This is a genomic window from Amycolatopsis mongoliensis (assembly GCF_030285665.1).
Taxonomy (GTDB): domain Bacteria; phylum Actinomycetota; class Actinomycetes; order Mycobacteriales; family Pseudonocardiaceae; genus Amycolatopsis; species Amycolatopsis mongoliensis.
On sequence record NZ_CP127295.1, the window covers coordinates 10,026,609 to 10,083,627 of the forward strand.

General features: G+C 72.4%; 52 protein-coding genes and 1 riboswitch (2 of these 53 only partly in view). Of the genes, 9 read left to right on the top strand and 43 right to left on the bottom strand.

The genetic code is table 11. The annotated features are described in order from the left end of the window. Positions 1-908: the 5' portion of a fumarylacetoacetase gene (gene fahA, locus QRX60_RS48045; protein ID WP_285998135.1), read on the bottom strand. Its footprint begins 298 nt before the window's first position; 908 of the gene's 1,206 nt are visible here — the first part of the coding sequence; it begins with the start codon at positions 906-908; its stop codon lies beyond the left edge, outside the window. Positions 909-1,026: 118 nt separating this feature from the next. Next, positions 1,027-6,000, bottom strand: a complete 4,974-nt coding sequence (locus QRX60_RS48050; RefSeq protein WP_285998136.1) for a DUF885 domain-containing protein — start codon at positions 5,998-6,000, stop codon at positions 1,027-1,029. A 132-nt stretch (positions 6,001-6,132) separates the two neighbouring features. Between QRX60_RS48050 and QRX60_RS48055 the strand changes: the two genes are divergently transcribed. Next, positions 6,133-7,125, top strand: coding sequence for an AsnC family protein (locus QRX60_RS48055; protein ID WP_285998137.1), 993 nt, complete (start codon positions 6,133-6,135; stop codon positions 7,123-7,125). Between the two features lie 325 nt (positions 7,126-7,450). On the opposite strand, the gene QRX60_RS48060 is transcribed toward QRX60_RS48055, so the two are convergent. The 11 genes from QRX60_RS48060 to QRX60_RS48110 form a co-directional block, all read right to left on the bottom strand. Continuing rightward, on the bottom strand, positions 7,451-8,380 hold the full coding sequence (locus QRX60_RS48060; RefSeq protein WP_285998138.1) for an RluA family pseudouridine synthase: 930 nt from the start codon (positions 8,378-8,380) through the stop codon (positions 7,451-7,453). Further along, the gene (gene lspA, locus QRX60_RS48065; RefSeq protein WP_286003848.1) at positions 8,377-8,964 is read right to left on the bottom strand and encodes a signal peptidase II; all 588 of its coding nucleotides are present in this window, start codon (positions 8,962-8,964) and stop codon (positions 8,377-8,379) included. The genes QRX60_RS48060 and lspA overlap by 4 nt, the downstream gene beginning before the upstream one ends. Before the next feature lie 87 nt (positions 8,965-9,051). Next, positions 9,052-9,693 (bottom strand): hypothetical protein, encoded by a 642-nt coding sequence (locus QRX60_RS48070; RefSeq protein WP_285998139.1) that lies wholly within the window; start codon positions 9,691-9,693, stop codon positions 9,052-9,054. Next, on the bottom strand, positions 9,633-10,262 hold the full coding sequence (locus QRX60_RS48075) for a hypothetical protein (RefSeq protein WP_285998140.1): 630 nt from the start codon (positions 10,260-10,262) through the stop codon (positions 9,633-9,635). Before QRX60_RS48075 ends, QRX60_RS48070 begins: the two co-directional genes overlap by 61 nt. A gap of 16 nt (positions 10,263-10,278) precedes the next feature. Continuing rightward, entirely contained in the window at positions 10,279-11,634 is a 1,356-nt protein-coding gene (locus QRX60_RS48080) for an aminotransferase class V-fold PLP-dependent enzyme (protein WP_285998141.1), read from the bottom strand. A gap of 38 nt (positions 11,635-11,672) precedes the next feature. Continuing rightward, positions 11,673-11,787, bottom strand: a riboswitch (SAM riboswitch). An 80-nt stretch (positions 11,788-11,867) separates the two neighbouring features. After that, complete coding sequence (locus QRX60_RS48085; RefSeq protein ID WP_285998142.1) at positions 11,868-12,527, bottom strand: M23 family metallopeptidase; 660 nt, start codon at positions 12,525-12,527, stop codon at positions 11,868-11,870. 318 nt (positions 12,528-12,845) lie between these two features. Further along, positions 12,846-14,324 carry a potassium/proton antiporter gene (locus QRX60_RS48090; protein WP_285998143.1) on the bottom strand — a complete coding sequence of 493 codons (1,479 nt, stop codon included), beginning with the start codon at positions 14,322-14,324 and terminating at the stop codon, positions 12,846-12,848. A 95-nt stretch (positions 14,325-14,419) separates the two neighbouring features. Next, positions 14,420-15,112, bottom strand: a complete 693-nt coding sequence (locus QRX60_RS48095; RefSeq protein WP_285998144.1) for an ArsR/SmtB family transcription factor — start codon at positions 15,110-15,112, stop codon at positions 14,420-14,422. Positions 15,113-15,239: 127 nt separating this feature from the next. Next, entirely contained in the window at positions 15,240-16,862 is a 1,623-nt protein-coding gene (locus tag QRX60_RS48100) for a penicillin-binding transpeptidase domain-containing protein (protein ID WP_285998145.1), read from the bottom strand. An 85-nt stretch (positions 16,863-16,947) separates the two neighbouring features. After that, on the bottom strand, positions 16,948-20,115 hold the full coding sequence (gene ileS, locus QRX60_RS48105) for an isoleucine--tRNA ligase (RefSeq protein WP_285998146.1): 3,168 nt from the start codon (positions 20,113-20,115) through the stop codon (positions 16,948-16,950). A 241-nt stretch (positions 20,116-20,356) separates the two neighbouring features. Then, a complete protein-coding gene (locus QRX60_RS48110) occupies positions 20,357-21,688 on the bottom strand; it encodes an MFS transporter (RefSeq protein ID WP_285998147.1) in 1,332 nt (443 codons plus the stop codon). 65 nt (positions 21,689-21,753) lie between these two features. Here QRX60_RS48110 and QRX60_RS48115 point away from each other — a divergent pair, with 65 nt between their 5' ends. Further along, on the top strand, positions 21,754-22,509 hold the full coding sequence (locus QRX60_RS48115) for an ArsR/SmtB family transcription factor (RefSeq protein WP_285998148.1): 756 nt from the start codon (positions 21,754-21,756) through the stop codon (positions 22,507-22,509). 7 nt (positions 22,510-22,516) lie between these two features. On the opposite strand, the gene QRX60_RS48120 is transcribed toward QRX60_RS48115, so the two are convergent. The 11 genes from QRX60_RS48120 to QRX60_RS48170 all read right to left on the bottom strand — a co-directional run bounded on the left by QRX60_RS48120 (position 22,517) and on the right by QRX60_RS48170 (position 31,754). Further along, the gene (locus tag QRX60_RS48120) at positions 22,517-23,131 is read right to left on the bottom strand and encodes a hypothetical protein (RefSeq protein WP_285998149.1); all 615 of its coding nucleotides are present in this window, start codon (positions 23,129-23,131) and stop codon (positions 22,517-22,519) included. A gap of 123 nt (positions 23,132-23,254) precedes the next feature. After that, the gene (gene wag31 / locus QRX60_RS48125; RefSeq protein WP_285998150.1) at positions 23,255-24,100 is read right to left on the bottom strand and encodes a DivIVA-like cell division protein Wag31; all 846 of its coding nucleotides are present in this window, start codon (positions 24,098-24,100) and stop codon (positions 23,255-23,257) included. 52 nt (positions 24,101-24,152) lie between these two features. After that, the gene (locus QRX60_RS48130; RefSeq protein WP_072477845.1) at positions 24,153-24,428 is read right to left on the bottom strand and encodes a YggT family protein; all 276 of its coding nucleotides are present in this window, start codon (positions 24,426-24,428) and stop codon (positions 24,153-24,155) included. 115 nt (positions 24,429-24,543) lie between these two features. Then, on the bottom strand, positions 24,544-25,140 hold the full coding sequence (locus tag QRX60_RS48135) for a cell division protein SepF (RefSeq protein ID WP_285998151.1): 597 nt from the start codon (positions 25,138-25,140) through the stop codon (positions 24,544-24,546). A 97-nt stretch (positions 25,141-25,237) separates the two neighbouring features. Beyond that, positions 25,238-25,972, bottom strand: coding sequence for a YggS family pyridoxal phosphate-dependent enzyme (locus tag QRX60_RS48140; RefSeq protein ID WP_285998152.1), 735 nt, complete (start codon positions 25,970-25,972; stop codon positions 25,238-25,240). 72 nt (positions 25,973-26,044) lie between these two features. After that, positions 26,045-26,749: a peptidoglycan editing factor PgeF gene (gene pgeF / locus QRX60_RS48145; RefSeq protein ID WP_285998153.1), complete on the bottom strand. Its 705-nt coding sequence runs from the start codon at positions 26,747-26,749 to the stop codon at positions 26,045-26,047. A 96-nt stretch (positions 26,750-26,845) separates the two neighbouring features. Further along, entirely contained in the window at positions 26,846-28,153 is a 1,308-nt protein-coding gene (gene ftsZ / locus QRX60_RS48150; RefSeq protein ID WP_285998154.1) for a cell division protein FtsZ, read from the bottom strand. A 242-nt stretch (positions 28,154-28,395) separates the two neighbouring features. Beyond that, complete coding sequence (locus QRX60_RS48155) at positions 28,396-29,163, bottom strand: anti-sigma factor (RefSeq protein ID WP_456298878.1); 768 nt, start codon at positions 29,161-29,163, stop codon at positions 28,396-28,398. After that, on the bottom strand, positions 29,160-29,765 hold the full coding sequence (gene sigK, locus QRX60_RS48160; RefSeq protein ID WP_285998155.1) for an ECF RNA polymerase sigma factor SigK: 606 nt from the start codon (positions 29,763-29,765) through the stop codon (positions 29,160-29,162). Before sigK ends, QRX60_RS48155 begins: the two co-directional genes overlap by 4 nt. Next, a complete protein-coding gene (locus QRX60_RS48165; protein ID WP_286003850.1) occupies positions 29,758-30,492 on the bottom strand; it encodes a DUF1365 domain-containing protein in 735 nt (244 codons plus the stop codon). Before QRX60_RS48165 ends, sigK begins: the two co-directional genes overlap by 8 nt. Next, the gene (locus QRX60_RS48170; RefSeq protein WP_285998156.1) at positions 30,486-31,754 is read right to left on the bottom strand and encodes an NAD(P)/FAD-dependent oxidoreductase; all 1,269 of its coding nucleotides are present in this window, start codon (positions 31,752-31,754) and stop codon (positions 30,486-30,488) included. Before QRX60_RS48170 ends, QRX60_RS48165 begins: the two co-directional genes overlap by 7 nt. A gap of 82 nt (positions 31,755-31,836) precedes the next feature. On the opposite strand from QRX60_RS48170, the gene QRX60_RS48175 reads away from it, so the two are divergent. Both QRX60_RS48175 and QRX60_RS48180 read left to right on the top strand, forming a co-directional pair. Beyond that, the gene (locus QRX60_RS48175) at positions 31,837-33,108 is read left to right on the top strand and encodes an SAM-dependent methyltransferase (RefSeq protein WP_285998157.1); all 1,272 of its coding nucleotides are present in this window, start codon (positions 31,837-31,839) and stop codon (positions 33,106-33,108) included. Further along, a complete protein-coding gene (locus QRX60_RS48180) occupies positions 33,108-33,878 on the top strand; it encodes a DUF1295 domain-containing protein (protein WP_285998158.1) in 771 nt (256 codons plus the stop codon). Before QRX60_RS48175 ends, QRX60_RS48180 begins: the two co-directional genes overlap by 1 nt. Here QRX60_RS48180 and QRX60_RS48185 read toward each other — a convergent pair. Next, on the bottom strand, positions 33,865-34,371 hold the full coding sequence (locus QRX60_RS48185; protein ID WP_285998159.1) for a DinB family protein: 507 nt from the start codon (positions 34,369-34,371) through the stop codon (positions 33,865-33,867). The genes QRX60_RS48180 and QRX60_RS48185 overlap by 14 nt on opposite strands. Positions 34,372-34,444: 73 nt before the next feature. On the opposite strand from QRX60_RS48185, the gene QRX60_RS48190 reads away from it, so the two are divergent. Further along, positions 34,445-34,903 (top strand): MarR family winged helix-turn-helix transcriptional regulator, encoded by a 459-nt coding sequence (locus QRX60_RS48190; protein ID WP_285998160.1) that lies wholly within the window; start codon positions 34,445-34,447, stop codon positions 34,901-34,903. Beyond that, entirely contained in the window at positions 34,890-35,324 is a 435-nt protein-coding gene (locus QRX60_RS48195; protein ID WP_285998161.1) for an OsmC family peroxiredoxin, read from the top strand. The genes QRX60_RS48190 and QRX60_RS48195 overlap by 14 nt, the downstream gene beginning before the upstream one ends. A gap of 97 nt (positions 35,325-35,421) precedes the next feature. Here the strand turns inward: QRX60_RS48195 and QRX60_RS48200 are convergent, their stop codons facing one another. After that, positions 35,422-35,961: a CGNR zinc finger domain-containing protein gene (locus tag QRX60_RS48200; protein WP_285998162.1), complete on the bottom strand. Its 540-nt coding sequence runs from the start codon at positions 35,959-35,961 to the stop codon at positions 35,422-35,424. A 77-nt stretch (positions 35,962-36,038) separates the two neighbouring features. Between QRX60_RS48200 and QRX60_RS48205 the strand changes: the two genes are divergently transcribed. Next, on the top strand, positions 36,039-37,208 hold the full coding sequence (locus QRX60_RS48205) for an MFS transporter (RefSeq protein WP_285998163.1): 1,170 nt from the start codon (positions 36,039-36,041) through the stop codon (positions 37,206-37,208). Here QRX60_RS48205 and QRX60_RS48210 read toward each other — a convergent pair. Next, positions 37,205-38,035 (bottom strand): NAD(P)H-binding protein, encoded by an 831-nt coding sequence (locus tag QRX60_RS48210; protein WP_285998164.1) that lies wholly within the window; start codon positions 38,033-38,035, stop codon positions 37,205-37,207. The two genes, QRX60_RS48205 and QRX60_RS48210, sit on opposite strands and share 4 nt — an antisense overlap. Positions 38,036-38,056: 21 nt before the next feature. Here QRX60_RS48210 and QRX60_RS48215 point away from each other — a divergent pair, with 21 nt between their 5' ends. Then, positions 38,057-38,650, top strand: a complete 594-nt coding sequence (locus QRX60_RS48215; RefSeq protein ID WP_285998165.1) for a hypothetical protein — start codon at positions 38,057-38,059, stop codon at positions 38,648-38,650. On the opposite strand, the gene QRX60_RS48220 is transcribed toward QRX60_RS48215, so the two are convergent. From QRX60_RS48220 to mraZ, 12 genes are all read right to left on the bottom strand, one after another. Then, positions 38,640-39,470, bottom strand: coding sequence for a cell division protein FtsQ/DivIB (locus tag QRX60_RS48220; protein ID WP_285998166.1), 831 nt, complete (start codon positions 39,468-39,470; stop codon positions 38,640-38,642). The genes QRX60_RS48215 and QRX60_RS48220 overlap by 11 nt on opposite strands. Before the next feature lie 4 nt (positions 39,471-39,474). Beyond that, a complete protein-coding gene (murC, locus tag QRX60_RS48225) occupies positions 39,475-40,887 on the bottom strand; it encodes a UDP-N-acetylmuramate--L-alanine ligase (RefSeq protein ID WP_285998167.1) in 1,413 nt (470 codons plus the stop codon). After that, positions 40,880-42,004: an undecaprenyldiphospho-muramoylpentapeptide beta-N-acetylglucosaminyltransferase gene (gene murG, locus QRX60_RS48230; RefSeq protein ID WP_285998168.1), complete on the bottom strand. Its 1,125-nt coding sequence runs from the start codon at positions 42,002-42,004 to the stop codon at positions 40,880-40,882. Before murG ends, murC begins: the two co-directional genes overlap by 8 nt. Then, on the bottom strand, positions 42,001-43,521 hold the full coding sequence (ftsW, locus tag QRX60_RS48235; RefSeq protein ID WP_285998169.1) for a putative lipid II flippase FtsW: 1,521 nt from the start codon (positions 43,519-43,521) through the stop codon (positions 42,001-42,003). The genes murG and ftsW overlap by 4 nt, the downstream gene beginning before the upstream one ends. Next, on the bottom strand, positions 43,508-44,914 hold the full coding sequence (gene murD / locus QRX60_RS48240) for a UDP-N-acetylmuramoyl-L-alanine--D-glutamate ligase (RefSeq protein ID WP_285998170.1): 1,407 nt from the start codon (positions 44,912-44,914) through the stop codon (positions 43,508-43,510). The genes ftsW and murD overlap by 14 nt, the downstream gene beginning before the upstream one ends. Before the next feature lies 1 nt (position 44,915). Beyond that, positions 44,916-45,998, bottom strand: a complete 1,083-nt coding sequence (gene mraY, locus QRX60_RS48245; protein WP_285998171.1) for a phospho-N-acetylmuramoyl-pentapeptide-transferase — start codon at positions 45,996-45,998, stop codon at positions 44,916-44,918. Further along, positions 45,995-47,503 carry a UDP-N-acetylmuramoyl-tripeptide--D-alanyl-D-alanine ligase gene (locus tag QRX60_RS48250; RefSeq protein WP_285998172.1) on the bottom strand — a complete coding sequence of 503 codons (1,509 nt, stop codon included), beginning with the start codon at positions 47,501-47,503 and terminating at the stop codon, positions 45,995-45,997. The genes mraY and QRX60_RS48250 overlap by 4 nt, the downstream gene beginning before the upstream one ends. Beyond that, a complete protein-coding gene (locus tag QRX60_RS48255) occupies positions 47,500-49,044 on the bottom strand; it encodes a UDP-N-acetylmuramoyl-L-alanyl-D-glutamate--2,6-diaminopimelate ligase (RefSeq protein WP_286003851.1) in 1,545 nt (514 codons plus the stop codon). Before QRX60_RS48255 ends, QRX60_RS48250 begins: the two co-directional genes overlap by 4 nt. 257 nt (positions 49,045-49,301) lie before the next feature. Beyond that, complete coding sequence (locus QRX60_RS48260; RefSeq protein ID WP_285998173.1) at positions 49,302-51,227, bottom strand: peptidoglycan D,D-transpeptidase FtsI family protein; 1,926 nt, start codon at positions 51,225-51,227, stop codon at positions 49,302-49,304. After that, positions 51,227-51,955: a hypothetical protein gene (locus QRX60_RS48265; protein WP_285998174.1), complete on the bottom strand. Its 729-nt coding sequence runs from the start codon at positions 51,953-51,955 to the stop codon at positions 51,227-51,229. Before QRX60_RS48265 ends, QRX60_RS48260 begins: the two co-directional genes overlap by 1 nt. Further along, positions 51,952-52,905, bottom strand: a complete 954-nt coding sequence (gene rsmH / locus QRX60_RS48270; protein ID WP_285998175.1) for a 16S rRNA (cytosine(1402)-N(4))-methyltransferase RsmH — start codon at positions 52,903-52,905, stop codon at positions 51,952-51,954. The genes QRX60_RS48265 and rsmH overlap by 4 nt, the downstream gene beginning before the upstream one ends. Positions 52,906-53,118: 213 nt before the next feature. Next, the gene (gene mraZ, locus QRX60_RS48275; RefSeq protein ID WP_285998176.1) at positions 53,119-53,550 is read right to left on the bottom strand and encodes a division/cell wall cluster transcriptional repressor MraZ; all 432 of its coding nucleotides are present in this window, start codon (positions 53,548-53,550) and stop codon (positions 53,119-53,121) included. Between the two features lie 582 nt (positions 53,551-54,132). On the opposite strand from mraZ, the gene QRX60_RS48280 reads away from it, so the two are divergent. Continuing rightward, complete coding sequence (locus QRX60_RS48280; RefSeq protein ID WP_285998177.1) at positions 54,133-55,038, top strand: hypothetical protein; 906 nt, start codon at positions 54,133-54,135, stop codon at positions 55,036-55,038. 59 nt (positions 55,039-55,097) lie between these two features. Here the strand turns inward: QRX60_RS48280 and QRX60_RS48285 are convergent, their stop codons facing one another. The 4 genes in view from QRX60_RS48285 to QRX60_RS48300 are tightly spaced (at most 16 nt apart) and all read right to left on the bottom strand, a layout consistent with a single transcriptional unit that may run on beyond the window. Next, a complete protein-coding gene (locus QRX60_RS48285) occupies positions 55,098-55,820 on the bottom strand; it encodes an ESX secretion-associated protein EspG (RefSeq protein WP_285998178.1) in 723 nt (240 codons plus the stop codon). Beyond that, positions 55,817-56,374 (bottom strand): PPE domain-containing protein, encoded by a 558-nt coding sequence (locus QRX60_RS48290; protein ID WP_285998179.1) that lies wholly within the window; start codon positions 56,372-56,374, stop codon positions 55,817-55,819. The genes QRX60_RS48285 and QRX60_RS48290 overlap by 4 nt, the downstream gene beginning before the upstream one ends. Before the next feature lie 16 nt (positions 56,375-56,390). Continuing rightward, on the bottom strand, positions 56,391-56,969 hold the full coding sequence (locus tag QRX60_RS48295; RefSeq protein ID WP_408630190.1) for a DUF3558 domain-containing protein: 579 nt from the start codon (positions 56,967-56,969) through the stop codon (positions 56,391-56,393). After that, positions 56,962-57,019 carry the 3' end of a hypothetical protein gene (locus QRX60_RS48300; RefSeq protein WP_285998180.1) on the bottom strand. The gene runs 293 nt beyond the window's last position, so only the last 58 of its 351 coding nucleotides appear in the window; the start codon falls outside the window, past its right edge — the gene reads right to left on this strand; its stop codon occupies positions 56,962-56,964. Before QRX60_RS48300 ends, QRX60_RS48295 begins: the two co-directional genes overlap by 8 nt.

The window sequence follows — 57,019 nt, forward strand, 5'->3', positions numbered from 1 at the left end:
GGCGGGCTCGACACCAGGTGGCCGTTGAGCCGGACCTCGATCGCCAGGTCCAGTCCCCAGTTTTCGCTGGTGCGCAGGTATTCGAACGGTTCCGGATCCTGCGGTGGGCCCTCGACCCGCGCGTGCTCCAGCGCCGCGAGGGGCACGATCCACGGCGACACCGACGTCGCGAACGACTTGCCGAGGAACGGGCCCAGCGGCTGGGACTCCCAGGCCTGGATGTCGCGGGCCGACCAGTCGTTGACCAGGCAGACGCCGAAGACGTGGTCTGCGAAGTCCTCAGTGGACACCGGCGTGCCGGGGGTGGACGGGACGCCGACGACGAACCCCACCTCCGCCTCGATGTCCAGCCGCTGAGACGGGCCGAACGAAGGAGCGTCGGCGTTGCGCGGCTTGCGCTGCCCGTGCGGGCGGACGACCGGCGTGCCCGACGCCACCACCGTGCCCGCCCGGCCGTGGTAGCCGATCGGCAGGTGCTTCCAGTTCGGCGGCAGCTCGGCCGCGTCGGGCCGGAAGATCCGGCCGGCGTTGAGGGCGTGCTGCTCGCTGGAGTAGAAGTCGACGTAGTCGGCGACCTCGAACGCCAGGTGCGTGGTCACCTCGGCCAGTGGCACGAGGTGCGGGCGCAGCGAGTCGGCGTACCGGGGCTCGGTCAGCCAGGTCCGGATGCTCTCGCGGACCTCCCGCCAGGTTTCCGGCCCGGCGGCCAGCAACGGGTTGAGCACCCCGGCGGTGACCAACGGGGCGAAGGCCGACGCCGTCTCGGCGGCCGCGGCGGTCAGGTCGAGGACCTGCTCGCCGACGGGCACGCCGACCCGGCGCTCGGGCGCACCGCCGACCGAGAACACGCCGTAGGGCAGGTTGTCCAGTCCGAACGGCGTGTCGTCGGCGAGGTCGAGCCAGGTCACGTCTGCTCCTCGTCTCGGTTGTCCCCATCGGACGCCAGGCCGGGCCGGGCCACCGCACGCGTGCTCAAGGGGTCGACACGCGTGATTGCCGAGTCGACACGGCGTTTCCCGCGGGCCCTCACTCCGTGTCTCCGGCGGAGCGGTCCGCCACCCAGGCGGCCACCACGTCCGCCAGCACCGGGAGCGGCAGGGTTCCGCTGCCCAGCACCGTGTCGTGGAACTCGCGGATGTCGAACCGCTCGCCCAGCGCCCGCTCGGCGTCGGCGCGCAGGCGCTCGATCTCCAGGCGGCCCACCATGTAGCCGAGCGCCTGGCCGGGGTGGCCGGCGTAGCGGTCGATCTCCGCCTCGATCTCGATCCGCGCCATCGGCGTGTTCTCGACGAGGAAGTCCACCGCCCGCTGCCGGCTCCAGCCCAGCGCGTGCAGCCCCGTGTCGACGACCAGCCGGGCCGCCCGCATCGAGTCCTGCGTCAGCAGGCCGAGGCGCGAAACGTCGTCGGAATACAGCCCCATCTCGTCGGCCAGCCGTTCCGCGTACAACCCCCAGCCTTCGGCGTAGGCGTTGAACATGGCGATCCGCCGCAGCAGCGGGACGCCGGTGAGCTGCTGCGCGAGCGTGAGCTGGAAGTGGTGCCCCGGCACGGCTTCGTGGAACGCCACCGACTCGCCCAGAGTCCGCTGCCGCTGGTCCGCTTCGTGCGTGTTGGCGTAGTACGTGCCCGGCCTCGAGCCGTCGAGCGACGGGTCGATGTAGTACGCGATCGAGCCGCTCTCGGCCTCGGCCGCGGGCACCGGGGCGACCTCGCACTTCTGCTCCGGAACGCGCAGGAACCATTGTGGCGCCACGGCTTCCGCCCGCGCGATCGTCTGCCGGGCGGCGTCCAGGAGCTCGTCACCGTCACGCCAGCGCAGCGCCGGGTCGGTGCGGATCCGCTCGAAGATCTGCGCGAGATCGGTGGTGCCGAACACCTTCTGCCCCAGCTCGCGGTACTCCTCCGCCAGCCGCTCGATGATCGCCAGGCCGGTGTCGTGCAGGTCCTGGGCCGTGCGCTCGGTCGTCGTCTCCGCGCGGATCAGCGCCGCGTAGCGCTCCGGGCCGCCCGGCAGGTCGCCGATGCCCGGCGACGTCTCCGGCCGCGCGACCGGGACCACTTCGCCGGCCAGGAAGTCGCGGTACCGCGCGTACGCGGGCCGCACGACTTCGGCCAGCAACCGGTCACGCTCGGCCTCGAGCCCGTGGACCGGCACCTTCAACGGGTCGGCTTCCGGGGCCGCGAGGTAGCGCTCGACGTACCCGACGCCGATGCGCGCCAGGAACTCCGGCGGAGTGAGGCCTTCGGCGAGCGCGGCCCGCTGCCGCACGATCAGCTGGTCCAGGTACGTGCCGATCGCCGCGAGCCGGCTGAGGTAGCCGCGGGCCTTGGCCTCGTCGTCGACCACCGTCTGCGGCAGCATCATCAGCAGTTCCAGCGCCGGCGCCGCGAGCCCGTCGCTCACCGCGATGTCGGCGCGGCCCGAGTCCAGCACGTCGATCAGCGTCCGCGCCTGCCAGATCACGACGTCGCGGGTGACGCGCTCACCCGGCGACAACGCCGCCGCGTCGAGAGCTTCGGCCCGCGTGATGATCCCGGCGAACGCGGCGCGCTGCCGGGCGCCCGCCTCGGCGGACTGGTCGGCGAGCCGGTCGTGCGCGCCGGGGAGACCGTAGAGCGACGGCAGCAGCGGCTGGGCCTCGAACATCAGCTCCAGGCACTCGTCGGCGAGCGAATCCGGGGTGTCGGTCCGGCCGGCGACCCAGTCGGTGACGACCTTGGCCAGCGCCGAGAGCGGCAGCATGCCGTGGCCCAGCACGACTTCGTGGAAGTCGCGGATGTCGAAGCGGTCGCCCAGCGCTTCCTCGGCCTCGGCACGCAGCCGCTGGATCTCCAGCCGCCCCACCATGTACCCGAGGGCCTGGGCCGGCCAGCCGGCGTACCGGTCGATCTCCGCCTCGATCTCCATCCGCGCCATCGGCGTGTTCTCGACGAGGAAGTCGATCGCCCGCTGCCGGCTCCAGCCCAGCGCGTGCATCCCGGTGTCGACGACCAGCCGGCCGGCCCGCATCGAGTCCTGCGTCAGCATGCCCAGCCGGGCGACGTCGTCGGCGTACAGGCCCATCTCGTCGGCCAGCCGCTCGGCGTAGAGCCCCCAGCCCTCCGCATAGGCGTTGAACATGCCGATCCGCCGCAGCAGCGGCAGGTTCCGCAGCTCCTGCGCCAGGCTGAGCTGGAAGTGGTGGCCCGGCACGGCTTCGTGGAACGCGATCGCCTCGCTGGTGAACCGCGGGCGCTGGTCGGCCTCGTGCGTGTTGGCGTAGTAGGTGCCCGGCCGCGAACCGTCGAGCGACGGCTGGAGGTAGTACGCGATCGTGCCGCTCGCCGCGTCGGCCTCGGGCACCGGCGCGACCTCGCACTTCTCGGCCGGGATGCGCGAGAACCACTGCGGCGCGACGGCTTCGGCGCGGGCGATGGCGTCCCGGGCCGCGGACAGCAGCTCCTCGCCGTCGCGCCAGCGCAACGCCGGGTCGGTGCGCAGGCGCTCGAAGATCTCGGCGAGTTCGGTCGTGCCGAACACCTTCCGCCCCAGTTCGCGGTACTCCCCCGCCAGCCGCCCGATGATCGCCAGCCCGGTGTCGTGCAGGTCCTGGGCCGTCCGCTCGGTCGTCGTCTCGGCCCGGATCAGCGCCGCATAGCGCTCCGCACCGCCCGGTACGTGACCGATCCCGGGCGCGGTGTCGGGCCGCCCGGCGGGTTCGACCTCGGTGCGCAGGAAGTCGCGGTAGCGGGCGTACGCGGGCCGCACGACGTCCGCCAGCAGCCGGTCGCGCTCGGCTTCGAAGCCCTCGACGGCCGCCGTCGTGCCCACCTTCAGCGGGTCGCTGTCCGGCGCGGCGAGGTAGCGCTCGATGTACTCGATGCCGACGCGGGCGAGGTACGCCGGCGGCACGAGCCCCTCGGCCAGGCTCGCGCGCTGCCGCCCGGCCAGCGTCTCGAGGAACGGCTCGATGGCGGCGAGCCGGGCGAGGTAGCCGCGCGCCTTCTTCTCGTCGTCGAGCTGGTAGTACGGCAGGAACAGCAGCAGCCCCAGTGCGGGGGCGCTCAGCCCGTCGCTGACCGCGATGTCGGCGGCCCTGGAGGCGAGCCTGTCGGCCTCCACCTCGGCGGCGGCGATCACGACCTCGCGCGTGACGGTTTCCTCCGGCGTCAGGCTGTCCGTCGCCAGCGCGCGGGCGCGGGCGGCGAGCTCCCGGTAGCCGGTGAGGAACCGCTCCAGCGCCTCCCGGCTCTGGTCCCCGAGCCGGTCGTGGTCGCCGGGCAGGCCGTAGACCGAGCGGGACAGCGGCTCCTGCTCGAAAGACAGCTCGACGAGCTCGTCGGCCAGGCCGTTGACCGTGTCCCCGTGGCCGGCCACCCACGCGTCGACGGCGGAGGCGAGCGCCGAGAGCGGCAGCGCGCCCCCGACGAGCACGAGGTCGTGGAACGCGCGGACGTCGAACCGCGACCCGAGCCGCGCCTCGGCGCCGGTGCGGATCCGCTGGATCTCCAGCCGCCCCACCATGTACGCCAGCGCCTGGCCCGGCCACGCGATGTAGCGGTCGATCTCGGACTCGACCTCGACGCGCGCCTCCGGTGTGTGCTCGAGCAGGTAGTCGACGGCCTGCTGCCGGCTCCAGCCCAGCGCGTGCAGGCCGGTGTCGACGACCAGCCGGGCCGCCCGCATCGAGTCGCCGGTCAGCATGCCCAGCCGCGCGATGTCGTCGGAGTAGAGCCCCATCTCGTCGGCGAGGCGCTCGCTGTAGAGCCCCCAGCCCTCGGTGTAGGCGGTGAAGTTGCCGATGCGGCGCAGCAGCGGCAGCTCGGTCAGCCCCTGCGCGATGCTGAGCTGGAAGTGGTGCCCGGGCACGGCTTCGTGGAACGCGGTCGACTCGGCCGTGTGCCGGAACCGCTCGCCCGCTTCGTGGGTGTTCGCGAAGTAGATGCCGGGCCGGGAGCCGTCGGCGGCCGGGCGCAGGTAGTACGCCGCGGGCGCGCCGGGCGCGGTCTCCGCCGGGACCGGCTCGACCGCGCACTCCTCCGCGGGGACCCGGCCGAACCACTTCGGGGCCTCGGCGGCGGCCCGCGCGACGGCCGTGCGGGCGGTGTCCAGGAGCTCGTCCCCGCTGCTCCAGCGCAGGGCCGGGTCGGTGCGCAGGCGCTCGAAGATCTCGGCCAGGTCGTCGGTGCCGAACACCTTCAGCCCCAGCTCGCGGTACTCGGCGGCGAGCGAGTCGATGACGTCGAGGCCGATCCGGTGCAGCTCCTCCGGGGTGCGGTCGGTGGTCGTGTGCACCTTCGCCAGCCGCGCGTACGCCTCTTCGCCGCCGGGCAGCCACTTCAGGCCGGGCCGGTCGGCGGGGCGCCCGTGCGGCTTCACCTCGGTGACGAGGAATTCGCGGTATTCGGCGAAGGCCGGGCGGACGACGTCGGCCAGCAGCTCGTCGCGCCGGCGGCCGAACTCCTCGTCCGGTGCCGGCTGGCGGCGCAGCGGGTCCGCGTCCGGGTCGGCGAGGTAGCGGTCGAGGTGCGCGATCGCGGCCTCGACCAGGTGCGCCACCGGCACGAGCCCGTCGGCGATGCCTTCGGCGTGGCGCGCCGCGGCCTGGCGCAGGTACGCCGGGACCGCGGCCAGGCGCCCGAGCTGGGCCTCCGCCGCTTCGCCCGCCGTCACGGTCGTCATCGGCAGCGCCATGAGCAGGGAGGCCGCGGGCGCGACCATGATGTCGGTGACCGTGAACTCGGCCATCCGGCTGTCGATCGAGGCGACGCGGTCTTCAGCCGTGGCGATCAGGACCTCGCGGGTGACCCGGTCCTCGGCGGACAGCCCTTCGGCGTCCAGCGCGCGGGCCCGCTCGGCGAACTCCGCGAGCCGGGCCCGGTGGTCCCGCTCGGCTTGCGCGGACAGGTCCGGCAGGCCGGGCTCGGCCGGGCGGAGGCCCAGCAGCGCGGGCGTCAGCGGATCGGCGGCGAACAGCGCTTCGACGAACTCGTCGGCGAGTTCGGTGACCGCGGTCATGGCAGGACCCCCAGCTTCGATGGTGTGCTCCCGGCCGACCCTAACGGAGATCACCGACAGGAACGGTGAGCTGTTCGCCGGGGGCGGACCACCTCGGCACGGCCTCCGCGGCGAGGCGGTAGCGTGCTGCAGGTGGCCGTGACCGATCCCGTGGATACCCGCCTGCTCGCCGCGCTCGCCGACCTCGGCAAGGCCGCGGTGCACGAGCTGGCGGCCAAGGTCGGCATGGATCCGCGCGAGGTCGCCTACCGGCTGGTGGCGCTGTCCGGCAGCGGGCTGCCGCTGCTCGTCGGCGTCGAGAGCGACCCGCAGGGCCTCCGGGCGGCGATCGCGGGCTCGCCGCCGTCGTGGGCGAACCGGCCACCGCAGCAGTTCCCGCCCCCGCCGTCGCAGCCGGTGCCGCAGCAGCCCGCGCCGCCGATGCCGCCGCCGGGCCCGCACGGCGTGCCGTCCGGCCCGTACAACGTGCAGGGCGCCCCTTCGGGGCCCTACAACGTCCAAGGAGCGCCGTCCGGGCCCTACAACGTCCAGGGGACGCCGTCCGGGCAGTACCCGGGCCCGCCGCCGCCCCGGCAGCGCCCGCCGCAGCAGTTCGCCCCGCCGCCGGTCCCGCTCGACCCCGTGGTGAGCACGTGGGGCCTGCCGCAGACGGCGTCGTGGGCCCGCGGCGACGAGCCCGCCCGGCCCGCGGCGCCGGCCGGCGGCAAGCAGGGCCGGATCCGCGAGGTCATGGAGACCCAGGGCCTGGAGGGCGAGCAGCTGTCGCTGCAGCTGCTGGAGGTCCAGGACCCGGCCGACTACCTGTTCAGCGCGGCGGGCTACCGGCTGGAAGAGGGCGAACGCGCGGTGGTCGTGCACACCGAGATCACCAACCGCGGGGCGATCCCGTTCGCGTCGCTGCCGGACAACTACCTCGAGCTGCTCGCCGCCGACGGCACCGCGATCGGCAAGGCCCCGGTGTCGCTGACGTCGCGGCCGCCGCACCGGATCGGCGTCCAGCCGGGCGAAACCCTGGGCGGCCACACCGTGTACGTCCTGCCGGACGCGACGCGGGTGGTGTCGGTGCGCTGGAGCCCGCGGCCGGAACCGGACGAGCGCACCCTCACCTGGTCGATCGAGGACTGAGGCTTGTTCCGGTCAGCCCGCCGCGACCCGCGCGGAAACCGGAGGTGTCCTGCGGCGGGCGACGGCTGAACAAGCCTCACTAGTGTCGCGCGTTGCAGGTTGTTTGCCGTTCGAGGTGTCGGGAGCCTGCGCCACGAGACCCCGGCCCGTGCAGCCCCTCCCGCGACGACATGAATGAGTCATTCACCTCGTCCGGCGACATGAATGACTCATTCATGTCGCCGGACCAGCCGCCGCGACTCTCGGCAGATCCGGGTCCGATGCACCGGATGCCGCTTTGGCGCGCAGGGCCGGGCCGCTGTCGACGAACCTCAGACGCGCGACACTAGTAGCTTTCCTCGCGCAGGATTTCCAGCGCCTTGGCCAGGTCGTCCGGGTACTCCGACTCGAACTCGACCCACCGGCCGTCCGCCGGGTGGGCGAACGCCAGCGTTTTCGCGTGCAGCCACTGGCGGCTCAGGCCGAGGTGGCGGGCCAGGACCGGGTCGGCGCCATACGTCAGATCGCCGACGCACGGGTGGCGCAGCGCCGAGAAGTGGACGCGGATCTGGTGCGTCCGCCCGGTTTCGAGCTTGATGTGCGTCAGGGACGCCGCGCGGAACGCCTCGACGACCTCGTAGTGCGTCACGCTCGGACGGCCGCCCTGGACGACCGCGAACTTGTAGTCGTGGCGGGGATGGCGGTCGATCGGGGCGTCGATCGTGCCGCGCGTCGGGTCGGGGTGGCCCTGGACGATCGCGTGGTAGCCCTTGTCGACCGTGCGTTCCTTGAACGCGCGCTTCAGCACCGTGTACGCGTGCTCGCTCTTGGCCACCACCATCACGCCGGTCGTGCCCGCGTCGAGCCGGTGCACCACGCCCTGGCGCTCGGCCGCGCCCGAAGTCGCGATCCGCAGGCCGGCCGCGGCGAGGCCGCCGACCACCGTCGGGCCGGTCCAGCCCGGGCTCGGGTGCACCGCGACGCCGACCGGCTTGGAGATCACGACGATGTCGTCGTCGTCGTGGAGGATCTTCATGCCTTCGACCGGCTCGGCGACGATCTCCACCGGGTTCGCCGGCTCCGGCAGCGTGACCTCCAGGAGGCCGCCCGCGGCGAGCCGGTCGGACTTGCCGGCGGGCCGGCCGTCGAGCAGCACGTCCCCGGATTCGGCCAGCTCGGCGACGACGGTCCGCGAAAGGCCGAGCAGCTTGGCGAGGCCGGCGTCGACCCGCATCCCGTCGAGCCCGTCGGGCACCGGGAGCATCCGCGACGTCACGCCTGCTCCTCCTGCTGCTCCTGCTGCTCCTCGGCGGCGGCCTTCTTCTTGTCCTTGGTCGACGTGCCGTCGTAGTCCCTGCCCAGCAGGGACAGCAGCACGATCAGGGCACCGCCGACGCAGATCGCCGAGTCGGCGATGTTGAAGATCGCGAAGCCCTTGCCGTTCGGGGCGAACGCCGAGATGAAGTCGACGACGTGGCCCTGCAGCCCGCCGGGCGCGCGGAAGATGCGGTCGGTCAGGTTGCCGGTGGCGCCGGCGAGCACGAGGCCGAGCCCGATGGCCCAGCCGATCGAGCGCAGCCGCCGGGCCAGCCAGATGATCGCGATGACGACGGCCAGCGCGACCAGCGCGAGCACCCACGTCATGCCGGTGGCCATCGAGAACGCCGCGCCGGGGTTGCGGATCACCTGCAGGTAGACGAGGCCGCCGAGGATCCGGACCGGCTCCTTGCCCTCCAGGTTGGCGGCGACCAGGTTCTTCGTCACCAGGTCGATCGCCCAGAACACGACCGCGACGGCGAACACCCAGCCCACGCGGCGCTTCGGCAGCGGCTTCGCCGGGGCTTCCGGTGTTTCCTGCACGGTCTCGGGCGTCGCCTCGGCGGCGGCGTCGGTGTCGGGTTCTCCAGCGCTGGACTCGGTGCTCACCGGTCCATTGTCCACGCCTGGTCAGGGTGCGTCGGCGGCAGTGTCGCGAGGGCGCCGCAGGAGGACCGCGAACGCGGCGGCGAACAGCACGCCCGCCGCGCTCAGCGCCCCGGTCACCGGCGTCAGGAACAGCAGGCTGACCAGCGCGAACACCACGGTCACGGCCAGCACGAACCAGCTGCGCTCGTACGCCGCCAGCACCAGCAGCCCCAGCGCCGCCACGAGCGCGCCCCGGACGTCGCCGGACAGCCGCAGCTCCACGGCGCCGACCAGGTCGAGCAGCGGGAGGGCGGCCAGCGCGCCCAGCGTGCCGAGCACGAACCGGACCGGCCGCGGCGGCGCGCCCGTGCGGCGCAGGCTCAGCCAGTACCAGCCCGCGACGGCGAGCACCACGCAGGCGAGACCGGCGAGCCAGCCGAGCGCCGCCGGGGGCACCACGTCCACCGCGACGGCACCGGCCGAGTACCAGCCGCCGTCGCCGAGGGCGGTCCCGCCGACCCCGCCGGTCCCCAGCCCGTGGAGCTGCTGGGTCATCGCGTAGCCACGCATGTTCACGAACTCGCCGGTCGCCGGGGCGGCCGGGACCAGCGCGACCACCGCCATCACGAGCTGGGCGAACCCCAGCGCGGCCAGCGGGAACCAAAATCGTCGTCCATCCCCCATCGGGGCAGGATAGCGCCCGCGAGGAGGACGGCGGCCGAGATCACCACGCCGGGCAGGTCCGCGACGGCGACGGCGGTCGCGCCGGCCACCACCGCCACCGCGAGCACCAGGCGGCTGCGTTCGAGCCAGGCGACCAGGGCCAGGCCGAGCGTGGCGAGGACCGGGCCGCGGGTGGCCGCGTCGAAGCCGAACCAGCTGTAGGCCAGCAGGTCCAGCAGGGGCACCGCGACCAGCACGCCGACGGCGGACAGCACGGCCGCTTTCCCGCCGAGCCGCCGGGCGTACCAGGCCACCACCGCCAGGAACGCGGCGATGAGCACCCACTGCCAGGCCACGCCGATTCCGCCCCGGTAGGCGAGGACGGTGTCGGAGAGGCTGAGGAGCCGCTGCGTGCCACCGTGGCCCTCGACGGTGAACCCGAAGATGCTGTCGTAGGACGGCGGGGCCGGGTCCGGCGCGAGGCGGGTCGCCAGGTCCGCCGTCACGGCCGAGCGGTGGAACAGTTCGACCGTGACCAGGACCAGCTCCGCGAACCCGAGCAGCGCCAACGGAACCCAGTGCCTCCCCATCGGCCCAGGGTAACGATCAGCAGAACGGCGGCAGCTCCCGCGGGTCGCCGACCGGGGCCCAGCGGCCGTCCACCTTCGCGTACTCCCAGCGGGCCCCGCGCGCGACGATCTGGCGCAGCGCCAGCACGACGCGGTCGACGTGCTCTTCGGTGCTGCCCAGGCCGAGGCTGACGCGGACCGCCTGCTGCCCGGCGCCGCCGGTGACGCCGATGAGCCGCTTGGCCGCGACGTGGGCGCAGAACGCACCGTCGCGCACGCCGATGCCGTACTCGGCGGACAGCACCGCCGCCAGCCAGCCGGGGTCGAAGCCGTCGACGACGAAGCTGACCGTGCCGACGCGGTCGACCGGCGCGTCGAAGAGCCGCAGCTCGGCGCAGCCCGGGATGCCTTCGAGCCCCTTGCGCAGCCGGGTGAGCAGAGCCTGCTCGTGCGCCACGACGGCGTCCCAGTTCTCGCTGAGCTTCTCGCACGCGACGCCGAGCGCGTACACGCCGACGGTGTTGGGCGAGCCGGCTTCGTGGCGTTCGGGCCCGGCGTTCCAGACCACCGCGTCCTCGGTGACGAGCTTGGTCGCGCCGCCGCCGGCGAGGTACGGCCGGGCGGCGCGCAGCCAGTCGGCGCGGCCGATCAGCGCGCCCGCGCCGAAGGGCGCGTACAGCTTGTGACCGGACAGCGCGACGTAGTCGACGTCGAGCTCCTTGATCGAGATCCGCCGGTGCGGAGCCAGCTGGGCGGCGTCGAGCGCGATGCGGGCGCCGTGCTTCCGCGCCACGGCGGCGATCTCCGCCACCGGCAGGAGCTCACCGGTCACATTGGACGCTCCGGTGACGACGACCAACCGCGGTCCCTGCGGGGAGTCCGCGAGGGCTTCGTCCACAGCGGACACTGCCGCGAGGCGGGTGCGCGGGGTCGGGATCCGCCGGACGTTCGGCCCCTGCCACGGCAGCAGCGCGGCGTGGTGCTCGGTGTCGAAGACGACCACCGAGGTGTGCCGGGGCAGGCTGCGGGCGAGCAGGTTGAAGGAGTCGGTGGTGTTGCGGGTGAACACGACGGTGTCCGTGCGCCGGGCGCCGACGAAGCGGCGCAGGACGTCGCGGGTGCGCTCGTAGAGGCGGGTGGAGACCTGCGACGCGAACCCGGCGCCGCGGTGGACGCTGGCGTACCAGGGCAGGAACTCGTCGACGGCGCTGCGGACCGCGTCGAGACAGGGAGCGCTCGCGGCGTGGTCGAGGTTGGCGTAGCCGACGGTTTCGCCGGTGACGAGCGGGACCCGCAGGGCCGCCCCGGCCACGGCCGGGATCTCCTGGGGGACAACGGTTTCGACGTGCTCGGCGGGGGTGACGGTGCTGGTGCGGTCGATGGCGAGAGTCATCGAGTGCCTCCTCGGCGGTCCGGGGGACCCCGGCGAGGGGCCCGCGCTTGCCCGTCGCACGACGCGACCGGCCCGGTCTTCACCCGGGGCACCCCACCGCGGTAGGAGGGTTGCCGGCCAGCAAGCCGGGGCTTCGCGCTGGCACTCATGACCTGAGCCAGAAGGTAACCGAGAACGCCGCCGGCGGCCAACCCCGCCTCACATTCTGAGACGCCGCTCACACACCGTGAGCGTCAGAGCTTCGCGCGGAAGTGCCCCGGCAGCTGCGTCACGGCGTCGTCGGCGAGGTGCGTCGCCGTGCCGGTGTACTGCTCGGCCCCGGCGGTGAAGCGCCAGCCGCCGATGGTCTTCCCGTCGACCGGTTCGCCGACGGCCGCCGCGACGGCCGTCGAGACCTCGGCGAACGACTTGCCGTCCCAGTTCGCCGCCGCCGGGCCGGCCGGCAGGGTCCAGAGCGTGAAGTGCACGTGGGCGCCGGTGCTGCTGCCGCCGCACGGCAGCGCGTTGCCGGTCGAGCCGAGCTCGGCCCCGGCCTCGACGTGCTCACCGTCGGTGACCTTGATGCCTTCCATGTGGTAGTACCCGGTCCGCCAGCCGCCGGCGTGGTCGATGGTCACCCAGTCGCCGCCCGCGCAGTGCTGCAGGTGGACGGTGCCGGCCAGCGGCGCGCGCACGGTGTGGTCGGCCGGGCTGAAGTCGACGGCGTTCTTGACGCCGGTGCTGCCGTCGTCGGAGTGGATGCCGGCCGAGTAGACCTGCTGGCCGGCCTTGAACGGCAGGGCGAGCGCCGGGAACGGGGCCACTTCGGCGATCGCGGCCGGTGCGGCTGCCAGCCCGAGGACCGCGGTCATCGCGGCAGCCAGGACCGCCCCACGAACGTGCAGTTTTGTCACCGTGCGTACTCCTTTGACCTAACACTCACCCATTCGAACTAACCGGATCGAGCGCAGAGTAGGCCAAAGGTTGGATCACTGGGAAGATCACGTGAGGTTTTCGTGAGGGGCGTTCACCCTCGCGGAAAAAGATCACCAGGTCGGCGGGGAAACCGGACAAGCACCGGACAACGGCCAGTTCAGGGCACCACGGGTGCTCGAGGAGACATCACGCGTGCCGGGGAGGTCAACACGCGTGACTGAGGGGTCGACACGCGTGACTGGCGGGTCGACACGAGTCGTCCGATCGGTCACGGCGCGGCCACGACCACGAACGGGTCAACGACCCGACTCGCCCTTCCAGCGGGCCAGGCGGCCGGCCCGGTCCACGGCACGGAGCCGGCGCTCGGCGTCGTCGCGGACCCCGCTCGTCGTGACCACCAGCAGCTGGTCGTGCTCCTGCAGGCGGCTGGTCTTCTGCGGCGTGAAGCCCGCGCCGTCGCGCACGACCAGGCTGACCGTCGCGCCGACCGGCAGCCGCAGCTCGGACAGGTACACGCCGTGCAGCTTCGAGCCCGGCTGGATGCGGACCTGCAGCAGCTCGGCGCCCAGCTCGTCCAGCGGCGCGGCGTCGACCTCGATCTCGTGCGCCTCGGACTTCCGGGCCAGCCCGAGCCGGTGCCCGAGCGGCCCGAGGGTCGCACCCTGCACCAGCGTCAGCACGATGACCAGCACGAACACCGCGTCGACCAGCCGTTGCGCGCCCGGGAGCCCTTCCGACAGCGGGATCATGGCGAGCACGATCGGCACCGCGCCGCGCAGCCCGGCCCACGACAGGAACACCTGTTCCCGCCACGGCAGCCGGAACGGCAGCACCGAGAGCACCACCGAGATCGGCCGGGCCAGCAGCAGCACGACGGCGCCCGCGACCAGGCCCGGCACCAGCGTCTCGAGCAGCCGGCTCGGCGAGGCGAACAGTCCGAGCAGCACAAACAGCCCGATCTGCGCCAGCCAGCCGAGCCCCTCGGCGAACGACAGCGTGTCCGAGCGGTGCGGCAGCCGCGAATTGCCCAGCACCAGCGCGGCGACGTACGTGGCGAGCAGCCCGGACGCGTGCAGCAGCTGCCCGGACGAGTACGCCACGACGCACACCGCGACCGTGGCGAGCGGGTAGAGGCCGGTCGCCGGCAACGCCGCCCGGCGGAGCGTGAAACCGCCGAGCCAGCCGAACGCTAGCCCGATCGCCAGGCCCGCCCCCAGTTCGTAGACCACCAGCAGCGGCAGCGTCCAGTCCACAGTGGTGCCTTCGGCGAGCACGACGACCGCGATGTAGGCCGGCGCGTCGTTGATGCCGGACTCCAGCTCCAGCGCGCCGACCAGGCGTTTGCCGATCCCGGCCGTGCGCAGCACGGAGAACACCGCCGCCGCGTCGGTCGAGGCGAGCACGGCGCCCCACAGCAGGGCGAACCGCCAGTCGAGGCCCAGCAGGAAGTGCAGGGCCGCGCCGGTGACCGCGACGCTCACCACGACGGCCACTGTGGACAGTGCGATTCCGAGGCCCAGCGAGGGTTTCACCGCCGACCACCGCGTCGTCAGCCCGCCTTCGGCGAGGATCATGACGAGCGCGGCGAGGCCGAGCGACTGGGTCAGCTCGGGGTTGTCGAACCGGATGCCGAAGCCGGCTTCGCCGAGCACCACGCCGATCCCGAGGTACAGCAGCAGCGAGGGCAGGCCGAGCCGGATGGAGACGCGCACGGCGAGCACCGAGGCGAGCAGCACGACGCCGCCGACGCCGAGCAGCACGGGAAGCTGGTCCATGCCGCCTCCCTCCGAGTGCCGTGGGCCCTCAGAATAGTGAAGCGACCGGGTTAACTCGTTCGTGTACCGCCGGCCCGAGCCGGACACTCGGTGTGTTAAGGCCGGGCGGCGACACCCAGCGCGTCGAGATCGACACCGAGCGCGGCGAACGGCTGGGCCGCGCTCGGCCGCACCTTCACCGCGCGGTGGCCGTCGCGGGCCACCCAGCCGGCCTCGACCGCCCGGTCGAGCAGCGCGGCGGGCAGCGCGCCGGCGAGGTGGTCGCGGCGCTCCGTCCAATCCAGACAGTCGCGCAGCAACGGCCGCCGCCCGGCGGCGACCGGCACGCCGAGGCCGGCCAGCACCTCGCGGCCGCGGCCGGTCAGCGTCAGCCCGCCGGCGGTGTCGAGGAGGCCGGTGGCGAGCATGCCGTCGCGGACGGCGACGCCGAGCACGCCGGCGAGGTGGTCGTAGCAGGTCCGCGCGAACTCGAGCCGCTTCACCCGCAGCGACGACTTCAGCCCGGTCACCGGCCGGTGCTCGGCGTGCTGGGCCAGGTGCTCGATCAGCTCGGCGACGCGCGGGTCGGCGATCCGGACGTAGCTGGCCCGGCCCTGCTTGACCCGGACGACGAACCCGGCGTCGACCAGCCGGGTGACGTGCTCACTGGCCGTGGAGAGCGCGATCCCGGCCGCCTTGGCCAGCTCGCCGACGGTCCAGGCCCGCCCGTCCAGCAGGGCGAGGCACATGGTGGCTCGGCTGGGGTCGGCGAGCACCGCGGCGACCTCGGCGAGAGCGATCGTCTCCATGCGACCACGGTACGGCGGCCGCACTTCGCCCGCGGCCGAAGCGACGTACCCCGGCGGACGACACGCGTGCTCAGCCGGACGCCATGAACCGCGGCCGCCTCCGGCGCGTCGTCCGGGCGGGTACGGGTCAGATGCCCTTCAGGAACTTCGCTGCCAGGGTGACCGCCGGGCCCGAGTCGTTCGAGTCCTCCAGGAGCACCGCGAACGCCACGGACCCGCGGTAGCCGACGAACCAGCCCGTGGCGTTCGAGCCGTCGCCGAACTGGGCCGTGCCCGTCTTGCCGAACACCGTGCCCGCGCCCGCCGCGCCCCGGCCCGTTCCGCTGGTCACCACCGCGCGCATCATCGTCCGCACCTGGCCGAGCACCGACGCCGGCGGCGGCGAGTAGCCCTTGACGACCGTGGTCTCCAGGTCGTGCCACAGCCGCGGCGTGATCGCCTTGCCGGACGCGACCGTGGCCGCCATCAGGGCGCCGCCGAGGCAGCTCGCCTGGATCCGGCCCTGGCCGAACCCGTCCTCGACCAGCTCGTCCTTGCTCGCCGCGGGCTCGACCTTGCCCAGCTCGGTGTCGATCCCCGGGATCTCGTAGTCGGCGTTGAGGCCCAGCTCGTCGGCCGCCTTCTGCAGCCCGTCGGCCGGCAGCGCCAGCGCGAGCTGCCCGAACGTCGTGTTGCAGGACCGCGCGAACGCCGTCTGCAGGTTCGTCGCCCCCAGCTCGAAGCCCTCGTTCTTGACCGTCCGCGTCCCGATCGTCGCGACGCCGGGGCAGTCGACCGGCGAGGCCGCGGTCAAGCCGCTCTGCTGGACCGCGGCGACCGACGTCGCGATCTTGAAGGACGAACCGGGCTCGTACAACCCGTGAAGCGCCTTCGGCGCGTTCCCGGCGGCCGCGTTCTGCGCCACCGCCAGGATGTCGCCCGACCCGGTGTCGAGGGCGACCAGCATCGCCGAGCCCCGATAGCTGTTCACCGCGGCCTGCGCGGAGTTCTGCGCGGTCAGGCTCAGGCTGGACGTCAGCGTCTTCGCCCCGCCGTCGGCTTTCCCGAACAGCGTCTCGAGGCTCTTCCCGCTGGTGTCGACGCGCTCGACGGCGAACCCGCCGCCGCTCGCCGCCGTGACCTGCCCGGTGAGCGCCGAACGCAGCAGCGGCGCCGGGTCGCCTTCGACCGCGCGCAGGCCGCCGGACCCGCTGATGAGCAGCGGCTTGCCGTCGCGGTCGGCCACGGCCGTCGTGTCCTGCACGGCCGTGCTGACCACCAGCCGCTGGCCCGCCTCCAGCTTCGGGTGCAGCAGCGACGGCGCCCAGTGCACGAGCCACTTCCCGCCGGCCTGGGCCAGCTGGAACGTCACGTCGTAGGTCCAGACCTTGCCCGGCTTCAGCGCCCACGCCAGGCTGAACGTGCCGCCGGTCTGCGTCGCCCCGGCCGGGGTCGGCTGCAGGACGGTCAGCTTGGCCGTCACCGACGACGGGTTCAGCGTGTTCCGCGCGTCCCGCAGGGCCACCGCGGCCGCCGGGGCGGCGTCGGTCAGCCGGGCCGCCGCGTCCGGGTTGTTCTCGGTGATGTCCTGCAGGTACTCGGTGATCGCCGAGTGCGGGTCGATGGCGCCCGGGCTCTCGACGCTCGTCGCCCCGGCTTCCGCTTCCGGCGTCGCTCCCCCGCCGTTCAGCACGAAGAACGCCGCCACCACGATCGCGACGACCAGCAGCACGCCGCCGATCAGGATGCCGCGTCTCTTGGCAGAACTCATTCCGCGATCCCCTCCCCCAAGGAGGCCGCCCCCGAACCGTCGGGGTGGCCAGTCGGGTTCTCACCCTACCGGCCACCCCCGGCGATCAGGCCTTGGCGACCGAGACCGTCACCTTCGTGCCGTCGCCGACCGTGCCGGCGGAGCCCTCGGCCACCGGGGCGTGGGTCACCGACGTCGCCAGCGTCTCCGACGCCAGGAACTCCTGGTGCCGCTCCGCCGCTTCGACGACCTCGGAAGGCGCGTCCACGGTCAGCGCGATCCGGTCGGCGACGTCCAGCCCGGCGTCGCGGCGCGCCTGCTGCACGACCCGGACCAGGTCGCGGACCAGGCCCTCGGCCGCCAGCTCCGGCGTCACCTCGGTGTCGATCAGGACCAGCCCGGACCCGCCGGGCAGCTCCGCCGCCGCGCCGCCGCCCTTGGCGACCAGCCGCCGCTCGAACTCGCCTTCCCGCAGCGAGATCCCGGCCGCGACGACGGTGTCGCCCTGCAGCGACCAGTCACCCGCCTTGACGGCCTTGATCACGGTCTGGACGTCCTTGCCCAGGCGCGGGCCGGCCGCGCGCGCGTTGACCGCGACCTCGAACCCGCCGTGCGCGGCGACGTCGGTGGTCAGCTCGACCGCCTTGACGTTCACCTCGTCGCGCAGGATGTCGGCGAAGGGCGCCATCGACTCGGCGTCACCGGCCGCCACGACCAGCGAAGCCAGCGGCAGCCGCACGCGCAGCTTGTTCGCCTTCCGCAGCGACAGCGCCGACGACGCCACCTGCCGCACCCGGTCCATCGCGGTGACCAGCGCGGCGTCCGCGGGCAGGTCGAGCGCGTTCGGCCAGTCGCTCAGGTGCACCGAGCGGCCGCCGGTGAGACCGCGCCAGACCACCTCGGTGGTCAGCGGCAGCAGCGGCGCCGCGACGCGCGAGGTCACCTCCAGGACGGTGTGCAGTGTGTCGATCGCGTCCTTGTCGCCCGCCCAGAAGCGGTCGCGGGAGCGCCGGACGTACCAGTTCGTGAGGACCTCGAGGAAGTCCCGCACGGTCTGGCACGCGCCCGCGACGTCGTAGCTGTCCATCGCGCACTCGACGTCGGTGACCAGCTCGTGCGTCTTCGCCAGGACGTACCGGTCGAGCACGTTCGGCGAATCCGTGCGCCACTGGCCTTCCACGCCCTCGGCGTTCGCGTAGAGCGCGAGGAAGTAGTACGAGTTCCACAGCGGCAGCACGGCCTGGCGGACGGCGTCGCGGATGCCCTTGTCGGTGACGACCAGGTTGCCGCCGCGCAGGATCGGGCTCGCCATCAGGTACCAGCGCATGGCGTCGGAGCCGTCGCGCTCGAACACCTCGTTGACGTCCGGGTAGTTGCGCAGCGACTTGGACATCTTCGCGCCGTCGGAGCCCAGCACGATGCCGTGCGCGACGCAGGCGCGGAACGCCGGCCGGTCGAACAGCGCCGTCGCGAGCACGTGCAGCAGGTAGAACCAGCCGCGGGTCTGCCCGATGTACTCGACGATGAAATCGCTCGGGTAGTGGTGCTCGAACCAGTCGGCGTTCTCGAACGGGTAGTGCACCTGGGCATACGGCATCGAGCCCGAGTCGAACCAGACGTCGAGGACGTCCGGGACGCGGCGCATGGTGGACTTCCCGGTCGGGTCGTCCGGGTTCGGCCGGGTCAGCTCGTCGATGTAGGGCCGGTGCAGGTTGTCCAGGCGCACGCCGAAGTCCGCCTCCAGCTCGTCGAGCGAGCCGTAGACGTCGGTGCGCGGGTACGCCGGGTCGTCGGACTGCCACACCGGGATCGGCGTGCCGAAGTACCGGTTGCGCGAGACCGACCAGTCGCGCGCGTTCTCCAGCCACTTGCCGAACTGGCCGTCCTTGACGTTCTCCGGGTACCAGGTGATCTGCTGGTTCAGCTCGACCATCCGGTCCTTGAACTGCGTCACCGCGACGAACCACGACGAGACCGCGCGGTAGATCAGCGGGTTGCGGCAGCGCCAGCAGTGCGGGTACGGGTGGTCGTAGGTCTCGTGCCGCAGCAGCACGGCGCCCTGCTGCGCCGCGGATCCCGTGCCGTTCTTGAGGTCCCGGATGATGTTCGGGTTCGCGTCGAAGACCTGCTGGCCTTCGTAGTCCGGCACGGTCGCGTCGAACTTGCCCCGCGCGTCGACCGGCGTCACCGGGGCGATCCCGGCGGCGTCGGTGACGACCTTGTCCTCTTCACCGTAGGCGGGCGCGATGTGCACGACACCCGTGCCGTCTTCGGTGGTGACGTAGTCCGCGGACAGGATCCGGTGCGCGTTCTCGGCGCCGGTGAAGTACGGGAACGGTGGCGCGTAACGGGTTCCGAGCAGCTCCGCACCCGTGTAGTGCGCGACGACCGTCGGCTCTTCGCCGAGTTCGCGCGCGTACGCGGCAACCCGCGCTTCGGCGAGCAGGAACCGCTTGCCGGGGAATTTCTCGCTCTCGACGACGACGTACCGCACCTCGGGGTGCACCGCCGTCGCCATGTTGGACGGCAGCGTCCACGGGGTCGTCGTCCAGATCAGCAGGTACGTGCCGTCGAGGTCGTTCCCGTTGTCCTGCATGCGGAAACCGACCGTGACGGCCGGGTCCTGCCGGTTCTGGTAGACGTCGTCGTCCATCCGCAGCTCGTGGTTGGACAGCGGCGTCTCGTCGCGCCAGCAGTAGGGCAGGACGCGGTAGCCCTCGTAGACGAGTCCCTTGTCCCACAGGCGTTTGAACGCCCACAGCACCGACTCCATATACGTGACGTCGAGCGTCTTGTAGTCGTTGTCGAAGTCGACCCAGCGGGCCTGGCGGGTCACGTACTCGCGCCATTCGTTCGTGTAGCGCAGCACGGACTCGCGCGAGGCCTCGTTGAACTTCGCGATGCCCATCTCTTCGATCTCGGACTTCTCCGTGATCCCCAGCTGGCGCATGGCTTCGAGTTCGGCGGGCAGGCCGTGGGTGTCCCAGCCGAAGCGGCGCTCGACCTTGCGGCCCTTCATCGTCTGGTAGCGGGGCACCAGGTCCTTGACGTACCCGGTGAGCAGGTGGCCGTAGTGCGGCAGGCCGTTGGCGAACGGCGGGCCGTCGTAGAAGACGTACTCGTTGTCGCCGTGCTCGCCGGCCGGGCGGGCGTCGATGGTCGCCTGGAACGTCCGGTCCGTCTCCCAGTAGGCGAGGACCTGCTTCTCCAGAGCGGGGAAGGACGGCTGCGACGGGACGCCGCTGCCATCGCCGAGCTGGGCCTGGGGGTACATCCGGGTGCTCCTCGGTTCGTCGCTCTCGTACGGACGACCGGGTTCCCGGTCACCCACACGGGGACGAAACGCCTTGGCGGCGCACCGCGGTACCACCCCGCTTGCCCGGCGGTGACGCTGCCGGGCCGCTCGTTCGACGGCTGTCACGGGCCGCACCCGTCCGGTTCTACTGAGAGCTCGCGCTCGGTTCTTCCGGAGACTCCCCGGTGATGGCCGGATCGACGCCTTGCTGGTTACCAGGTTAACCGGCCCGCGCAACCCGGTTGTCACGAGGGGCACGTACGCCGGAGAGGGTCACGCCGATCGCCAGCAGCCACAACGCTCCCGCGATCAGGCCGGCCGCGTGCAGGCCTTCGACGAACTCCCCGCCCGGCTCGCCCACGACCGCGCCGAGCACCGCCACCCCGAGTGCGCCGCCGGCCTGGCGGGCCGTGTTGTTGATGCCGCTGGCGACGCCCGCGCGCCCGGGCGGGATGCCGCCGACCGCGGCCGTCACCACCGCCGTCGTCAGCAGGCCCATCCCGACGCCGAGCCCGAGCAGCGTCGGCAGGAGGGCCGCGTAGGCGCTGTTCCCGTTGACCAGCACCAGGTTCAGCATGCCGAGCGCGCCCAGCGCCAGCCCGGCGACCATCAGCGGGCGCGGCCCGACCCGGCCGGTCAGCCGGCCCGCGACCGGCGCCAGCACCGAAAGCGGGCCGAACAGCGGCAGCACCTCGAGCCCCGCGGTCAGCGGCGACGCGTGGCGCACGCCCTGCAGGTACAGCGTCAGCACGAGGACAGCACCGATGCCGACGAAGTTCATCGCCGCCGCGACGAAGTTCGCGCCCAGCGTCCGCCGGGCGACGTCCAGCGGCAGCATCGGATCCGCGGAACGGCGTTCCACGGTCAGGAACGCCGCCAGCGCGGCGAGCGCCACCACCGCGGCGGGCACACTCCCGCCGATGACCGCGTAGACGCCGGCACCGAGGGCGGGCGCGGCGGTGACGACGGCGGCGACGTCGACCCGCCGGCCGGGCACGCGGTCGCCGCGCGGCACGAGCCGCCGGGTCGCGAAGGCGGCCGCGAGCACGATCGGGACGTTGAGCCAGAAGACCGGCCGCCAGCCCGCGGCCGAGACGACCGCGCCGCCGAGCACCGGGCCCGCCGCGAGCGCCAGGGCCGACACCCCGGCCCAGATCCCGAGGGCCCGCGCGCGCTCGGCGTGTCCCGGGTAGGCGTTCGTGATCACGGCGAGGGTGCCGGGCAGCAGCAGCGCGGCGCCCAGGCCCTGCCCGGCCCGGGCGGCGACGAGCCAGGGCGCCGTGCCGGCGAGCCCGCAGGCGGCCGAAGCCGCGCCGAACAGCGCGAAGCCCGCGAGGACGACCCGGCGGTGGCCGAAGACGTCGCCGAGTGCGCCGCCGGTGAGCAGCAGCGCGGCCAGGACGACGGAGTAGCCGTCCACCACCCACTGCTGCGCCGCGAGGCCGCCGTGCAGGTCCGCGCCGATGGCGGGCAGGGCGACGTTGACGACCGTGACGTCCAGCTGCACGAGGAACATGCCGGCGCACATGGTGACGAGGAGGGCGGAACGCATGTCCCCCAGTGGACCGCGCGGACGCTTCCGTCGCGGCGGAAGTGTGCCGGGGGCATCCTGGAGGCATGGAAGGCGACGCCGACATCGCCCGCACCGCGGCGCTGTTCGCGGACCCGGCGCGGGTCCGCGTGCTGCTCGCGCTCGCCGACGGCCGGGCGCTGGCGGCGTCCGTGCTGGCGGCCGAGGCCCGGCTGTCCGCGCAGGGCGTCAGCGCGCACCTGGCGAAGCTGCGGGCGGCGGGCCTGGTCGTCGCCGAGAAGTCGGGGCGGCACCGGTTCTACCGGCTGGCCGGCCCGGAGCCGGCCGAGCTGATGGAGACGCTGGCGCGGTTCTCGCCGTCCCAGCCGGTGTCGTCGTTGCGCGAGGGCACGCGCGCCGAGGCGTTGCGCACGGCCCGGACGTGCTACGACCACCTGGCGGGCCGGCTCGGGGTGGCGGTGACGTCGGCGTTGCTCGCGCGCGGCGCGCTGGCGGCCCAGGACGGGGTTCCGAGCACCCGCCGTCGCGAAGGTGACCGGATTTCGGCTCCGCTGCGCGAACACCCGTACACGCTGGGTCCCGCCGCGCGCTCGGTGTTCGGCGAGCTGGGGGTGGACCTCGACGCGGCCGCGGCCGGCCGCCGGCCGCTGCTGAAGTTCTGCCTGGACTGGAGCGAACAGCGCCACCACCTGGCGGGCGCGCTGGGCGCGGCCGTCGCGACGCGGTTCACGGACGCGGGCTGGGTGCGACGGCGCGGCCGGGCACATCGCGCCCTGCGGCTGACCCCGGAAGGAGCGCGGGCCCTGGACACCCACCTGGGCCTGGCGGGCCTCGCCGCCTGACGACGGGTCAGCGGTGGGCGGCCACCAGGTTCGCGTCGGGGCAACAGCGGTCACAGGGGGTGAAGCCGAGCTGACGGGCTTCGCCGACGCCGATCGGGATCGTGTCGCGAGTACCCAGCCACGCGCAGGTCGTCAGGTGGTAGCGCGGGTGCTCGTCGACGACCACGACCTCGTCCTCGAGGTCGGCCAGCACGGCAATGTCGTCCGCCGGGGTCTCTTCCACACCCGGGTCGGTCTCGGCTTCCGGCTCGGCCTCGGTTTCGGCCGCGGCGGGTTCCGCCGGCGCCGGCTCTTCGGGCTCGGGCGTGCCGGCCGTATCCCCCAGGTCACCGGCGGCCGGGATGAGGACGGTCTGCTCCTCCGCGGCCGGCTTCCCTTCCGCCGAAGACTCCTCGGCCGGGGGCTCTTCGGCGGCGGGTTCTTCGGAGACAGGTTCTTCGGACGCGGGCTCGGCGGGTGCCGCCGGACGACGCCGGCGGCGCAGCCAGTCGGCGACCAGGATCAGCCCGGCCAGCACCGAGAGGCCGATGGAAACCCACGCCCACAACGATGAAGCGGTGATGAGCGCCGTGACGAGCAACCCCAGAGCCGCCAGTACCAGTACCAGCACGATGTAAAGCACGCTGAATTACAGCACGAACAGGGCAAGATCGGCGGTCGACCCGCCCACGTGCGGTACCGGATCGACTCCGAACCGTGGCCCACCCCGCCGGCGCGTGCCGACGGGGTGGGCCCGGAGGAAAACTCAGCCCGCTTCGGCCCGCGGGCCGAACGAGTAGCCCTGGCCGCCGCTCGACGAACCGGACGACTGCCCGGAGTTCGACGAGGCCGACGCCGGGGCCGCGGAGCCGCGGTCGTCGAGTTCGCGCAGCTGGGACTCGAGGAACCCGCGCAACCTCGTGCGGTACTCCCGCTCGATCGTGCGCAGCTCTTCGATCTTCTTGCCCAGCCCGCCCTTCTCGGCGTTGAGGCTGTTCATCGTCTCGGTGTACTTCCGCTGGGACTCGCGCTCCAGCGTCGTCGCCTTGTCGCGCGCCTGGCGCTCCAGCGTCTCCGCCCGGGTCCGCGCGTCGTTCAGCATCGTGTCGACCCGGGTGCGGGCCTCGTTGACCATCGAGTCGGACTTCGCCCGGGCGTCCGAGAGCAGCTGCTCGGACTTGGTGCGGGCCTCGGCCAGCATCCCGTCGGACTCGGTCTTCGCCTCGGCGGTCAGCCGGTCGGCCATCTCCTGGGCGAGGCCCAGGACCTTGGCCGCCTGCACGTTCGGCTCCGTGCTGTCGCCGACCATCGAGTGCGCCTGGGTCTGCTCCATGGCGGACTGCGGCGGCGGCACCGGCGCGAGACGCCGCGACGGCTCTTCACGCATCGGGGGCGCCGATTTGGCACTGTCGAGCTCGCTTCGAGTCGACTCAAGCTCGGCGTCGAGCTGCTCCATCTGCTGGCGCAGCTCGTTGTTGTCCTCGATCAAGCGGGCCAGCTCGGTCTCCACCAGGTCGAGGAACGCGTCCACCTCGTCCTCGTTGTAGCCCCTCTTGCCGATGGGCGGCTTGCTGAACGCGACGTTATGCACGTCAGCGGGGGTCAACGACATCAGATCACCTCACGCACTCCATGGCCTGCAGGGTCCACCCAAGTCTCCCCGATCAACTTGGAGTCGCCAGTTGCATCGCGAAGAACACAACCAACAGCAGCACCATAATCGATAAGTCCAGTCCGACGCCGCCGATTCGAACCATCGGAATGATTCGTCTGAACAGACGAACCGGCGGGTCCGTCACTGTGTAGATGGTCTCGAGCGTGACCGCAACCCCCCCGGCCGGATGCCACTCACGGGCGAACGTCCGGACGAGTTCGATCACGATCCGCGCCGTCAGCAGCAGCCAGAAGGCGAACAGCACGTACCAGACGACCAGCCACACAGCTTCCACGTACCTACTCTAACCGGGCGTCCTCGCAGAAGACGCAGTTGAGGGGGTCGACGCGGCATCGGGTCGACAAAATCACGTCTGCTTGCGCTCAGCGGTAAGCGCGACTTCAGCCGCGCAGGAACAATCCGCCCTCGGCAATCCGTCGGCGGTCCTCCGCGGTGACGTCCACATCGGGCGGTGAGAGAAGGAACACCTTGTTGGTGACCTTGTCCATCGACCCGCGCAGCGCGAAGGCGAGCCCGGCGGCGAAGTCGACGAGCCGCTTGGCGTCCGCGTTCTCCATCTCGGTGAGGTTGATGATCACCGGGATGCCCTCGCGGTAGTGCTCGCCGATGGCGCGCGCCTCCACGTAGCTCGTCGGGTGCAGCGTCGTGATCCGGCTCAACGGATCACGCAGCGGCGGGCGCGCCGGCTCGGTGACCGGCCGCAGGCGTGCCACCGGTTCCGGCTGCCGGTCCATCGCCAGCGCACCGTGGACGGCGGGCTCGGCGGCTGCCACGGAGCGTGACCGGCTGCGGCTGACAGGCTCGTCGTACGTGTCGTCGACGTCGCGGTACCGTGAGCGGGACGACCGCGGCGCCGGCTCCTCGTAGGAGTCGTAGTCGTCGTCGTAGCCACGCCGGTAGTCGTCCTCGACTTCGTAGCCGTCGTCGTCAGCGGGCACCATCCCGAAGTAGGCCTTCAGCTTCTGCAGCGCGCTCATGCCTCTCCCTAGCCCTAGCCGCTCCCGCACCAACGCTTCTCCACGCCGTCAGTGCCCCGCACGAGCGACCACTAAACGTGACGACCGCGCGAGCTCCCTACGGCGAGGCTAAACCGCGCCCGCCGAGCAACGCGGTTCCGACACGCACACAGGTCGAGCCGTGCGTGATCGCCTGCTCGAGATCATGGCTCATCCCGGCGGAGACTTCTGCGGCATTCGGGTGATCTTTCCGGAGCCGCTCACCCGCGCGGGCGAGCCGTTCGAAGGCCTCCGCAGGGTCGGCGCCGAGCGGCGCGACGGCCATCAGGCCGCGAAGCCGCAGTTCGCCCGTGTGAGTGACGCGCTCAGCGAGGGCGCCGAGCTCGTCCAGCGGGCAGCCGCCGCGCTCCGGGTCGTCGTCGAGGCTCGCCTGGATCAGCACGTCGAGGGGTTCCTCACGTTTACCGGCGTCCCGAGCGGTTCGCACCGCCTTCGCGAGCGCGTCGGCGAGCCGGGCCGAGTCCAGGGACTGCACTTCCTGTGCCCACTCGACCACGGACCGCGCCTTGTTCCGCTGCAGCCGGCCGACCATGTGCCAGCGCAGGTCCGCCTCCGGGCGCAGCTCGGCGACCTCCGCCACCTTCGGGCCGGCCTCCTGGTCGCGGTTCTCGCCGACGTCGGTCACCCCGAGGTCGGCCAGCAGCGCGGCGTCCGCGGCGGGGAACGTCTTGGTGATCGCGATCAGCTTGACCTCGTCGCGCGCCCGGCCGGCGGCCCGGCACGCGGCGGCGATCCGCGCCTCGACCTCGGCGAGGTTCGCGGCCAGCTCGGCCTTGCGGTCGACTGTGCTCATGCCGTCTCCGCGGGAAGAAGTACGTCGGCGGTGTTCATGCCGCCTCCGCGGGAAGAAGTACGTCGGCGGTGTTCATGCCGCGATCCAGGTGATCCCGGCGATCCGGCCGGTCGTGCCGTCGCGGCGGTAGCTGAAGAGCGTCTTGTCCTCGTTCGTGCATCGCGGGTCGACGCCGATCTTGCCGACGCCCAGGTCGGCGAGCTGCCGCCACAGCCCGGCACGCAGATCGAGCCCGGGGGTGCCCTTCCGCGTCTTGCAGGCGCTGCCCGGAACGTGCTTCTCGACGTCGGCGGCCATGGCGGCCGGCACCTCGTAGCAGTCACCGCAGATGGCCGGGCCCAGCAGCACCTCGATGCGGCCCACCTCGGCACCGGCTTCCCGCATGGCCTCGACGGCGGCCGGGACGACGCCGACCCGCGTGCCGACGCGCCCGGCGTGCACCGCCGAGACCACGCCGGCCTCGGCGTCGGCCAGCAGGATCGGAACGCAGTCGGCGACCAGCACCACGAGCGCGACGCCCGGCGTCGCGGTCACGAGCGCGTCGGTCGCTTCGGCGGCCTTCGTCTCGGAGCCGTCCACAGTGGTCGCCGTGCGGCCGTGGACCTGTTCCATCCAGGCCAGCTTGTCCTCGGCCAGGCCCAGCTCGGCGGCGAGGCGCTTGCGGTTCGCGTAGACGTCGCCCTCGTCGTCGCCGACGTGATCGCCCAGGTTGAACGTGTCGTACGGCGGCCGGGACGCGCCGCCCGCCCTGGTCGTGACCACTCGCCGAACCCGCATGCTTGCCATCCTCCCAAACGCCGTGAAGGCCTCCTTACCGGCCTTGAGAGCCGGTAAGGAGACCTTCACGGACAGTGTGTCCTCAGCGCTCGGTACCTAGCGCCGCATGAACGGCGGGACATCGACCTCGTCGTCCGACGGGTCGTCGTGCACCGGCATCGCGCGGCCGGGCAGGCTGCCCTGGGTCGCGTTGGAACCGATCGGCGAGTAGCCGCGCGAGCCGCCACCCGGCTGCGGGAGCCCGCCCGAAGACTGGTTCCCCGTGGCCGAGGGCAGCGGCGAGTGCGACCGGGGCGGCGCGACCGGGTAGCCGGAGCTGCCGGCCGACGGCACCGGGGTGGCCCCCGACGGCGGCGTGGGCGGGTGCGAGACCTGGCCGGCCGACGCCGACGCGGTGGTCCCGGACGAGCGCGAGCCGGAACCGAACGTCGACGGGTCGAGCTTCTTGTGCGTCGGCGCGCCGGCGTCGAACCCGGCCGCGATCACCGTGACGCGGACCTCGTCGCCGAGCGAGTCGTCGATGATCGTGCCGAAGATGATGTTGGCGTCCGGGTGAGCGGACTCCTGCACCAGCGACGCGGCCTCGTTGATCTCGAACAGGCCCAGGTCGGAGCCGCCGGCGATCGACAGCAGCGCACCGTGGGCGCCGTCCATCGACGCCTCCAGCAGCGGCGAGTTGATCGCCTTCTCCGCCGCCTGGATGGCCCGGCCCTCACCGCGCGCCGAGCCGATGCCCATCAGCGCGGAGCCCGCACCGGACATGACGCTCTTGACGTCGGCGAAGTCGAGGTTGATCAGGCCCGGCGTGGTGATCAGGTCGGTGATGCCCTGGACACCGGACAGCAGCACCTCGTCCGCGGAGCGGAACGCGTCCATCAGCGAGACGCCGATGTCGCCGAGCTGCAGCAGCCGGTCGTTCGGGATCACGATGAGGGTGTCGCACTCGTTGCGCAGCGACTGGATGCCGTCCTCGGCCTGCTTGCCGCGGCGCTTGCCCTCGAAGGTGAACGGGCGGGTCACGACGCCGATGGTCAGCGCGCCCAGCTTGCGGGCGATCTGCGCCACGACCGGGGCGCCACCGGTGCCGGTGCCGCCGCCTTCACCGGCCGTCACGAACACCATGTCGGCGCCCTTGATGACCTCTTCGATCTCTTCCCGGTGGTCTTCGGCGGCCTTCTGGCCGACCTCGGGGGCGGCGCCCGCGCCGAGGCCGCGGGTCAGCTCGCGGCCGATGTCCAGCTTGACATCGGCGTCGGACATGAGCAGTGCCTGGGCGTCGGTGTTCACCGCGATGAACTCGACACCCTTGAGGCCGACCTCGATCATGCGGTTCACGGCGTTCACGCCGCCACCGCCGATGCCGACCACCTTGATCACCGCAAGGTAGTTGTGCGGGGGCGTCATCGAAGTCCGCCTTCCTGATCGTTGTGCCCGTACAGCCCGCCGGTGGGTGATCAACTCTCAACCTAAACCCCAGATTGAGAGTTATGTCAACCGCCGACGTTAGGCAGGACGGTAGGCACCAGGCAGGCTCTAATCCAGTAGGCACGCCGTGTGTCGCAAAGGTGTTTTGCCACAACACGTTCGAGCGCGCAAGAGCGAGGAGCCGCGATCACCGCTCCGGCCCCGTCTGCTATGGCTCGCAATCACGCCGGCGCGGGCATGCTCATCAGGACGTCCGTGGGCGCGCCGTTGGGCGATCCACCGGCCGGCTCGAGGCTCACCGCGAGCGTGTCGACGCTGCCCACGCCGTCGGCCACGACCAGGCCACCGTCGTCGGCGGCGGCGATCACCCCGGCCGAGCGCGGCGCGGCGGAGCCGGTGATCAGCCAGGCCTCGTACACCTTCCCGCCCGGCTGCGCCGGCAGCCCCGCGTCCATCACCATCACGCGGTTCAGGGACTTCGACAGGATGACCGTCACGCCGCCGCCGGTGGGCGCCTCGCCGTGCGCCGTCTTCGCGTCGGGGGCGGCGAGCAGCGCCGCCACCGGCTCGTACCGCTGCTTCGCCTGGTCGAGCCGGGTCTGCGCGGTCTGCAGCTCCTGCTGCTGGGTCAGCGCGATCCCGCCGAACACGCCGCCCGCGGCGAGCCCGACGACGGCGGCCGCGGCCGCCACGACGACCGCCCAGCGCGGCGCCCGCGCCGAGCGCCGGTGCCGTTCGGCGACGGGCCGCGTCCGCGGCGGCAGCTGGCGGGTGGCGTGCATGGCGGCCAGGACGCGGTCCTTGAACTCCGGCGACGGCTCCTCGGCCATCGCCGCGCCCAGCCGCGCCGCGGTCGCGCGCAGTTCGGCGACCTCCTGCGCGCACGACTCGCACTGCTCGAGGTGACGGCTGAACTCCGCCCGCTCGAGGTCGGACACCGCGTCGAGCGCGAACGCGCCCGCCAGGGTGTGCATCTCCGGTGTGCTCACGCAGTCACCCCCAGGCAGTCCCGCAGGCGGATCAGCCCGTCCCGCAGCCGCGTCTTGATGGTTCCTTGCGGCGTCGACAGCACTTCGGCCACCTCGCGATACGTATAGCCCTGGTAGTAGGCGAGCAGCACCGACTCGCGCTGCAGATCGGTCAGGAAGGACAGGCACCGGCGCACCTGGGAGCGTTCGAGCCGCGCGGTGACGGACTCGGCGACCTCGTCGAACGGCCGGCCGCGGGCGGCTTCGAAGGTCGCCTTCTGCTCCCGCTCGGTGCTGGCGCGCGCCGAGCGGACCCGGTCGACCGCCCGGCGGTGCGCCAGGGTCATCGCCCAGTTCAGCGCCGAGCCCTTGTCCGGCGAGTACCGCGTCGCGGTGCGCCAGAGTTCGACGAGCACCTCCTGGGCGACCTCTTCGGACTGCGCCGTGTCGCGCACGATCCGCCGCACCAGCCCGAAGATCGGCCCGGCGAGCTGGTCGTAGAGCAGCTCGAAGGCCCGCTCGTCGCCCTTCGCGACGCGCACCATCAGCTCCTCGGCGGTGGGCGCGGCCGGGGGGTCGGAGGGCACCGGCGTCACGGGGCGCGGGCGGGCCGGCTCATCCATGCAGCTGTCCTCCGGCGTTCTGCGGGGTGCGGGGCACGACCGCGGCCTTCCGCAGCCACAACGCGACGCCGTGGCGGCGGATCAGCGCGGACACCCGCTGCGGGAGCAGCGGCCGGGCCAGGACGAGCCGGGCCAGCCACCGCGGGTTCACCGGGCGGCGAACTCCCCGCAGCGTAGCGACCAACGGCGTCGAACTCCCGCGGCGCAACGCCACGGTGAGGTCGAGCAACGCTTCCGGATGGGGCAGGCGCATCCGGTACTCGCCGTCCATCTCCTGGAACGGCGAGACGTAGAACTCCTTGCCCACTCGGACGCGGCCGGCCTCGTCGGGGTGCAGCAGGTAGGCGTGCCGGCCGCCGTAGGTGTTGTGCACCTCGGCGACGACGCAGGCGAGCCGGCCCTCGGGATCGTGGCACCAGTAGACGCTGATCGGGTTGAACACGTACCCGAGCACGCGCGCGGCGGCCAGCATGACGACCTTCCCGCCACGCAGGTCGACGTCGCGCTCGGCCAGCCACGCGTCCAGCTTCTCCCGGATCCCGCGCGGGTCGCCCGCAGCGAAGTGGTCCCGGCTGTCGAACCGGGCGAACGGCTGCAGCCACGCCGGCAGCCGCGGCGGCGCGTCCAGGTCCACCAGCCACAGGTACACGCGGTGCGCGAAGGAGTGCGGCGGGTCGATCCGCCGCACGTGCGCGACCGTGGCGTCGTAGAGCGCGTTCGTCACCAGGTCACTCCGAGGCTCTCGGCGGCGCGGGCGCCCGACGAGCAGCCGTCCTCGTGGAAGCCCCAGCCGTGGTAGGCACCGGCGTAGGCGACGACGCCGTCGTTGAGCTCGGGCAGCCGTCGTTGCGCCGCAACGGATTCCGGCGTGTAGACCGGGTGCTCGTAGTGCATCTTGGCGACCAGCGCCTCCTTGCCGGTGCCCTCGCCCGGGTTGAGCGTGACGACGTAGCCGGTCGGCTCGTCCAGCCGCATCAGGCGGTTCATGTCGTAGCTGACCTGGACCGCGCCGGTCGGGGCGCCGCACACGGGAGCCCGGTAGTTCCAGCCCGCGCGGGCGTCGGCCAGCGACGGCAGCACGCTCGTGTCGGTGTGCAGCCAGGCCTCGTTGGCCGAGTAGCGGAAGGCGCCGAGCACCTCGCGTTCGGCGCCGGTCGGGTTGGCCAGCAGGGCCAGCGCCTGGTCGGCGTGCGTGGCGATGACGACCTTGTCGACGCGGTGCGGGGTGTCGGCGTCGTCGCGGATTTCGACGCCGCCACCCGTCCGCAGCACCGACCGCACCGGCGTGGACAGGTGCACCGCGGTGAGCTGCTTGGCCGCGCGTTCGACGTATTCGCGGGACCCGCCGACGACGGTCCGCCAGGACGGCGAGTTCTTCACCGAGAGCATGCCGTGGTTGCGGAGGAACTCGAACAGGTACCGCGCCGGGTAGCGCAGCGTGTCGCTGCGGTCCGCCGACCAGACCGTCGAGACCAGCGGCAGCATGAAGTGGTCGACGAAGTAGCGGGTGTAGCCGCCGATGGCGAGGAACGCGCCGAGCGTGACGTCGCCGGCGTCGTTCGCCGCCAGCAGCCGCTTCGCGTGCCGGTGGAACTTCTTGACCTCGGCCAGCATCCGCAGGTAGCGGGCGCGGACGAGGTTGCCGCGCTGGGCGAACAGCCCGGGCAGCCCCTTCGCGCCGGCGTACTGCAGGCCGCAGCCGTCGCACCGGATGCTCATCGACATCTCGGTGTCGCGGGTGTGCACGCCGAGCTCCCCGAACAGCTTCAGCAGCGTCGGGTAGGTGCGCTCGTTGTGGACGATGAAGCCCGAGTCCACGCCGATGGTGCCGCCGTGGGCGCTGGGCACGTCGTGGGTGTGCGCGTGGCCGCCGAGCCGGTCGTCGGACTCGAACAGCAGGACCTCGTGCTTGCGTTGCAGCAGGTATGCCGCCGTCAGCCCGGCCACCCCGCTGCCGATGACGGCGATGCGTTCTCCCGTGATCTCCACACCGGTACTTCGCCGCCGGGCCGCAGGTGGATTGGAGGGAGCCGGCACCAATCCACGACGCGGGAGAGAGCGAATCCCGGACATGCCGAACAGCACCGCGCACCGCCTCGCCTCGTTCGCCGAAAAGCTCCTCGGCGGGCAGCTCCCCGTCGGCCTCCGAACCTGGGACGGAACCCGCGCCGGCCCAGTGGACGCGCCCACGGTGGTGCTGCGCAACCGCCGCGCCCTGCGCCGCCTGCTCTTCGCGCCGGGTGAGCTGGGTCTCGCCCGCGCCTACGTCACTGGTGACCTGGACGTCGAGGGCGACCTCGCCGACGGCTTCCGCCGGATCTGGTCCCTCACCCGCGCGGGTGAGCTCAAGCGGGTGAAGCTGGGCCCGCGGGAGTGGGCCGAGGCCGCCAAGCTCGCCGGTTCGCTCGGCGTCTTCGGACTCCCGCCCAAGCCGCCCGCCGAAGAGGCCCGGCTCTCGGGCAAGCTGCACAGCCTGCGGCGCGACAAGTCCGCCATCGCCCACCACTACGACCTCAGCAACGCCTTCTACCAGCTGCTGCTGGACGACTCGATGGCCTACTCCAGCGCGTACTTCACCTCCGACGAGCCGGGCTACGGCCTCGAACAGGCCCAGCACGACAAGCTGGAGCTGATCTGCCGCAAGCTGGGGCTGCGCCCGGGCATGCGACTGCTCGACATCGGCTGCGGCTGGGGTTCGCTGCTGGTCCACGCGGCCAAGCACCACGGCGTGCACGCCGTCGGCATCACGCTCTCGGCCGAGCAGCTGCAGCACATCCGCGGCCGGCTCGCCCAGCACGACCTCGAAGACCGCGTCGAGGTCCGCCGCCAGGACTACCGGGAGCTGCCCGACGCGCCGTTCGACGCCGTCGCGTCGATCGAGATGGGCGAACACGTCGGCGAAGTCAACTACCCCACCTACGCCGCGACGCTGCATCGCATGGTGAAGCCCGGCGGGCGCGTGCTCATCCAGCAGATGTCCCGCGGGAACGTCGCTCCCGGCGGCGGCGCGTTCATCGAGCGCTACATCGCGCCCGACATGACGATGCGGCCGGTGGGCCGGACGGTCGACCACCTCGAGGCGGCCGGGCTCGAGGTCCGGGACGTGCACGCGATGCGCGAGCACTACGTCTGGACGGTCCGGGCCTGGGCCGCCACCCTGGAGCAGAACTGGGCCGACGTCGTCGCGCTGATCGGCGAGACGGGCGCGCGGGTCTGGCGGCTCTACCTGGTGGGCGGGGCACTGGCGTTCGAGGAGAACCGGATGGGCGTGGACCAGATCCTGAGCGTGCGACCGCACGCCGACGGCACGAGCGGCATGCCCGCGACGAGGGAGTGGCTCTGATGTCCCTCGGCGGCACGCTGCTGGTCACCGCCGCCGTCACGGTCGTGGCGGTCGTGGTGACCTTCGGGATCGCGCGGGCGCGCAAGCGGTACGACACGATCGACACGTTCTGGGGGCTCGGCTTCGCGATCGTCGCGGTCACCGCGTTCCCGTTCGGCGACGGGCCCCTGGCGCTGCGGCTGGTGGTCACCGCGCTGACCGTCGTCTGGGGTGTCCGGCTTTCGCTGCACCTGCACCTGCGCAACCACAAGCTGCCGGAGGACCCGCGGTACGCGCGGATGGCTTCGGGGCCGCTGCGGATGTTCGTGCGCGTGTACCTGTTCCAGGGCGTGGTGCTGTACTTCGTGTCGCTGCCGGTGCAGTTCGCGATGTACGGCACCGGGTTCGGGGTGCTCGGCTGGCTCGGCGTCGCGGTGTGGCTGCTCGGGTTCGCGTTCGAGACGGTCGGCGACGACCAGCTGCGCCGGTTCAAGGCCGCCCCCTCGAACAAGGGCAAGGTGCTCGACACGGGGTTGTGGCGCTACACGCGGCATCCGAACTACTTCGGCGACGCGTGCGTGTGGTGGGGCCTCTACCTGCTGGCCTGCTCCACGTGGCCGGGCGCCGCGACGATCCTCTCGCCCGTCGCCATGACCTTCACCCTCGCTCGCGGCACCGGGAAACCGATGCTGGAGAAGGGAATGGCGAAGACCCGCCCCGCCTACGCGCACTACGTCGAGCGGACGAGCGGCTTCTTCCCGTTGCCACCCAGGAAGGTCACTCCCCGGTGAGGCCGTCGGCCAGCTCGCGCAGGACGTCGAGGTGGCCGACGTGCCGGGCGGTCTCCTCGATCATGTGCGTGACGACCCAGCGGACGTTGAAGGTCTCGCCCTTGTGCGTCACTTCGTCGTCCAGGCCGTGCTTCGCGACGATCTCGCGGCTGCGGGCGCACTGCTTTTCGTAGCCGGCGAGCAGCTGCGCGAGTGTCGTCTCGGGTGGGACCCGGAACTCCGCGTCCGGGTCCTGCTCGAGCTTCTCCTCCCAGGTGTCCTCCTCGCCGCCGACGACCACGGCGAACCAGAACCACTCGTTCAGCGTGAGGTGGGCGAGCAGGCCGGCGATGGTGGTCAGCTCGCTGGGCAGGTGGACTTGGCGGGCCTGCGCTTCGGTGAGCCCTTGGCTCTTCCACGCGGCGGTGGCGCGGTGGTAGTCGAGCAGGCTCGTGAGGATCTCGCGCTCGCCGCCGGTGAGCGGGACCTTCGGGCGCTGCGGTCGTTCGGTCATGCCCGGCACTGTGCCAGAGGGGTCCGACAGAAATACCTTGCGCACAATGTAATCGTGGGCTAGGTTTATCGGCGTGCCGGATGAGTTCCTCTTGGACGAGCAAGCCTGCTTCGCGCTCTACGCGGCGTCGCGCGCGGTGACGGACACCTACCGTCCCCTGCTCGGCGAGCTGGGGCTCACCTACCCGCAGTACCTGGTGCTGCTGGTGCTGTGGGAGTCCGACGCCCGGCCGGTCAAGGAGATCGGCGAGGCGCTGCACCTGGACTACGGCACGCTTTCCCCGCTGCTCAAGCGACTCGAGGCCAACGGGCTGGTGACGCGGGCGCGACTGCCCGAGGACGAACGCACCGTGGTGATCAGCCTGACCGAGGAGGGCCGGGCGGTGCGCACGCGCGCCGCGGGCGTCCCTTCGGCGATCGGCTGCGCACTGGGCCTCGACGACACCGAGCGGCGGCAGCTGATCGACACCCTGCGGCGGCTGACGGCGTCGGCCGCCGCCTACTCACCTGGAGGCTCTGATGCCCAGCCGTGACGCGACCACCCACTGGGTCGGCGGACTGCAGAACGGGAAGGGCGAGGTGACGCTGGACTCGTCCAACGCCGGCACGTTCTCCGTCTCGTTCCCGACCCGCGCGGGCAACCCGGACGGCCAGACGAGCCCCGAAGAGCTCATCGCGGCGGCGCACTCGTCGTGCCTGGCGATGAACCTGTCGGGGGTGCTGGAGGCCCAGAAGCTGACGGCGGACTCGATCGACGTCAGCGCGGAGGTCACCCTCGGCCCGGCCGCCGGGGGCGGCTTCGAGATCAGCGGCATCGCGATCACGCTGCGCGCGTCCATCGAGGGCGTGACGGCGGAGCAGTTCGCGGAGTACGCCGAGACGGCGGAGAAGACGTGCCCGGTCTCGAAGGCCCTGGCCGGCACGACGATCACGTTGGACGCCGCGCTCAGCTGAGCTTTGGCCCGAAGCGCCCCAATGTGGCGTTCGGTGCGTCAGACGCACCGAACGCCACATTGGGTGCGCCTGACGCAACCAACGCCACATTGGGGCGCTAGGCGCGGATCCCGGCCTTGGCTCGATAAGTCGACTTCTTCGCCTGGTTCCCGCAGATCTCCATCGAGCACCACCGCCGCGTCCCCGGGCGGGACGTATCCAGGAACAGCGCGCCACACCGCGGACCCGCGCACCGGCGGACCCGCGCGAAGTCCGGCGACGTCACCAGGTCCAGCGCGTCGCGCACCAGCAGCGCCAGCATCGCCTGCACGGGATCCCGGGCCTGCCAGCGCAACTCCCCCGAGGGCGCCAGTGACGGCGCCGGGACCGGGAAGGCCGCGAACCGGTTCAAGCGCCGGCGCACCGGGTCCCGCACTTCACCGGTGAGCAGCTCGTGGATCGCCTCGCGCACCACCCACGCGTCGCCGGCCGACCCGGGCCGCACCGGAGCCGGGAACGGGCCCAGCTGGTCGATCCACGCACCCCACGCCGCCGCGTCGGGCAGCTCTTCCAGCTCCTCCGGCGTCCCGCGGTAGCGCAGCGTCCGGACGAAGTCGAGGCACAGCCTGCCCGCTCCCGCGCGGAATCGTTCCGTCATACGGGTCACAGTACGCCGGAACCGGTTTGACTGGTACCGTCGGGAACCGATCAAACTGGTTCCACAAGGGGGCACGCATGACCGAGACCGAGCAGAAAGCCCCGCCCGGCTGGCTGGTGCTTCTGTTGGCCGTCTCCTGTGGACTGACCGTCGCGAACCTCTACTACGCCCAGCCGCTGCTCGCCGAGCTGCGGCACACCTTCGGCATCGGCGAGGCCGCCGCCGGCGGGGTCGTCACCGCCACCCAGATCGGGTACGCCGCCGGGATGCTGCTGCTGGTCCCGCTCGGTGACCGCCTCGAAAACCGCAGCCTCGTCGCGACGCTGCTCGGGCTCGCCTGCGCCGGCCTCGTCGTCACCGGCGTCGCGCCGGGGTTCGCGGTGCTGCTCATCGCCTCCCTCGTCGTCGGGGCGGCGTCGGTCGTCGTGCAGATCCTCATCCCGTTCGCCGCCGACATCTCCCCCGACGCCATCCGCGGCCGGATCGTCGGGCGCGTCGTGAGCGGGCTGCTGTTCGGCATCCTGCTCTCCCGCGTCGTCGCCAGCCTCCTGGCCGAAGTGACGAGCTGGCGCGTGGTGTTCCTGATCTCGGCGGCCGCGATGGCCGCACTCGCCGTCGTGCTGCGGTTCATCCTGCCGCGCCGGACACCGAAGACCGACGTCCACTATGGACAGTTGCTGCGCTCGACACTGGCCATGTGGAAGAAGCATCCCGACCTGCGCCACCGCGCGCTGTACCAGTCGGCGATGTTCGGGGCGTTCAGCGCGTTCTGGACGACGATCGCCTTCGTGCTCACCGCACCCCCGTTCGACTACACGCAGCTCGGAGTCGGCCTGTTCGCGCTGGCGGGCGCGGCCGGTGCCGCGGTGGCGCCGCTGGCCGGGCGCTGGTCGGACCACGGCCACGGCCGGCGGCTCACCGCGGGGGCGTTCGTGCTCTGCGCGGCCGCCTTCGCGCTCGCCGGCTTCGGTGCGCACAGCGTCGTCCTGCTGGCGGTCGCGGCGATCGCGGTCGACATGGCCGTCCAGGCGACGCTGGTGACCGGCCAGCACGTGATCTACCAGCTCGACCCCTCGGCCCGCGCCCGGGTCAACAGCATCTACCTGGGCACGTTCTTCGTCGGCGGCGCGATCGGTTCGCAGGCGGGCTCGATCGCCTACCACCTGGGCGGCTGGACGGCGGTCGTCGTCTTCGCCGGCGCGCTCCCCCTGCTCGGCCTGGCCGGGATGACGCGCACCCGGGTCTAGCCGAACACGTCGCGCCGCGCGGAAGCCCACTCCGCGTACGTCGTCCCCGGACGGCCCAGCAGCTGCTCGACGACGCCGGTCGGCACCTGCGGGTGCCGCAGCGTCTCCTCGAAGCCGTCCAGGATCCAGTCGACGGCCTGCTCGGGGACGCCGTACCCGATCCACTGCGCACGCTGCTCGTCCCGGGTCAGCTCGCGAAACCGGATCTCCTTGCCCAGCACGGACTCCAGCGTCGCGACCTGCCCGCGCAGGCTGATCGCCTCCGGTCCGCTGAGGACGTAGGTGGCGGCTTCGTGGCCTTCGGTGGTGAGCACGTGGGCGGCCACGGCGGCGATGTCCTGCAGGTCGATCGGGGTCTGGGTCGCGTCGCCGTAGGCCATCGCGGCTTCGCCTGCGCGGACCATGGGCGCCCAGTCGAGCGTGTTGTTCATGAAGACGCCGGGGCGCAGGAACGTCCACGCGAAGCCGGCTTCCCGGACCGCCTTCTCGACGGCGCCGTACTCGTTGCCACTGGAACCTTCGTGCTCGTCCCCGACGCTGCTGCCCGACAGCGCGACGACCCGCTCGATGCCCGCTTCGGTGGCCAGCTCGCAGAACTTCCGGACGGTCCGGGCCATCGGGGCGAGGTACACCGCATCGACGCCCTTGAGCGCGACCGGCAGCGTCGACGGCTTGGCCAGCGACCCGACGACCACCTCGGCCCCGGCGGGCAGCTTCGCCCGCGCGGGATCGACGGTGAGCGCACGCACCGGCACCCCCGCGGCGAGCAGCTCGTCGACCACCAAGCGGCCGACGCTGCCGGTCGCCCCCGTCACCAGGATCGTCATGACACCCTCCTCTATTTTCGTATGCAGTACGAGATCGTACGACATACGAGAATAGAGCGCACGGGATTTCCGCTGACGACCAGGATCAGCGCCTGGCACGATGAGCCGATGAGTGACGCCGAGGACCGGTTCCGGGACCCTTTGGTCCGGGTCGGGCGGTTCGCGGACGAGGTGCTCGTGCGGTGCCCGAGGTGCGCTGCGTGCGCGACCGTGCTCGCTCGCCTGGGAGCGCCGGAGTACCGAACCGACCGCGGTGATGGCCGCCGGATGACTCGAAAACGCCTGCGCTGCCTCGCCTGCGGCCTGTCCAAGGACGGCTTCCCGCTGACGCAGGTGATCGGCGGGCCGGTGGATCCCTCCTTTCGCCTACCGTTGTGGCTTCAGGCGAACTGCTGCGGCGAGACCCTGTGGGCGTACAACGCCGGACACCTCGATCTCCTGGAGTCCCACGTCGCCGCCCGGCTTCGCGAACGTGGGCCGGTTCCCGGCTCGATGAGCATGGTGGAGCGGCTCCCCGCCTGGCTGAAGTCGGCGAAGAACCGTGACGAGGTGCTGCGAGCCATCCGGCGGTTGCGGTCGTCGCTGCCCGCTGTGCGGCAGTGCATCAGGAAGTGATCGTCGGCAGCTCGGGCGCCGCGACGTCGTAGACCTTGCCGTCCTGGCTGAGCAGCGCCGCCAGGACCTTCGCCTTGCGGTCCGTCTGCTCCGCCGTTCCCCAGCGGACGATCTTCCCGTTCGACAGCGTGAACTCCACGCTCGCCGGGGTCTTCGCCGTCGCCGTCGTCACCTGCTTCAGCAGCTGCTCCGGGATCACCCCGAGGACCGCCGTCACCGCTCGCGTCACCGGGTCGTCGGCCGACACCTTCGGCAGCTTGAGCTCCGGCAGCCCCGCCGGCCGGGCGGGCACCGTCTTGAACACCACGCCGCCGCCGTCGACCAGGTGGACTCCGTCGCCGCCCGGGCCGCTGTCGAAGAACGCGATCGCCGTCCGCTCGGTCACCGTGATCTCGACCGTGTTCGGCCACGACCGTGACACCTCGACCGTCGCGATGCCGGGCATCGCCGCCACGCGGTCGCGGATCTCGTCGGTGCTCAGCCGCAGCATCGGCTTGTCCACCGGCACTGCCGCCACCGCGCGGATCTGGTCGGCCGAAACCGTGCGCGAGCCACTGACCGAGACGTCCTTCGCCCCGAGCATCGAGCTGAAGAACAGCAGGTACGCCAACGCGATCACGGTCAGCACCGAGAGCAGCGCCACCCAGCGGCGGCGGATCTCGACCCGCCGGTTGGGCCGGTTGCGCGGCGAAGGGCGCGTGGTCGCGCGGGTGCGGCGGCGTTCCTCGTCGGAGCGCCGCCCCCGGCGCTCCCGCGCCAGGGCGGCGCGGTCCCGTTCGTCCTCTTCGGACGGACGGCGGCGTTCCCTGGTCGGACTCATGGCGTCAGCGCTTGTCCAGCTCGGCGAGGATTTCCGGGCCCAGCTGCGTCACGTCCCCGGCGCCCATGGTGACGACGAGGTCGCCGCCGCGCACGAGACCCGCGGTCAACCGGGCCGCGACGTCGAACGCGGGCTCGTAGTGCACCGGCACGGTCACCGCGTCGGCGATCAGCGCCCCGGTCACCCCCGGCTCGGGCTCCTCGCGGGCCCCGTAGACGTCCAGCACGACGACCTCGTCGGCCAGGGACAACGCCGCGGCGAACTCCTTCGAGAACAGCTTGGTCCGCGAGTACAGGTGCGGCTGGAACACGACGACGACCCGGCCCGCCCCGGCCGCGGTCCGCACCGCGCGCAGCTGCGCGGCGACCTCGGTCGGGTGGTGGGCGTAGTCGTCGTAGACGCGGACGTCGCCGGCCCGGCCCTTGAACTCGAACCGGCGGCGGACACCCCCGAACGCCGCGAGCCCGTCCGCCAGCTCGGCAGCGGGCGCGCCCAGCTCGATCCCGGCCAGCAGGGCCGCGATCGCGTTGAGCGCCATGTGCTCGCCCGGCACCGCGACCCGCACCGGCAGCTCTTCGCCGTCCAGGGAGAGCCGGACGCCGCCGCCGTCCGGCGCCGGGGTGTAGTCGAGGATGCGGGCGTCGCCCTCGCCGGTGACCGTGCGGCCGTAGCGGCGCACCCGCACGCCGAGGTCCGCAGCCTGCTTGCCCAGCTCGTCCGCGGCGGGATCGTCACCGCAGACGATCAGCAGCCCGCCCGGCGCGATCCGGCCGACGAAGTCGGTGAACACCTTCGTGTAGGCCTCGGCGGTGCCGTGGTGGTCCAGGTGGTCCGGCTCGACGTTCGTCACGACCGCGACCGACGGCAAGTAGGTCAGGAACGAGCCGTCGCTCTCGTCGGCCTCGGCGACGAAGATGCCACCCTCGCCGTGGTGGGCGTTGGCCCCGGACTCGTTGAGGTCGCCGCCGATGGCGAACGACGGGTCGAGCCGGCAGTGCTGCAGCGCCACGGTGAGCATCGACGTCGTCGACGTCTTGCCGTGCGTGCCCGCGATGCAGGCGACGCGGTGGCCTTCCATCAGCCCGGCCAGCGCCTGCGCCCGGTGCAGCACCGGGATCCCCGCGGCCCGCGCCGCGGCCAGCTCCGGGTTGGTCTCCTTGATCGCCGTCGAGACGACGACGGCGGACGGCGGCTCGGCCAAGGCGGAAATGTTCGCGGCGCTCTGGCCGACGAACAGCTCGGCACCCTGGGCCCGCAGCGACAGCAGGGCGCGCGACTCCTTGGCGTCCGAGCCCGACACGAAAGCCCCACGGGCCAGCAGGATCCGCGCGATACCGGACATGCCGGCGCCGCCGATCCCGATCAGGTGCGCCCGGCGCAGCCCGGCGGGCAGTTCAGGCTGTGTCGACTCAGACACGGGCAGCCTCCAAGACGATGCGGGCGAGGGTCTCGTCGGCCTCGCGGTGGCCCATGCCGACCGCCGCCGCGCCCATCTTCGCGACGCGGTCGGCGTCGGTGACCAGCGGGACGACCAGCTCGGCGACCTTGGCCGGGGAGAGGTCGGCGTCGGCGACCATCAGCGCCGCCCCGGCGTCGACGGCCGGGCGCGCGTTGGTGGCCTGCTCGCCGTTGCCGATCGGCAGCGGGACGAACACCGCGGGCAGCCCGACCGAGGTCACCTCGGCGACCGTCATCGCACCCGACCGGCAGATCGCGACGTCGGCGGCGGCGTAGGCCAGGTCCATCCGCTCCAGGTACGGCACCGGCACGTACGCCGGCCGGCCCGGGAACTCCTGTACGACCAGCGTGTTCTTCGGGCCGTGCGCGTGCAGCACGCCGACCCCGGCGTCGGCCAGGTCCTTCGCCGCGCCGGACACCGCGGCGTTGATCGACTGGGCGCCCTGCGAACCGCCGAACACCAGCAGCGTCGGCGCGTCCGGGTCCAGCCCGAAGTGCTCGCGGGCCTCCGCGCGCAACGCGGCGCGGTCGAGCGACGTGATCGACCGCCGCAGCGGGATCCCGACGACCTCCGCGTTCGGCAGCGGCGTGCCCGCGACGGCGACCGCGACCCGCTTCGCGAACCGCGCGCCGACCTTGTTCGCCAGGCCCGGCGACTGGTTGGCCTCGTGCACGACGATCGGGACGCGCCCGCGAGCGGCCAGGTAGGCGGGCAGGGCGACGTAGCCGCCGAAACCGACGACGACGTCCGCGCCGACCCGCTCCAGCACGTCCCGGGTGCGCCGCACGGAGTCGCGGACCTTCAGCGGGAGCCGCAGCAGCTCCGGCGTCGGCTTGCGCGGCAGCGGGACCGGCGGGATCAGCTCCAGCTCGTAGCCGCGGGCCGGGACGAGCTTGTTCTCCAGGCCGCGCTCGGTCCCGAGCGCGATGACCGTCGCGTCCGGGCGCAACCGCATGACGGCGTCGGCCAGGGCGAGAGCGGGTTCGATGTGTCCTGCGGTGCCACCTCCGGCGACCACGACCACGGGCCCCTTGCCCTCGGCGGCTCGCTCGGTTCCCTTGACGGGCTTACTCACCAATGACCTCTCCGGTTCGCGGTACTCCGGGTACCACGGCTCGCTGTTGTCCGCGCGGCCCCGCCGCGAGACGTGGCCGTGCTCGTCCGTGCCGCGCTGCGGCGCACCGGTTCGCGGACCGACCTGCGTCGTTCCTGTGCCGGGGCGGGCCGCGCCGCACGGGGCGCGGGCCTGGCCGCCTTCGCCCCGGTGCGCGCCGCACCCTTGCGGGTGGCGGGCGGGCGGTACGGATCGGGCGCGGGCAGCCGCAGCAGGCGTCCGAATTTACCCGGCCCCTGTGTGCGCAGCGCGGCCACCGCCTCCGGTTCGTGCCGGGCGGCGTTCGCGAGCACGCCCATGATGAGCATGGTGATCACCAGCGAGGTGCCGCCGTAGGAGATCAGGGGCAGCGTGACGCCGGTGACCGGCAGCAGGCCGACGACGTAGCCGATGTTGATGCCGGCCTGCGCCACGAGGAACACCGTCAGCGTGCCGGAGACGATCCGGATCCACGGATCGATGTTGCGCGTGGCGATCCGCAGGCCCACGACGGCGACCCCGGCGAACAGGGCGAGCACGACGACGCAGCCGATCAGCCCGAGCTCCTCGCCGATCAGGGCGAAGATGAAGTCGTTCTGCACGTTCGGCAGGTAGCCCCAGTTGGACGTGCCCTGGCCGAGGCCCTTGCCGAAGAACCCGCCGTCGGCCAGGGCCAGCTTGGCCTGGTTGGCCTGGAACCCCTCGGCGCTGATGTCGGCGTCCGGCGAGAGGAACGACATGACGCGGGCGAGCCGGTAGGGCGCGATCAGGGCGAGCACGAGCACGCCGGCCAGGCCGCCCGCGAGGATCACGCCGAACAGTCGTTTCGGCGCGCCGGCGAACCACAGCAGGGCCAGCAGCACCACGGCCAGGGTGACCGTGCCGCCGAGGTCCGGCTGCAGCATGACCAGGGCGAACATCAGCAGCGCGATCGGCACCACCGGCACCAGCAGGTGCCGCCACTGGTGGATCACGTTGTACTTGATCACCAGGATGTGGGCGCCCCAGAAGGCCAGCGCGACCTTCGCGGCCTCGACCGGCTGGAAGGTGAACTCGCCGAGCTTGAACCAGCCCTGCGAGCCGTTGACCGTCGAGCCGAGCGGGGTCAGCACGAGCACCAGCAGGCCGAGGCAGACCACCGTCGCGGTGGCCGACATCCGCCGGATCCGCTCCAGCTTCACCCGCAGGCCCAGCCAGAACACGACCGAGCCGATGGCGACGAACACGAGGTGCTTGGTGAACAGCGAGTACACCCCGCTGCCGGTCTTCGGGTTGTAGGACGCCACCGACGACGCCGAGAGCACCATGACGATGCCGATGACGGTGAGCACGCCGGTGAGGGCGAGCACGAGGTGGAAGGACGCCAGCGGGCGCGAGAGCCACGCGGTGAGCGCGGTCCGGAAGGCGACGAACCCGCTCTCCTTGCGCTCGCGGCGCGGCCGCTTCGGCGCGGTCCCGGGCTTGGGCGTCTTGGGTGTCTTGGGCTCAGTGACCGTCACTCGGCTCCCCCGCTGCGTCGTCGCGGAGGACACGCACCGCCGCGGCGAACGCGTCGCCGCGCTCACCGTAGTTGCGGAACATGTCCAACGACGCCGCGGCGGGTGCGAGCAGCACCACGTCACCGGGTCGGGCCATCGCGCTGGCCGCACTCACCGCCGCAGTCATGGGTTCATGGTCACCCGGACGGAGGCTGTTCACCGGGACATCCGGCGCGTGTCGCGCGACCGCGGCGGCGATCACGGGTGAATCGACGCCGAGTAGCACAACTCCCCGGAGGCGGCCGGCGATGCTGCTCACGAGTTCGTCGACCGAAGCGCCCTTGAGCTGGCCCCCGGCTATCCAGACGATGCTCTGGTGCGCCCGCAGCGAGCCGGCGGCGGCGTGCGGGTTGGTCGCCTTCGAGTCGTCGACGTACCGGACCCCGGCGACCTCGGCGACCTCCACGGCCCGGTGCGGCGCCGGCTGGTACTCGCGCAGGCCCTTCAGCACGGCCTCCGGCGAGACGCCGTGGGCGCGGGCCAGCGCGGCCGCGGCGAGGGCGTTCGAGACGTTGTGCGGGCCGGCCAGGCGGACGTCGGAAAGCGTCGCCAGCTCCTCGGCGCTGTTCGCCGGGTCGGCGACGAAGGCGCGGTCGACCAGCAGGTCCTCGACCAGGCCCAGCTCCCCGGCGGCGGGGGTGTCCAGCCGGAAGCCGACGCGGCGGGCATCGGCGCGCGCGTGCTCGCCGGCGATCCGCGTGGACCACTCGTCGTCGGCGTTGTGCACGGCGACCTTGGCCCAGGTGTACACGCGCCCCTTGGCGGCGGCGTACTCGTCCATCGAGCCGTGCCAGTCGATGTGGTCCTCGGCCAGGTTGAGCACCACGGCCGCGTCCGGCGCCAGCGTCGAGGACCAGTGCAGCTGGAAGCTCGACAGCTCCACGGCCAGCACGTCGTAGCCCGCGCGAACCGCGTCGAGGGCCGCGTAGCCGATGTTCCCGCAGGCCACGGCGTTGACGCCGGCCGCCTTGAGGATCGACTCGAGCATGCCCACGGTGGTCGTCTTGCCGTTGGTCCCGGTGACCACCAGCCACGACGGCGGGTGGTCGCGCAGCTGCCCGACCCGCCAGGCCAGCTCGACGTCGCCGATCACCTCGACGCCCGCCTCGGCGGCGGCGACCAGCAGCGGCGACGTCGGCCGCCAGCCGGGGCTGGTCACGACGAGGACGACGTCGGACGGCGGTTCGGTCAGCCCGGGTACCAGCTCGGCCCCGAGGCCGGCCAGCTCGGCCAGCCGCTCGGCGTTGCCGTCGGTGACCGTGACCCGGGCCCCCAGGTCGACGAGCACCGGGACCACCGACTTGCCGGTGACCCCCGCGCCGGCGACGAGGACGTGACGACCAGCCAGCTCCACGTCAGCCGCCGAAACCGAGCTGCTCGCTGTAGAACAGGCCGAGCCCGAACATGCAGCAGATCGCCGAGAGCAGCCAGAACCGGATGATCACCGTGGTTTCGGCCCACCCGGCGAGCTCGAAGTGGTGGTGGAACGGTGCCATCCGGAAGAGCCTTCGCCGCGTCGTCCGGAACACCGCGATCTGCGCGACCACCGAGATCATCTCGACCATGAACAGGCCGCCGATGACGATGGCGAGCAGCTCGGTGCGGGTGGTCATGGACAGCCCGGCGACCAGGCCGCCGAGGGCCAGCGAGCCGGTGTCGCCCATGAAGATCTTCGCCGGGGCCGCGTTCCACCAGAGGAACCCGACGCAGGCGCCGGTGGCCGCGGCGGCGACCACCGCCAGGTCGAGCGGGTCGCGGACGTCGTAGCACGCGGGCGCCGGGCCGTTGGCGCAGTTCAGCCGCTCCTGCCAGAACGCGATCACGACGTAGGTCGCCAGCACCATCGCCGCCGAGCCGCCCGCCAGGCCGTCGAGGCCGTCGGTGAAGTTCACCGCGTTCGACCAGCCGGAGATCACGATGTAGCAGAAGATCACGAAGAACACCGCGGGGAAGGTGATCAGCGCGAGGTCGCGGACGTAGGAGAGGCTCTCCGACGCCGGCGTGATGCCGCGGGCGTCCGCGAAGTTCAGTGCCAGGACCGCGAACGCGACGGTGACCACCAGCTGGCCGACCAGCTTCGCGGTCTTGTTCAGCCCCAGGTTGCGCTGCTTGCGGATCTTGATGAAGTCGTCGAGGAACCCGACGATCCCGAGGCCCACCGCGAGCATCAGCACGAGCAGCCCGGAGGCCGTCGGCGCGCCGCTGCGGGAGTTGAACATCCAGTTGATCAAGTGCGCGGCGAAGTACCCGACGACCATCGCGATGATGATCGCGACGCCACCCATCGTCGGCGTACCGCGCTTGGACTTGTGTCCCTGCGGGCCTTCCTCACGGATCTCCTGGCCGAAGCCCTGCCGGGAGAACACCCGGATGAGGTAGGGCGTGAGCAGGATGGAGATCAGCAGGCCCGCCGCGGCCGCGATCAGGATGCTGATCACGCGTCACCACCGTTCGAGCGTTCCGTGGAGCTTTCTGGGGAGGTTTCCCGGGGTTCGAGCAGAGCTTCGGCAACCCGCCAGAGGCCGGCGGCCTTGGAGGCCTTGACCAGCACCACGTCCCCGGGACGGAGCTGATCATGCAGCACGGCGATCGCGGCCTCGACGTCGGGTACCAGAGTCGATTCCTCGCCCCAGGAGCCCTCCTGGAACGCGCCCTGGTGCATGGCCGCCGCCTCGGGACCGATCACGACGAGCTTGGCGATGTTGAGCCGGACGACCAGGCGGCCGATCTCGTCGTGGGCGGTGACCGCGTCCGCGCCGAGCTCGCCCATCACGCCGAGCACCGCCCAGGACCGGCGGCCGCTCTCCCGCGTCATCGCCGCGAGGGCCTTCAGGCCGGCCCGCATCGACTCGGGGTTGGCGTTGAAGGAGTCGTTGAGGATCGTGACGCCGTCGGGCCGCGTGACGACCTCCATGCGCCGCGCCGAACGCCGCTCGAGCCCGGACAGGCGCGTGGCGATCTCGTCCGGCGTCGCGCCCAGCTCCAGCGCGACCGCCGCGGCGGACAGCGCGTTGCCGACGTGGTGCTCGCCGTGCAGCGGCAGCTTCACGTCGGCCTCGCCGGCCGGGGTGATCAGCCGGAAGGAGGCGCGGGCCTCGTCGTCGAGGGTGATGTTCTCCGCGCGGATCTGCGCCGACGGGGTTTCGCCGACGTAGACCACCCGGGCCTTCGTCCGGCTCGCCATGGCGGCGACCAGCGGGTCGTCCAGGTTGAGCACCGCGACGCCGTCCTCGGGCAGCGCCTCGACCAGCTCGCCCTTGGTCTTCGCGATGCCCTCGCGCGAGCCGAACTCGCCGACGTGCGCGGTCCCGACGTTGAGCACCACGCCGATCTTCGGCGGGGCGATCTCGGCGAGGTGGGCGATGTGCCCCGGCCCGCGCGCGGACAGCTCCAGCACCAGGTGCCGGGTCTGCGCGTCGGCCCGCAGCGCCGTCCAGGGGTGGCCCAGCTCGTTGTTGAACGACCCGGGCGGCGCGACCGTCGGGCCGAGCGGCTCCAGCAGCTGGGCGATGACGTCCTTGGTCGACGTCTTGCCGGAGGAGCCGGTGACGCCGACGACGGTCAGGTTCCCTTCGGCCAGGCGCTGCACTACGAACCGGGCGAGCTTGGCGAGCGCGGCCAGCACCGCGGCGCCGGAGCCGTCCTTGTCGCCGGTCAGCGCGACCGACCGCTCGTGGGCCTCGCCCGGCGCCGGTGGCGGGACGACGATGGCGGGCGCGTCGACCTCGCGGGCGGCCAGCACGGCCACGGCGCCGGCTTCGACGGCCTGCGCGGCGAAGTCGTGGCCGTCGACCTTCTCCCCCGGCAGGGCGACGAACAGGCCGCCGGGCGTGAGCTTCCGGGTGTCGAACTCCACGCTGCCGGTCACCTGGGCGCCCGGGTCGGCGCGGTGCAGCCGGCCGCCGACGACGTCGGCGATCTCGGCCAGGCTGAGCACGATCACACACTCACCTCGAGTTTGTTGCGGATGGCCGCGGCCAGCTCGTCGCGGTCGGAGAACGGGTGCACGACACCGCCGGCCTCCTGGCCGGACTCGTGCCCCTTGCCGGCGAGGAAGACGATGTCGCCCGGCCCGGCGAGCTCCACCGCGTGCGCGATGGCCTCGCGGCGGTCGCCGATTTCGACGACCTCGCCGCCCTCGGCGGGCCCGACGGAGCGGGCGCCGGCGAGCATCGCGGCGCGGATCGCCGCGGGGTCTTCGGAGCGCGGGTTGTCGTCGGTGACGATCAGGACGTCGCTGCGGCGGGCCGCCGCCTCGCCCATCATCGGGCGCTTGGCGGTGTCGCGGTCGCCACCGCAGCCGAGCACGGTGATGATCCGGCCCTCGGCGCGGGCCCGCAGCGCGTCCAGGCCCTGGGCGACCGCGGCCGGCTTGTGGGCGTAGTCGACGACGGCGGTGAACTCCTGGCCGACGTGGACCCGCTCCATCCGGCCCGGCACCTGCACCTGGGCGAGCCCGGTGACGATGTGGTCCAGGCTCACCCCGGCGGTGCTCAGGATCGCGGCGGCGAGCACGGCGTTGGCGACGTTGAACTCGCCGGGCAGCGGGATCCGGGCGGGTGCGCTGACGCCGTCCGGGCCGTGCAGGGTGAACGTCTGCTCGCCGTGCGGGGTGGCCTGCAGGTCGGTGGCCTTCCACGCCGCGTCGGTGCCCGGATCCGTGGTCACCGTGACCGTTTGCGGCGTGAGCAGCGCCTGGCCCCAGGCGCTGTCGACCACGACGACCTCGGTGGTCGAGCGGCCGTCGAACAGCAGCGACTTCGCCGCGAAGTACTCCTGCATGTCCTTGTGGAAGTCCAGGTGGTCCTGGGAAAGGTTCGTGAAGGCGCCGACCGCGAACCGCGTGCCGTTGGCGCGGCCCAGCGCGAGCGCGTGGCTGGAGACCTCCATCGGCACGTGCGTGACGCCGCGCTCCAGCATCACCGCGAGCAGCGCCTGCAGGTCCGGCGCCTCCGGCGTGGTGAAGCCGCTGACCAGGCGTTCGCCGGCGATCCGGGTCTCGACGGTGCCGATCAGGCCGGTGGTCAGGCCGGCGGCCTGCAGGCCGGCGTCGACCAGGTACGACGTGGTGGTCTTGCCCGAGGTCCCGGTGACGCCGAGCACGGCCAGCCGCAGCGACGGCTCGCCGTAGATCCACGCGGCGATCTCGCCGAGCGCGGCACGCGGGTCGGCGTGCACGAGGATCGGGACGCCGGCGTCGCGCAGCGCGGGGCGCTCGGCCCCGTCGGCGTCGGTGAGGACCGCGACGGCACCGGCGGCGATCGCCTGGTCGCTGAAGTCGGCACCGTGCGCGCGGGCGCCCGGGAGGGCGGCGAAGAGGTCGCCGGGGAGCACGTGCTGCGCCCGCAGCGTCGTGCCGGTGACGGTGAGCTCGGCCGCGTCGGGCGAGTCGGCGATCAGGCGGGCGTCCGCCCTGGCGAGAAGGGTCGCCAGCGGGACCGGGTCGATGCGCGCCGGGCGCGGCGGCGCGGGGACCGCTTTCACCGGGCTTTCCGGCACCTGGGAACTGGACGAGGACACGGACACGGCCAAGAGGCTACCGGCGGGCGTTCCGGGGGCCCGCACGCGGTACGGCGATTGCGCGCGGCCACGGCACATGTGCTAAACGCGGCCGCGGACCCCGTTGCCCCGCAACACTTTCCCGCGCGGGTACGGCCGATGTGGACGATGGGCGGGCCGAAAGCCGTGAAGGCCTCCTTACCGGCTGCTTGAGCCGGTAAGGAGGCCTTCACGGATCGTGCTCACTGCACGATGAGCGGAACCTCCGGCGACGGGCCGTCCGACAGCGGGATCTGGAACCGCTGCGTCAGGTACGACGCGATGCTGTGGAACAGCGGCGCGGCGGAGTGCCCCACCGGCAGCGTGGTGTCGGGCGCGTCCAGCCGGATCCCGACGACGAACCGGGGGTGGTCGGCGGGCAGGATGCCGGCGAAGGTGATGTTGTAGAGGTGGTCGCTGTAGGCCCTCGTCCGCGGGTCGACCTGCTGGCCGGTGCCCGTCTTGCCGGAGATCTGGTAGCCCTCGACCGCCGCCGTCGGCGCGGTGCCCTTCTGCAGGCCCTTGCCGTTCTGCGCGACCGCGCGCATCATGTCGCGCACCGTCTTCGCCGTCTGCGGGCTGACCACCTGGACCTGCTTCGGTGCCGGCTCCGGCACGGTCGTCCCGTCCGGGTTCACCTTCGCCTTGACGATCCGGGGTTCGACGCGCAGGCCGTCGTTCGCGATCGCCTGGTACATCCCGGCCATCTGCAGCACGGTCATCGACAGGCCCTGCCCGATCGGCAGGTTGCCGAAGGTGGTCGCCGACCACTGGCTGCGCGCCGGCACGACCCCCGCGCTCTCGCCGGGCAGGCCGACGCCGGTGCGCTGGCCGAGGCCGAACTTCTTGAGCAGGTCGGCGTAGCGCTCCTCGCCGATCTTCTGCGCCAGCAGCAGCGTGCCGATGTTGGACGACTTGGCGAAGATCCCGGCGGTGGTGAACGTCTGCGTGCCGTGCGTCCAGGCGTCGTGCACGGTCTTGTCGGCCACCTGCAGCGCGCCGGGCACCTGGATCGTCGACTCGGGGGTCGCGACGCCGTAGTCGATGGCGCCGGTGGCGGTGACGACCTTGTTGACCGACCCGGGCTCGAACGGCGTGGTGACCGCGCGGTCGTTCATCGCTTCGGCGTCGGCGAAGGTCGACGGGTCGTTGGGGTCGAACGTCTTGTCGTTGGCCAGCGCGTAGACCTCGCCGGTCTTGGCGTCCAGGACGACCGCCTGCCCGCCCTTGGCGTGCGACTGCTGGACGTAGTCCGACAGCTGCCGCTGCACCTCGTACTGCAGGTCGGAGTCGATCGTCAGCTCGAGGTCCGACCCCGGCACGGCGGCCTGCAGGTCGCGTTCGGTGCCCGGGATGACGACGTTGTCGCTGCCGTTCTTCGTGTTGACCAGCATCCGGCCCGGCGTGCCCGCGAGGTCGTTGTCACGGGACTGCTCCAGCCCCACCAGGCCGTGCAGGTTGTGCTTGGAGACGTCCTTGTCGTCGGTGCGCCAGTTGGCGACCCCGACGATGTTCGCCGCCAGGTTGTCGCCCGGGTACTCCCGCAGCGCGCGCTTCTCGATTTCGACCCACGCGAAGTGCTTCTGGATGTCGGCGGCGACCGAGGGCTCGACGTTGTGCTCGAGGTAGGTGAAGGACGCCTGCTTGTGGAACAGGTCGAGCAGCTGCTGCTCGGTCAGCTGGCTCGGGACCTTGGCCGCGATGTACTTCGCGGCCGCGGCGGTCTCGCTGTCGAACGTCTTCTTCGTGCCGGGGTTCTTGGCGGCGAAGTCGTCCATGTTCTTGCGGAACGCCTTGAGGTTCACCGACAGCGAGCGCACCTCGACGCTGAACGCGAGCTTGGCGCCGTTGCGGTCCACAATGGACCCGCGTTGGGCGGGGATGTCGATGGTCTGGGTGCGCTGCCGCTCGGCCGCGGCCGAGAGCGCCCCGGCCTCGAACCACTGCACCTGCACCAGTTTCACGCCCGCGACGAGCAGGATGGCGACCAGGATCAGGCGCACGGCGGAGAACCGGCCCCGGTGGCCGCCGTTGCCCCGCCTCGCGGCCGCGCTGCGCGTCCCGGCGGCGTAGGTCCGCCGCGCGCTGCCGGTGGTGCGCGCGCGGGCCTGTCCCCGGCTCGAAGCCATCACTGGCCGCCCCCCGGCTGCGCCGGCGGCGCGGCCTGCTCGTCGGGCACGGCGGGCTGGTCGCCCTCGATCGGCGCACCCTGCTGCGACTGGGTGCCCGCGGCGGGCGCGGCGGGCGGCGCGACCGGCACCGCCGGGGTGTCCGCCTTGGCCTTCTTGGGCTCGCCGACGAGCGACGTCTTCCCGTCCGGGCCCACGACGATGCGCGCCGGGTCACCGCCCGGCACCATGCCCAGCTGCTGAGCCGCGGGCGCCAGTGACGCGGGCGACTCGGCCTTGGCGACGTCGCGCTGCAGCTGTTCCTTCGTCTCGGCCAGGGTCGCGTTGGTCGTGCGCAGCTGCTCGAGCCGGTAGGAGTCGGCGATCGCCTGCGTGGTCAGCCACAGCGTGGTCGCCACGCCGGCGGCCAGCAGCGCCATCATCAGCAGCACGAACGACGCGCGCGACTTCGGCAGCCGCAGCTTGAGCCGGACCTTGGGCGCGCCCGGCTCGGCGGTCTTCGGCGCGGGCCGCGGCTCGCGCTCCTTGAGCAGGTCGGCGCGCTGGGCGCGGCGGGCGTAGGCGCGCTCGGCCGCGGACGTGCGGCCCCGCGACGCGCGGCGCGGCGCGACCTTGCCCGGTTCGAGGGTCTGCGGGTCCGGCTCGGCGGTCGTCGAGGTGCGGGCGGCCTCGCTGCGGCCCCGCGTCGCCGGCGCGTTCCGGCGGCGGGACTTCGTGGGAGCGGTCATCGCGGCTCTCCGATCCTCTCTGCGGCCCGCAGTCGCACCGAAGCGGCGCGCGGGTTTCGTTCGATCTCCTCTTCGCCGGCCTTTTCGGCCCCCCGGGTCAGGAGCTTCAGCTCCGGCCCGTGTCCCGGCAGCTCGACCGGAAGCCCCTCCGGGGTACGGGACTTCGCGAGCTCGGCCAGCGCCTGCTTGACCAGCCGGTCTTCCAGGGACTGGTACGACTCGACGACGATCCGCCCGCCCACGGCGAGCGCGCCCAGCGCGGCGGGCATGGCCCGGCGGAGCACCTCCAGCTCGCCGTTGACCTCGATCCGCAGCGCCTGGAACGTGCGCTTGGCCGGGTGCCCGCCCGTCCGCCTGCTGGCCGCCGGAACGGCGTCGTAGAGCAGCTCGACCAGGCGCCCGCTCATCGTGAACGGCTCCTGTTCGCGGGCCTTCACGACGGCCTTGACGATCCGCTGCGCGAACCGTTCCTCGCCGTAGTCCCGCAGGATCCGGATCAGCTCGCCGGGCGCGTAGGTGTTGAGGACGTCGGCGGCGGTGAACCCGGTGGTCGGGTCCATCCGCATGTCGAGCGGCGCGTCCTTCGAGTAGGCGAAGCCTCGCTCGGCGCGGTCCAGCTGCATCGACGAGACGCCGAGGTCGAACAGGATGCCGTCGGCCTTGGCGATCTTCAGCCCGGCGAGCGCTTCGGGAAGCCCGTCGTAGACGGTGTGCACGAGGTGGACGCGGTCGCCGTGACGGGCGAGGCGTTCGGCCGACTTCTCCAGCGCGGCCGGATCGCGGTCCAGCGCGACGAGGCGCAGCCGCGGGAACGCTTCGAGGAGGGCGTCGGAGTGCCCGCCGAGGCCGACGGTCGCGTCCACGAGGACGGCGTCGCGCTCGGCGAACACGGGAGTGAACAGCTCGATGATGCGATCGAGCAGCACCGGGACGTGCTCGGGTGCCGTCATGTTCCCTCCCCCTTTCTCGCCTGGGCGGCTCGGGGGAAATATGGCGGATGCCGTCAGGTCCCTGTCCGCCCGCTGCCGACCTGGTACCGGGGAAGGTGCACCAGGGCTGTTGAGCGGACAGAGGCCTCACGGCATCCGGGTGGGCGTTCCCCTCACCGCGCGGGCGGCGAACCTCTCGTCCCCCGACGACGAAGGTGCACCGCGACCGCACGCCTAGAAGACGCCCGGCAGTACTTCCTCTCGAGCCTTCGCGTAGCTGTCTTCGTGTTCCTCCAGGTAGCCCTGCCACGCTTGGGCGTCCCAGATCTCCAGCCTGGTGATCGCCCCGATCACCACGCACTCCTTGCTGAGCCCCGCGTAGCGGCGGAGCTCGGACGCGATGCTGATGCGCCCCTGCCCGTCCGGGCGTTGTTCGTCCGTCCCGGCGAACAGGTAGCGCTGGTAGGCCCGAACCGCCTCGTTCGTGAACGGGGCCTCGGCGACCTTGCGCGCCATCTGCTCGAACTCGGCGCGGGGGAAGACGAAGAGGCAGTGGTCCTGCCCCTTGGTGAGCATCAGCCCGCCGGCCAAGGCGTCGCGGAACTTCGCGGGCAGCGCGAGCCGCCCCTTGTCGTCCAGCTTCGGGGTGTGGGTGCCGAGGAACACGGCCTCCACCTCCCTACCGCCCTCGGTGGCGAACCACCTCGAACGGCTACGGGGCTTCCCTTCCGCCCCACTGGCCACCACCGTACCCCACTTTTCACCACAGTCAACGCGACAAACGGACGGACCACTCCGTCGAGTGCTTTGTTTGCGCAGGTCAGCAGGGTGGGGGTCCGTGGGGGGTGCGGTGGGGCACGGTGGCCAAGATCCCCCGCGCCGGGGTCCGGAGCAACCTCAGCTGCACCCCATGCGTCCGCATAACGGCCGCGAGAACCCTCGCCACGCCCCGCGTGGGGGCCCGTGGGGAAGCGCGTGGGGGCGGGTGGGGACCCGCGGTGGTGCGAAGTGGGGGCCCGGCCGCGATGACAGGAATGAGTCATTCACTACGCCGGACGACAGGAATGAGTCATTCACGTCGTCCGCCGCTGACCCGCAGTTGTCCACAGGACCCCTGAAGCACTCCGAGTAGTCCACAGATCACGGAAAGCTCTCGCCTCGCCATCCCGGGTCGGTCACGATCGGCTCGTGACGAGAACATCGTGGACGCGCGACGCGGAGGCACTCTTCGCGGCCAGCAGGCGCGGCGTGATCACCGTGGCGCACCTCGAGGCCCTGGGCGTGCCCCAGGTGACCAGCTACCGCCGTTGCCTCCCCGGCGGACCTTGGCAGCGGCTCCTGCCGGGCGTCGTGCTGCTGCGCACCGGCGCCCCGACTCGGCGGCAGCTGGTCGAGGGCGCCCTCGTCTACAGCGGCGACCAAGCGGTCGTCACCGGCCTGGAATCGTGCCGCCACCACGGCCTGAAGCGGGTGGCCGGCCCAGGCGAACCGATTCACCTGCTCCTCCCGGCCCATTTGAAGACCACCAGCAGCGGCTACGTCCTCATCGAGCGGACCAAGCGGATGCCCGAACCGGTCCGTTCGGACGGGCTGCCCCTGGCGCCGGCCGTCCGAGCGGTGCTGGACGAATGCCGGCGACTGCGCGAGCGCCCGCCGATCCGGGCGTTGCTAGCCGAGGCGGTACAACAGCTCGGCGTCGATCCGGGGGAGCTGAGTGCGGAGCTGGCGCAAGGCAGCCGGCGAGGGAGCGCGCTGCCACGGGATGTGCTCAAGGAGATCGCTCACGGCGCGCGGTCGGCCGCGGAGGCCGATGCCATGGCCTTGGTGCGCCGCACCGGCTTGCCGGAACCGGTGTGGAACTTCTCGATCCACGACGAGCGAGGCCGCCACATCGCCACCCCTGATGCCTGGTTCGACGAAGTCGCTCTGGCGTGGGAGATCGACTCCTACGAGTTCCACTTCGGACAACCCGGCTACGCGTCGACGCTCGCCCGCAACAATCGCTACGCCGCTGCCGGGATCGTCTTGGTGCAGACGCTGCCCAGCCGGTTGCGTACCGATCCGGCCGCAGTGATCGCCGACCTCGTCGCCGCGTACCGCTCCGCTGCTGCCCGCCCCCGCCCGCCGGTAGTCCTCGTCGGACGTAGTGAATGACTCATTCATGTCGTCTGACGACATGAATGAGTCATTCACGTCGTCAGGACCCGGCGTGGTCAGTCCTCCGGGGTGACCAGGGCCGCGATGCGGGACGCGAGCCGGGCGCTGTCGACCGGGGTGACGTTCACCCACTCCTGCCCACCCCGGCCCGGGGTCTTCGTCGCGCAGTAGGCCCCGACGTCGGTGTCGAACCACGTCAGCCCGCCCACCCGCGCCACCCGGCCCGACGCCGAACGCCGGCTCACGCTGAACTGCCCCGCCGCGTACACCGGCCGGGCCTGGATCGCCAGGACCTCCTGCTGCTGGGCAGAGGTCGCGGCGGAGTCCGAGGCACCCGAAAGCGCCGACGCCGCGAGGTTGACGCCGTAGCCGGGCCCCGCCGTCAGCTCCGGCAGGACGTCGACGAGTGCCGTGCACAGCTCGCTCTCGCGGATCGCGTCCAGGCCGATCGTCTGCTCCGGCTGGGTCGCCAGCACGCCTTGGCGGCCGCGGGCCGCCGTCACCGCGCGGAACGGGGCCGGCGCCGTCATGTCCGCCAGCGCTTCGCACGCCACGAACACGTCGCCGCCCGCCAGCAGGTCCAGGCGCGAGGCCAGCGCCGGCGCCAACGAGCCGTCGTACAGACCGCGTTCGGCGAGGTTCTCGTACACCGCCTTCCGCACCTCGGCGCGTTCCTCGTCGGTCCCGCCGACACTGCGCACGGTCAGCGGCTCCGGCGGGCGGTCGTGGCCGAGGTCGGTCCAGAGGATGTCGAACGCCGACGCCGAGACGCGGATCAAGCCGGCCCCAGCGTGGGCGGGGGCGCGAACGCCTCGCCGGGCACGTGCCCGCGCAGGGCCGTGTCGCGGGTCCGCATGACGTCGATCGCCTTCTGCCGCGCGGCTTCCGCTTCGGCGCGCCGGGCCGCCATCTCGTCGGCCAGCCCGGCCAGGACGAGCACGTTCCCGGACGACGCGGCGTCGCGGATCATCGACGCCGGGTCGTAGGCCACCGGCGGCGGCATGTCGGCGCGGGCCCGCGCGGCCGCCTCCGCCTGCGCGCCGACCGCGCCGCCCACCGACGCCGAGACCGCGGCGGAGTGCGAAAGCCACTGCGCGGCCCGGCCCAGCGCCGCCCGTGCCGCGTCGCCCGCCTGGCCGCGCCAGTTCTCTTCCGAGGAGGCGATCAGCGCGGCGAGGTCGGCGGTCGACTCGTGCAGCCGTTTCGCCAGCCCGTCCCAGCGCGCGCCCGCCTCGCCCGCGGCGACCGGGTCGTTGTCGCGCTCGACCTCCGCGGCCATCGCCTCGTGGCTGTAGGCCTCGTACCTCGCGGTGGGCACTGGGGGTTCGGACACGACGCACCTCTCGGGTTCAGGGCAGCTTGGGCTCGACCAGCCCGGCCACGGTGCCCGCGCGGCGGCACGCGAGCGGGGTGTCCGAGAAGCCGGTGTTGCTGACGTCGATCTGGACGCTGGCCGCGTCGCCCACCCCGAGCAGCACGGCGCAGGTGCCGTCGGCGGCCTTCTTGTCCGCCACCTGCAGCGCCGGGTGCGCGCCGACCTTGGTCTTCGTGGCCGTCTTCTTCGCGACCTCGAGATCGGCCAGGCCGTCGGTGTCGCTGAGGGTCACGGTGACGCCGAAGGTGCCGGGCACGCTCCAGTCGCACGCGCGGGCCCCGGCGATGTCCTTCGGCTTGCCGAGGACGCTGATCCCGGCGGTCGAGCGGTCCTGCGGGGAGAGCAGCGTGCAGGGGTCGATCGCGGCGAGGCCGGTCCACGCGACGGGCGGGGGCTCGGCCGTGGCGGTCGCCGGCGCCGAGGTGTGCCCGGCGGCGGCCGGCTGGGCCGGTTGCTGCCCGCACGCGGCGAGCGGGAGCAGCAAGGCAGCCGCGATCCCCCGGCGTGCCCCCGCGAGCGACCCGGCCTTCTTCCCGCCCACCCGGTCAGCCACCCGTGCAGTCCACTCCGTCCGCCGCCTGCTCGTCGGCGTGCTGGTACTTC

What these genes read in the sequence shown, in the direction of transcription:
- QRX60_RS48195 (WP_285998161.1), top strand. Translation starts at nt 34,890, where the DNA reads ATGCCCAGCCGTGACGCGACCACCCACTGGGTCGGCGGACTGCAGAAC.
- QRX60_RS48175 (WP_285998157.1), top strand. Translation starts at nt 31,837, where the DNA reads ATGCCGAACAGCACCGCGCACCGCCTCGCCTCGTTCGCCGAAAAGCTC.
- sigK (WP_285998155.1), bottom strand. Translation starts at nt 29,765, where the DNA reads ATGGATGAGCCGGCCCGCCCGCGCCCCGTGACGCCGGTGCCCTCCGAC.
- QRX60_RS48100 (WP_285998145.1), bottom strand. Translation starts at nt 16,862, where the DNA reads ATGAGTTCTGCCAAGAGACGCGGCATCCTGATCGGCGGCGTGCTGCTG.
- wag31 (WP_285998150.1), bottom strand. Translation starts at nt 24,100, where the DNA reads ATGTCGTTGACCCCCGCTGACGTGCATAACGTCGCGTTCAGCAAGCCG.
- QRX60_RS48265 (WP_285998174.1), bottom strand. Translation starts at nt 51,955, where the DNA reads ATGACCGCTCCCACGAAGTCCCGCCGCCGGAACGCGCCGGCGACGCGG.
- QRX60_RS48220 (WP_285998166.1), bottom strand. Translation starts at nt 39,470, where the DNA reads ATGAGTCCGACCAGGGAACGCCGCCGTCCGTCCGAAGAGGACGAACGG.
- QRX60_RS48050 (WP_285998136.1), bottom strand. Translation starts at nt 6,000, where the DNA reads ATGACCGCGGTCACCGAACTCGCCGACGAGTTCGTCGAAGCGCTGTTC.
- QRX60_RS48185 (WP_285998159.1), bottom strand. Translation starts at nt 34,371, where the DNA reads ATGACCGAACGACCGCAGCGCCCGAAGGTCCCGCTCACCGGCGGCGAG.
- QRX60_RS48205 (WP_285998163.1), top strand. Translation starts at nt 36,039, where the DNA reads ATGACCGAGACCGAGCAGAAAGCCCCGCCCGGCTGGCTGGTGCTTCTG.
- QRX60_RS48080 (WP_285998141.1), bottom strand. Translation starts at nt 11,634, where the DNA reads ATGACTCTCGCCATCGACCGCACCAGCACCGTCACCCCCGCCGAGCAC.
- QRX60_RS48115 (WP_285998148.1), top strand. Translation starts at nt 21,754, where the DNA reads ATGGAAGGCGACGCCGACATCGCCCGCACCGCGGCGCTGTTCGCGGAC.
- QRX60_RS48140 (WP_285998152.1), bottom strand. Translation starts at nt 25,972, where the DNA reads ATGAGCACAGTCGACCGCAAGGCCGAGCTGGCCGCGAACCTCGCCGAG.
- QRX60_RS48180 (WP_285998158.1), top strand. Translation starts at nt 33,108, where the DNA reads ATGTCCCTCGGCGGCACGCTGCTGGTCACCGCCGCCGTCACGGTCGTG.
- rsmH (WP_285998175.1), bottom strand. Translation starts at nt 52,905, where the DNA reads ATGACGGCACCCGAGCACGTCCCGGTGCTGCTCGATCGCATCATCGAG.
- QRX60_RS48210 (WP_285998164.1), bottom strand. Translation starts at nt 38,035, where the DNA reads ATGACGATCCTGGTGACGGGGGCGACCGGCAGCGTCGGCCGCTTGGTG.
- QRX60_RS48260 (WP_285998173.1), bottom strand. Translation starts at nt 51,227, where the DNA reads ATGGCTTCGAGCCGGGGACAGGCCCGCGCGCGCACCACCGGCAGCGCG.
- QRX60_RS48070 (WP_285998139.1), bottom strand. Translation starts at nt 9,693, where the DNA reads ATGGGGGATGGACGACGATTTTGGTTCCCGCTGGCCGCGCTGGGGTTC.
- QRX60_RS48200 (WP_285998162.1), bottom strand. Translation starts at nt 35,961, where the DNA reads ATGACGGAACGATTCCGCGCGGGAGCGGGCAGGCTGTGCCTCGACTTC.
- QRX60_RS48110 (WP_285998147.1), bottom strand. Translation starts at nt 21,688, where the DNA reads ATGCGTTCCGCCCTCCTCGTCACCATGTGCGCCGGCATGTTCCTCGTG.
- QRX60_RS48075 (WP_285998140.1), bottom strand. Translation starts at nt 10,262, where the DNA reads ATGGGGAGGCACTGGGTTCCGTTGGCGCTGCTCGGGTTCGCGGAGCTG.
- pgeF (WP_285998153.1), bottom strand. Translation starts at nt 26,749, where the DNA reads ATGCGGGTTCGGCGAGTGGTCACGACCAGGGCGGGCGGCGCGTCCCGG.
- QRX60_RS48090 (WP_285998143.1), bottom strand. Translation starts at nt 14,324, where the DNA reads ATGGACCAGCTTCCCGTGCTGCTCGGCGTCGGCGGCGTCGTGCTGCTC.
- ftsZ (WP_285998154.1), bottom strand. Translation starts at nt 28,153, where the DNA reads ATGACGCCCCCGCACAACTACCTTGCGGTGATCAAGGTGGTCGGCATC.
- QRX60_RS48095 (WP_285998144.1), bottom strand. Translation starts at nt 15,112, where the DNA reads ATGGAGACGATCGCTCTCGCCGAGGTCGCCGCGGTGCTCGCCGACCCC.
- QRX60_RS48215 (WP_285998165.1), top strand. Translation starts at nt 38,057, where the DNA reads ATGCAGTACGAGATCGTACGACATACGAGAATAGAGCGCACGGGATTT.
- ileS (WP_285998146.1), bottom strand. Translation starts at nt 20,115, where the DNA reads ATGTACCCCCAGGCCCAGCTCGGCGATGGCAGCGGCGTCCCGTCGCAG.
- QRX60_RS48135 (WP_285998151.1), bottom strand. Translation starts at nt 25,140, where the DNA reads ATGAGCGCGCTGCAGAAGCTGAAGGCCTACTTCGGGATGGTGCCCGCT.